Annotated in this window: 41 protein-coding genes and 2 tRNA genes (1 of these 43 running past the window's edge); 16 read left to right on the forward strand and 27 right to left on the reverse strand. The window is 71.5% G+C overall.

Annotated features, from left to right (window positions below):
* The 4 genes from ACGFYN_RS13295 to ACGFYN_RS13310 all read left to right on the forward strand — a co-directional run.
* Positions 1-614, forward strand: the 3' portion of a protein-coding gene (locus ACGFYN_RS13295) for a M50 family metallopeptidase (RefSeq protein WP_393865921.1). 106 nt of this gene lie to the left of the window's left edge; 614 of the gene's 720 nt are visible here — the last part of the coding sequence; its start codon lies beyond the left edge, outside the window; the stop codon is at positions 612-614.
* Between the two features lie 52 nt (positions 615-666).
* Complete coding sequence (gene aroA, locus ACGFYN_RS13300; protein WP_393865922.1) at positions 667-1,983, forward strand: 3-phosphoshikimate 1-carboxyvinyltransferase; 1,317 nt, start codon at positions 667-669, stop codon at positions 1,981-1,983.
* Positions 1,984-1,996: 13 nt separating this feature from the next.
* On the forward strand, positions 1,997-3,007 hold the full coding sequence (rsgA, locus tag ACGFYN_RS13305) for a ribosome small subunit-dependent GTPase A (RefSeq protein WP_393865923.1): 1,011 nt from the start codon (positions 1,997-1,999) through the stop codon (positions 3,005-3,007).
* A gap of 91 nt (positions 3,008-3,098) precedes the next feature.
* Positions 3,099-3,422 (forward strand): DMT family transporter, encoded by a 324-nt coding sequence (locus ACGFYN_RS13310; RefSeq protein ID WP_393865924.1) that lies wholly within the window; start codon positions 3,099-3,101, stop codon positions 3,420-3,422.
* 59 nt (positions 3,423-3,481) lie between these two features.
* Here the strand turns inward: ACGFYN_RS13310 and ACGFYN_RS13315 are convergent, their stop codons facing one another.
* Positions 3,482-4,108 (reverse strand): TetR/AcrR family transcriptional regulator, encoded by a 627-nt coding sequence (locus ACGFYN_RS13315; RefSeq protein ID WP_393865925.1) that lies wholly within the window; start codon positions 4,106-4,108, stop codon positions 3,482-3,484.
* A gap of 190 nt (positions 4,109-4,298) precedes the next feature.
* Between ACGFYN_RS13315 and hisN the strand changes: the two genes are divergently transcribed.
* The 3 genes from hisN to ACGFYN_RS13330 all read left to right on the forward strand — a co-directional run bounded on the left by hisN (position 4,299) and on the right by ACGFYN_RS13330 (position 6,200).
* On the forward strand, positions 4,299-5,099 hold the full coding sequence (hisN, locus tag ACGFYN_RS13320) for a histidinol-phosphatase (RefSeq protein WP_393865926.1): 801 nt from the start codon (positions 4,299-4,301) through the stop codon (positions 5,097-5,099).
* Positions 5,100-5,277: 178 nt separating this feature from the next.
* Positions 5,278-5,670, forward strand: coding sequence for a cyclic nucleotide-binding/CBS domain-containing protein (locus tag ACGFYN_RS13325; protein WP_393865927.1), 393 nt, complete (start codon positions 5,278-5,280; stop codon positions 5,668-5,670).
* 113 nt (positions 5,671-5,783) lie between these two features.
* Positions 5,784-6,200, forward strand: a complete 417-nt coding sequence (locus tag ACGFYN_RS13330; protein WP_393865928.1) for a Fur family transcriptional regulator — start codon at positions 5,784-5,786, stop codon at positions 6,198-6,200.
* 192 nt (positions 6,201-6,392) lie between these two features.
* Here ACGFYN_RS13330 and ACGFYN_RS13335 read toward each other — a convergent pair.
* The 4 genes from ACGFYN_RS13335 to ACGFYN_RS13350 all read right to left on the reverse strand — a co-directional run bounded on the left by ACGFYN_RS13335 (position 6,393) and on the right by ACGFYN_RS13350 (position 11,706).
* Positions 6,393-6,466, reverse strand: a tRNA-Met gene (locus tag ACGFYN_RS13335).
* Between the two features lie 89 nt (positions 6,467-6,555).
* On the reverse strand, positions 6,556-8,376 hold the full coding sequence (locus ACGFYN_RS13340; RefSeq protein ID WP_393865929.1) for a sel1 repeat family protein: 1,821 nt from the start codon (positions 8,374-8,376) through the stop codon (positions 6,556-6,558).
* Between the two features lie 204 nt (positions 8,377-8,580).
* Positions 8,581-8,654: transfer RNA gene (locus ACGFYN_RS13345), tRNA-Met, on the reverse strand.
* Between the two features lie 55 nt (positions 8,655-8,709).
* Entirely contained in the window at positions 8,710-11,706 is a 2,997-nt protein-coding gene (locus ACGFYN_RS13350) for a UPF0182 family protein (RefSeq protein ID WP_393866257.1), read from the reverse strand.
* A 164-nt stretch (positions 11,707-11,870) separates the two neighbouring features.
* On the opposite strand from ACGFYN_RS13350, the gene ACGFYN_RS13355 reads away from it, so the two are divergent.
* A complete protein-coding gene (locus tag ACGFYN_RS13355; protein ID WP_393865930.1) occupies positions 11,871-12,413 on the forward strand; it encodes a PPA1309 family protein in 543 nt (180 codons plus the stop codon).
* A 15-nt stretch (positions 12,414-12,428) separates the two neighbouring features.
* Here ACGFYN_RS13355 and ACGFYN_RS13360 read toward each other — a convergent pair whose 3' ends face one another.
* The 4 genes from ACGFYN_RS13360 to ACGFYN_RS13375 all read right to left on the reverse strand — a co-directional run bounded on the left by ACGFYN_RS13360 (position 12,429) and on the right by ACGFYN_RS13375 (position 15,581).
* Positions 12,429-13,523, reverse strand: a complete 1,095-nt coding sequence (locus ACGFYN_RS13360; protein WP_393865931.1) for a PDZ domain-containing protein — start codon at positions 13,521-13,523, stop codon at positions 12,429-12,431.
* 56 nt (positions 13,524-13,579) lie between these two features.
* Positions 13,580-13,744: a hypothetical protein gene (locus ACGFYN_RS13365; RefSeq protein WP_393865932.1), complete on the reverse strand. Its 165-nt coding sequence runs from the start codon at positions 13,742-13,744 to the stop codon at positions 13,580-13,582.
* 121 nt (positions 13,745-13,865) lie between these two features.
* Positions 13,866-14,327 (reverse strand): molybdenum cofactor biosynthesis protein MoaE, encoded by a 462-nt coding sequence (locus ACGFYN_RS13370; protein ID WP_393865933.1) that lies wholly within the window; start codon positions 14,325-14,327, stop codon positions 13,866-13,868.
* A 141-nt stretch (positions 14,328-14,468) separates the two neighbouring features.
* On the reverse strand, positions 14,469-15,581 hold the full coding sequence (locus ACGFYN_RS13375) for an SDR family oxidoreductase (protein ID WP_393865934.1): 1,113 nt from the start codon (positions 15,579-15,581) through the stop codon (positions 14,469-14,471).
* A 192-nt stretch (positions 15,582-15,773) separates the two neighbouring features.
* On the opposite strand from ACGFYN_RS13375, the gene ACGFYN_RS13380 reads away from it, so the two are divergent.
* Both ACGFYN_RS13380 and ACGFYN_RS13385 read left to right on the forward strand, forming a co-directional pair.
* On the forward strand, positions 15,774-17,249 hold the full coding sequence (locus tag ACGFYN_RS13380) for a zinc-dependent metalloprotease (RefSeq protein ID WP_393865935.1): 1,476 nt from the start codon (positions 15,774-15,776) through the stop codon (positions 17,247-17,249).
* A complete protein-coding gene (locus tag ACGFYN_RS13385; protein WP_393865936.1) occupies positions 17,246-17,767 on the forward strand; it encodes an NUDIX hydrolase in 522 nt (173 codons plus the stop codon). The genes ACGFYN_RS13380 and ACGFYN_RS13385 overlap by 4 nt, the downstream gene beginning before the upstream one ends.
* Positions 17,768-17,831: 64 nt before the next feature.
* Here the strand turns inward: ACGFYN_RS13385 and ACGFYN_RS13390 are convergent, their stop codons facing one another.
* The 4 genes from ACGFYN_RS13390 to ACGFYN_RS13405 form a co-directional block, all read right to left on the reverse strand.
* Entirely contained in the window at positions 17,832-18,587 is a 756-nt protein-coding gene (locus ACGFYN_RS13390) for an AIM24 family protein (RefSeq protein WP_393865937.1), read from the reverse strand.
* Between the two features lie 17 nt (positions 18,588-18,604).
* Positions 18,605-19,285 (reverse strand): AIM24 family protein, encoded by a 681-nt coding sequence (locus ACGFYN_RS13395; RefSeq protein ID WP_393865938.1) that lies wholly within the window; start codon positions 19,283-19,285, stop codon positions 18,605-18,607.
* An 11-nt stretch (positions 19,286-19,296) separates the two neighbouring features.
* Positions 19,297-20,943: a TerD family protein gene (locus tag ACGFYN_RS13400; RefSeq protein WP_393865939.1), complete on the reverse strand. Its 1,647-nt coding sequence runs from the start codon at positions 20,941-20,943 to the stop codon at positions 19,297-19,299.
* A gap of 123 nt (positions 20,944-21,066) precedes the next feature.
* Positions 21,067-21,663 carry a M48 family metallopeptidase gene (locus tag ACGFYN_RS13405; protein ID WP_393865940.1) on the reverse strand — a complete coding sequence of 199 codons (597 nt, stop codon included), beginning with the start codon at positions 21,661-21,663 and terminating at the stop codon, positions 21,067-21,069.
* A 265-nt stretch (positions 21,664-21,928) separates the two neighbouring features.
* Here ACGFYN_RS13405 and ACGFYN_RS13410 point away from each other — a divergent pair, with 265 nt between their 5' ends.
* Entirely contained in the window at positions 21,929-23,131 is a 1,203-nt protein-coding gene (locus ACGFYN_RS13410) for a TOMM precursor leader peptide-binding protein (RefSeq protein WP_393865941.1), read from the forward strand.
* Positions 23,124-24,494, forward strand: a complete 1,371-nt coding sequence (locus ACGFYN_RS13415) for an ABC1 kinase family protein (RefSeq protein ID WP_393865942.1) — start codon at positions 23,124-23,126, stop codon at positions 24,492-24,494. Before ACGFYN_RS13410 ends, ACGFYN_RS13415 begins: the two co-directional genes overlap by 8 nt.
* Before the next feature lie 113 nt (positions 24,495-24,607).
* On the opposite strand, the gene ACGFYN_RS13420 is transcribed toward ACGFYN_RS13415, so the two are convergent.
* From ACGFYN_RS13420 to ACGFYN_RS13435, 4 genes are all read right to left on the reverse strand, one after another.
* Positions 24,608-24,931, reverse strand: coding sequence for a hypothetical protein (locus ACGFYN_RS13420; protein ID WP_393865943.1), 324 nt, complete (start codon positions 24,929-24,931; stop codon positions 24,608-24,610).
* Complete coding sequence (locus tag ACGFYN_RS13425; RefSeq protein WP_016437873.1) at positions 24,928-25,296, reverse strand: WhiB family transcriptional regulator; 369 nt, start codon at positions 25,294-25,296, stop codon at positions 24,928-24,930. Before ACGFYN_RS13425 ends, ACGFYN_RS13420 begins: the two co-directional genes overlap by 4 nt.
* 179 nt (positions 25,297-25,475) lie before the next feature.
* The gene (locus ACGFYN_RS13430) at positions 25,476-25,799 is read right to left on the reverse strand and encodes a hypothetical protein (RefSeq protein ID WP_393865944.1); all 324 of its coding nucleotides are present in this window, start codon (positions 25,797-25,799) and stop codon (positions 25,476-25,478) included.
* 165 nt (positions 25,800-25,964) lie between these two features.
* A complete protein-coding gene (locus ACGFYN_RS13435; RefSeq protein WP_393865945.1) occupies positions 25,965-28,160 on the reverse strand; it encodes an ATP-dependent DNA helicase UvrD2 in 2,196 nt (731 codons plus the stop codon).
* 181 nt (positions 28,161-28,341) lie between these two features.
* Between ACGFYN_RS13435 and ACGFYN_RS13440 the strand changes: the two genes are divergently transcribed.
* Positions 28,342-28,584, forward strand: coding sequence for a mycoredoxin (locus ACGFYN_RS13440; RefSeq protein WP_393865946.1), 243 nt, complete (start codon positions 28,342-28,344; stop codon positions 28,582-28,584).
* A 71-nt stretch (positions 28,585-28,655) separates the two neighbouring features.
* On the opposite strand, the gene nudC is transcribed toward ACGFYN_RS13440, so the two are convergent.
* The 5 genes from nudC to ACGFYN_RS13465 form a co-directional block, all read right to left on the reverse strand.
* Positions 28,656-29,600: an NAD(+) diphosphatase gene (gene nudC, locus ACGFYN_RS13445; protein ID WP_393865947.1), complete on the reverse strand. Its 945-nt coding sequence runs from the start codon at positions 29,598-29,600 to the stop codon at positions 28,656-28,658.
* Positions 29,601-29,772: 172 nt separating this feature from the next.
* Complete coding sequence (locus ACGFYN_RS13450) at positions 29,773-31,185, reverse strand: dipeptidase (protein WP_393865948.1); 1,413 nt, start codon at positions 31,183-31,185, stop codon at positions 29,773-29,775.
* 10 nt (positions 31,186-31,195) lie between these two features.
* Positions 31,196-34,783 carry a UvrD-helicase domain-containing protein gene (locus ACGFYN_RS13455; protein WP_393865949.1) on the reverse strand — a complete coding sequence of 1,196 codons (3,588 nt, stop codon included), beginning with the start codon at positions 34,781-34,783 and terminating at the stop codon, positions 31,196-31,198.
* Between the two features lie 100 nt (positions 34,784-34,883).
* Positions 34,884-38,288 carry an ATP-dependent helicase gene (locus ACGFYN_RS13460; protein ID WP_393865950.1) on the reverse strand — a complete coding sequence of 1,135 codons (3,405 nt, stop codon included), beginning with the start codon at positions 38,286-38,288 and terminating at the stop codon, positions 34,884-34,886.
* Between the two features lie 257 nt (positions 38,289-38,545).
* On the reverse strand, positions 38,546-38,932 hold the full coding sequence (locus ACGFYN_RS13465) for an MGMT family protein (RefSeq protein ID WP_393865951.1): 387 nt from the start codon (positions 38,930-38,932) through the stop codon (positions 38,546-38,548).
* Positions 38,933-39,118: 186 nt separating this feature from the next.
* On the opposite strand from ACGFYN_RS13465, the gene ACGFYN_RS13470 reads away from it, so the two are divergent.
* The 3 genes from ACGFYN_RS13470 to ACGFYN_RS13480 all read left to right on the forward strand — a co-directional run bounded on the left by ACGFYN_RS13470 (position 39,119) and on the right by ACGFYN_RS13480 (position 45,225).
* Complete coding sequence (locus ACGFYN_RS13470; RefSeq protein ID WP_393865952.1) at positions 39,119-41,884, forward strand: lysylphosphatidylglycerol synthase domain-containing protein; 2,766 nt, start codon at positions 39,119-39,121, stop codon at positions 41,882-41,884.
* A gap of 94 nt (positions 41,885-41,978) precedes the next feature.
* Positions 41,979-43,532 (forward strand): alpha/beta hydrolase, encoded by a 1,554-nt coding sequence (locus ACGFYN_RS13475; RefSeq protein WP_393865953.1) that lies wholly within the window; start codon positions 41,979-41,981, stop codon positions 43,530-43,532.
* Between the two features lie 136 nt (positions 43,533-43,668).
* Positions 43,669-45,225 (forward strand): alpha/beta hydrolase, encoded by a 1,557-nt coding sequence (locus ACGFYN_RS13480; protein WP_393865954.1) that lies wholly within the window; start codon positions 43,669-43,671, stop codon positions 45,223-45,225.
* A gap of 80 nt (positions 45,226-45,305) precedes the next feature.
* Here the strand turns inward: ACGFYN_RS13480 and moeZ are convergent, their stop codons facing one another.
* The 5 genes from moeZ to ACGFYN_RS13505 all read right to left on the reverse strand — a co-directional run bounded on the left by moeZ (position 45,306) and on the right by ACGFYN_RS13505 (position 51,391).
* Positions 45,306-46,484 (reverse strand): adenylyltransferase/sulfurtransferase MoeZ, encoded by a 1,179-nt coding sequence (moeZ, locus tag ACGFYN_RS13485; protein ID WP_393865955.1) that lies wholly within the window; start codon positions 46,482-46,484, stop codon positions 45,306-45,308.
* Positions 46,485-46,547: 63 nt separating this feature from the next.
* The gene (locus ACGFYN_RS13490; RefSeq protein WP_393865956.1) at positions 46,548-47,297 is read right to left on the reverse strand and encodes a spherulation-specific family 4 protein; all 750 of its coding nucleotides are present in this window, start codon (positions 47,295-47,297) and stop codon (positions 46,548-46,550) included.
* Positions 47,285-48,244 carry an NAD-dependent epimerase/dehydratase family protein gene (locus tag ACGFYN_RS13495; protein ID WP_393865957.1) on the reverse strand — a complete coding sequence of 320 codons (960 nt, stop codon included), beginning with the start codon at positions 48,242-48,244 and terminating at the stop codon, positions 47,285-47,287. The genes ACGFYN_RS13490 and ACGFYN_RS13495 overlap by 13 nt, the downstream gene beginning before the upstream one ends.
* Positions 48,245-48,419: 175 nt before the next feature.
* Positions 48,420-49,679, reverse strand: a complete 1,260-nt coding sequence (locus tag ACGFYN_RS13500; protein WP_393865958.1) for a hypothetical protein — start codon at positions 49,677-49,679, stop codon at positions 48,420-48,422.
* Positions 49,676-51,391, reverse strand: a complete 1,716-nt coding sequence (locus ACGFYN_RS13505; protein ID WP_393865959.1) for a DUF3492 domain-containing protein — start codon at positions 51,389-51,391, stop codon at positions 49,676-49,678. Before ACGFYN_RS13505 ends, ACGFYN_RS13500 begins: the two co-directional genes overlap by 4 nt.
* Between the last annotated feature and the right edge of the window lie 216 nt (positions 51,392-51,607).

The following is a 51,607-nucleotide window of genomic DNA, read 5'->3' on the forward strand; positions in this document are numbered from 1 at the left end:
CCGTGACCGTCCCGCACAACGTCTGGCGCCTCTCGCGCAACGCCATCACCATCGCGCACGAGGGCGGCCACGGCCTGACGGCGCTGCTCACCGGACGCCAGCTCACGGGCATACGGCTGCACTCCGACACCAGCGGCCTCACCGTCAGCCGCGGCAAGCCGCACGGGCTCGGCATGATCCTCACCGCGGCCGCCGGCTACACCGCTCCCCCGCTCCTCGGCCTCGGCGGCGCCGTCCTGCTCGCCGCCGGCCACATCACGCTGCTCCTGTGGCTGGCGACCGCCCTGCTCGTGGCGATGCTGGTGATGATCCGCAACGCGTACGGCGCCCTGACCGTGATCGTCGCCGGTGGCACCTTCCTCCTGGTGTCGTGGCTGGCGGGCCCCCAGGTACAGGCGGCGTTCGCGTACGCGGTGGTCTGGTTCCTGCTCGTGGGCGGCGTACGTCCGGCCTTCGAGCTCCAGGCGAAGCGCAGCCGCGGGGGCGCGGGCGACTCCGACGCGGACCAGCTCTCGCGCCTGACACACGTACCGGCCGGGTTGTGGCTCTTCTTCTTCCACGCGGTGTCGCTGTGCTCGCTGATAGGCGGGGGACGCTGGCTGCTCGAGGTGTGACCAGCCCCAACGGCGCAGCACCGGACACACCGCCTCCTTATAAAGTGGGCCCATGGCCCCACAAGACGCACGTACCGCCCTCTGGCCCGCCCCCCATGCGAGCGGAGCCGTCGACGCGACGGTCCACGTACCGGGGTCCAAGTCGGTCACCAACCGCGCCCTCGTCCTCGCCGCCCTGGCGAGCGAGCCGGGCTGGCTGCGCCGTCCCCTGCGCTCCCGCGACACCCTGCTGATGGCCGGCGCCCTGCGCACCATGGGCGTCGACATCGTCGAGGGCGTCGGCCCGGACGGCACGGGCGAGACCTGGCGGGTCCTGCCCACCGGCCTGCGCGGTCCGGCCACGGTCGACGTCGGCAACGCCGGCACGGTCATGCGCTTCCTGCCCCCGGTCGCCGCGCTCGCCGACGGCCCGGTCCGCTTCGACGGCGACCCGAGGTCCTACGAGCGCCCCCTGAACGGCGTGATCGACGCCCTGCGCGTGCTCGGCGCCCGCATCGACGACGACGGCCGTGGCGCGCTGCCGCTGACGGTGCACGGCGGCGGGGCGCTGGACGGCGGTCCGGTGGAGATCGACGCGTCCTCCTCGTCCCAGTTCGTGAGCGCCCTCCTGCTGTCCGGCCCGCGCTTCAACCAGGGCGTGGAGGTCCGCCACACCGGCTCCTCCCTGCCCTCGCTCCCCCACATCCGCATGACCGTCGACATGCTGCGCGCGGTCGGCGCCCAGGTGGACACCCCGGAGTCGGGCGGCGAGCCGAACGTGTGGCGGGTGACGCCGGGCGCGCTGCTCGGGAGGGACCTGACCATCGAGCCCGACCTGTCCAACGCCCAGCCCTTCCTGGCCGCGGCCCTGGTGACCGGCGGCAAGGTCGTGATCCCCGACTGGCCGGCCCGCACCACGCAGCCCGGCGACAAGCTGCGGGAGATCTTCACCGAAATGGGCGGTTCCTGCGAACTGACCGAGTACGGACTGGAGTTCACCGGTTCGGGTGCCGTTCACGGTATCGATGTGGACCTGGGCGAGGTGGGTGAGCTGACCCCGGGCGTCGCGGCGGTCGCGGCCCTCGCGGACTCCCCCTCCACCCTGCGGAACGTGGCCCATCTGCGGCTGCACGAGACGGACCGCCTGGCCGCGCTCACCAAGGAGATCAACGAGCTCGGCGGCGACGTCACCGAGACCGCCGACGGCCTGCAGATCCGCCCGCGCCGCCTGCACGGCGGCATCTTCCACACCTACGAGGACCACCGCATGGCGACCGCCGGCGCGATCATCGGCCTCGTGGTCGAGGGCGTGCAGATCGAGAACGTGGCGACGACGGCGAAGACCTTGCCGGAATTCCCCGAAATGTGGACCGGAATGCTCGGGGCCTAGGGGCGTTACGAACATGCGCCGCTACGGCAAGCACACCGACGAGGACGACATCCGCAGCCGCCCCAACCGCAAGGGCAACCGGCCGCGCTCCAACATCCGCCCCAAGCACGAGGACGCGGCCGAGGGCATGGTCCTCACCGTCGACCGCGGGCGGCTGACCTGCCTGGTCGAGGACCGGATCGTGCTGGCGATGAAGGCCCGGGAACTCGGCCGCAAGGCCGCGGTGGTCGGCGACCGGGTCGCCCTCGTGGGCGATCTGTCCGGCAAGAAGGACACCCTCGCGCGCATCGTCCGCATCGAGCCGCGCAGCTCGGTGCTGCGCCGCACGGCGGACGACGACGACCCGTACGAGCGCGTGGTCGTCGCCAACGCCGACCAGCTCGCCATCGTCGTCGCCCTCGCCGACCCCGAGCCCCACCCGCGCCTCATCGACCGCTGCCTGGTCGCGGCGTACGACGGCGGCCTGGACCCCCTGCTGGTCATGACCAAGTCGGACCTCGCCCCGCCGGACAAACTCCTCGAGCTCTACGGCGACCTCGACATCCCCTACGTCGTCACCAGCCGCGAGGACCTGGAGAACGGCGGCGCGGCGGACCGCGCGCGCGAGCAACTCGACGGTCTGGTCACGGCGTTCGTCGGTCACTCCGGCGTCGGCAAGACGACGCTCGTCAACGCCCTGGTCCCTGAGGAGCGGCGCCGGCTGACCGGCCATGTGAACGCGGTGACGGGCCGCGGCCGCCACACCACCACGTCCGCGCTGGCGCTCCCCCTGAGCGGGGACGACGGCTGGGTGGTCGACACCCCGGGCATCCGGTCCTTCGGCCTGGCCCACGTCGACCCGTCCCGGGTCATCCACGCCTTCCCGGACCTCGAAGCAGGCACGGCCGACTGCCCGCGCGCGTGCAGTCACGACGAGCCGGACTGCGCGCTGGACGCCTGGGTGGCCGAGGGCCACGCGGACCCGGCCCGGCTGTACTCGCTGCGCCGGCTGCTGGCGACCCGGGAGCGCCGGGAGGGCGACTGACCCACGGGCGTGTGACCACCGCGTTGTTTGCGTTGACGCGGGTCCGGTAAGTGCATAATCGCACCCAGCCGGACCTACGGGAGGACAGCACATGGCGTGGCTGCTGGTGGTGGTGGCCGGGTTGCTCGAGACCGGTTTCGCCGTGTGCCTCAAGCTCTCGCACGGGTTCACGCGGCTGTGGCCCACGATCGCGTTCTGCATATTCGCGCTCGGCAGCTTCGGCCTGCTGACCCTGTCCCTGAGAAAGCTCGACGTCGGCCCCGCCTACGCCGTGTGGACCGGCATCGGCGCGGCGGGCACCGCGATCTACGGCATGATCTTCCTGGGCGACCTGGTCTCCACCCTCAAGCTCATCTCGATCAGCCTGGTCATCGTGGGCGTGATCGGCCTGCAGCTGTCGGGCTCGGCGCACTGAGGGGTCTCTGACGATTCCCGTCGTCCGCCCGCGGGGCAGGCGGGAATTGCCAGACCCCCCTAGGCACGCCCTGCGTCGGGAACCGCCTGCGGCCGGGGCAGCGCCGTGCGGACCAGGTCCGCGACGCCTCCCTCGCCCGGCGGGGCCGCCACGCAGGACAGGGCGATCCGCACCACCAGCTCGCAGGAGCGGGCCAGTTCCGCGGTGTCCGACTTGAGCGCCCCGGGCCCCGACAGCACGGCCACGGCCCGGTCACGGACCATCGCCACGAAGTCGCCCGGCGACGGCAGCGGGCCGTCCGCCCGCCGCTGCGCCGGCACCGCCGAGGAGGACGGGACCGCGGACAGCGTCGGAGAGGGCAGGCGCTCGCTCCAGCAGCCGGTCAGCATGGCCCGTACCAGTGCGTTGTCGCGGGCGGTGAAGGCGGTCCACTCGGCCGTCGCGGTCAGCCGCTCCCGGGCGTCGCCGTGCGTGGCGAGCGCGCGCTCGACTCCGGCGAGATACGCGTCCGCCTCCCTTCTGACCAGGGCCCGGGCGAGACCTTCCTTGCTGCCGAACTCGTTGTAGAGCGTCTGACGGGACACTCCCGCCACCGCGGCGACGTCGACCATCCGCACGGCGGACCACGCTCGGCGCGCCAGCGCCGTGTACGCGGCGTCCAGTAGGGATTCCCGCGCTGCAGGCATCATCGCCTCCCAGGGGCGAGCGGCTCTGCGCCCAGATTTGACGCGCCCGGGGGCACTGTCAAGGGTTCGCGAGGGCGCGCGGGGGGCGCCCTTCGGCCACCGTGTGCCGTCGAGATGCCGACAATGTGCCGCCAAACCGTAAGCGGGGGCCGCTGGCCCCCTCCCAACCTCGGTGGATAGCGTTCGTTCCATGCCGGACTACCTCGACGACCTCCGCTTCGCCCACGTCCTCGCCGACGCCGCGGACGCGACCACCATGAACCGCTTCAAGGCGCTCGACCTCAAGGTCGAGACGAAGCCGGACATGACCCCGGTGAGCGAGGCGGACAAGGCGGCGGAAGAACTCATCCGCGGCCAGCTCCAGCGCGCCCGCCCACGCGACGCGGTGCTCGGCGAGGAGTACGGCCTGGAGGGCACCGGCCCGCGCCGGTGGGTGGTCGACCCCATCGACGGCACCAAGAACTACGTCCGCGGCGTCCCGGTGTGGGCCACCCTGATCTCCCTGATGGAGGCGGGCGAGACCGGTTTCCAGCCGGTCGTCGGCGTGGTCTCCGCTCCGGCCCTGGGCCGCCGCTGGTGGGCCGCGAAGGGGCACGGCGCGTTCTCCGGCCGCAGCCTCTCCTCGGCCTCCCGCCTGCACGTCTCCCGCGTCTCGAAGCTGACGGACGCCTCCTTCGCGTACTCCTCGCTGACCGGCTGGGAGGACCAGGGCCGGCTCAGCGGCTTCCTGGACCTGTCCCGCGAGGTGTGGCGCACGCGCGCGTACGGCGACTTCTGGCCCTACATGATGGTCGCCGAGGGCTCGATCGACATCTGCGCCGAACCGGAACTCTCCCTCTGGGACATGGCCGCCAACGCTGTCATCGTCACCGAGGCGGGCGGCACCTTCACCGGCCTCGACGGCCACCCGGGCCCGCACAGCGGCAGCGCGGCCGCGTCGAACGGCCTGCTGCACGACGAGTTGCTGGGGTATCTCAATCAGCGCTACTGAGAAGCACGAGGTCACTCCGCACGCCCTGAACTGGACGCACGCGCCCTCTTGTTGACCCGTGCTTTACCTGCGACTCTGAGAGTCCCCCCACTTGTGAACTTGTGAATTCCTGAACTAGCGGCCCGGGAGACCGGGATCCGCCGGTCACCGGGGATTCCCTAGGAGGTGGCTCCAGTCCATGCTCGTCCGCGACGCCATGAGCACGGTGGTCCTCACCATCGGCCCTGCCCACACCCTCCGACAGTCCGCCGCCCTGATGTCCGCCCGTAGGGTCGGCGCGGCCGTGGTCCTCGATCCCGACGCCGGTGGCATCGGGATTCTCACCGAACGAGACATCCTCAACTCCGTCGGCCTCGGCCAGGACCCGGACACCGAACGCGCCCACGCCCACACCACCACCGACGTCGTCTTCGCCGCCCCGTCCTGGACGCTGGAGGAGGCGGCCCACGCCATGGCCCACGGTGGATTCCGCCACCTCATCGTCCTCGACCGCGGCGAGCCCGCCGGAATCGTCTCCGTCCGCGACATCATCCGCTGCTGGGCACCGGTACGGCAGCACGTGCCCGCCTGAGCACGCAGGGGGACCCTGATCAGGCCAGACAAGTTGGACTCTGTCCAAGTCGAGCAGAGATCCAAAATCACACCTGTTCGGAAAATGGTCCCCCTGCTGTTAGGCTGGGCCGCATGAGCGACCTTCTGGAACGGCTGCGCGGACGCGGATGGCGCATGACCGCGCAGCGGCGCGTCGTGGCCGAGGTTCTCGACGGCGACCACGTCCATATGACGGCCGACGAGGTCCACACCCGGGCCGTCGCCAAGCTGCCCGAGATCTCCCGGGCGACCGTCTACAACACGCTGGGCGAGCTGGTCTCCCTCGGCGAGGTCCTCGAGGTCTCCACCGACAAGCGCGCCAAGCGGTACGACCCGAACGCGCACCGGCCGCACCATCACCTGGTCTGCGCCCGTTGCGGCGCGATCCGCGACGTCCGTCCCGGCGGCAACCCGCTCGCCGACCTCCCCGACTCGGAGCGCTTCGGCTTCGCGGTCTCGGACGTCGAGGTGACCTACCGCGGCGTCTGCCCGGACTGCGCGACGGCCTGAAGACCGGCCCGAGAGCTTCACGGAAGCCCCGGCACCCCTTGAGGTGCCGGGGCTTCCTGTTACCCACGGGCCTGACGCTGCGTACGGGCCTCACACTGCCCGCGGGCAGTGTGACCTGCGAACACAGCACCGCGACCTGCGAACACACCGAGGGCCGGAACCCGTTTCTGGGTTCCGGCCCTCGGCCTTCAGTAGCGGGGACAGGATTTGAACCTGCGACCTCTGGGTTATGAGCCCAGCGAGCTACCGAGCTGCTCCACCCCGCGTCGATGAACGCAACGTTACGTCAAGGACGTGACCAGAGGCAAATCCTTAAGAACGCACGTCCAGGAGCCGCCCGCGACACCGGCGACGGCTAGGCCGACAGCTCCTGGCGCAGCGCGTCCCGCAGCCGGGCCGCACGCTGCGACACCTCCGCAGGCCCCAGCGTGACCGCGCGGTCCGCCCAGCGCTGCCCCTCGGCCAGCTCACCCCGACGCGCGTAGACCAGGGCCAGGCGGAGCGCCGCCCGTCCGTGACCGGCGTCGGCGGCCCGGGTCCACCACACGGCGGCCTCGGGCTCGCTGCCCTCGCGGGCCAGCAGCAGTCCCAGGTTGAAGGCGCCGTTGCGGGACCCGGCCTCGGCCGCCTCCCGGTACCAGCGGGCCGCCTCCACCACGTCCCCGCGGGCCGCCGCCAGCATGCCGACCCGCACCTGCGCGCGCCGGTGCCCCTGGGTGGCCGCCCGCTCGTACCACTCCTCGCACTCGGTCCGCTCATGCGCGGGCTCCCCCAGCTCGTGCGCGGGCTCGGGCGGCCGGCGGGCGTCCAGGACGGTCGCCAGCCGGTACGCGGCCTCCGCACTGCCGCCTCCCGCCGCACACCGCAGATGCCGCTCCGCCGCCTGCTCTTCGCCGTCCCGCAGCCGGGCGATGCCGACCTGGAGCGCCGCTTCCGTGTGCCCGGCGGCCGCGGCGCGCTCGTACCACCGGAGCGCGGCCGCGGCGTCCTCGTCGGTGCTGCGTCCGGCGTGCAGGATCCCCAGGTTGAACGCCGCGTCCACGCTCCCGGCCTCGGCCGCCTTGGAGAACCACGGCTCGGCGCCGGTGGTGTCCCCGCCCTGCAGCAACAGGATCGCGAGCGCGTTGGCCGCCTCGCGGTGCCCGGCGTACGCGGCCCTGCGGTACCACTGCTCGGCCTGCGCGGTCCGCCCCTGCTCGGCGCAGAGCAGCCCGAGGTTGTACGCACCGTTGTCGTCCCCGGCATCCATCGCCGCCCGGTACCAGCGCTCGGCGGTCTGCGTCTCGCCGCGCTCGGCGTGCAGCGCACCGAGCGCGTTGGCGGCGTTGCCGTCGCCGTCCTGGGCGGCCCTGAGCCACCACACGGCGGCACTCTCGGTGTCACCGGCGTCCCGCAGCAGGAAGCCGAGCGCGCACGCGGCGCGCGCCTCCCCGTCCTTGGCGGACGTCAGGTACCAGCGGCCGGCCTCCTTGAGCTCGCCGCGCCGCTCCAGGATCGCGCCGAGGTGCAGCGCGGCCCGCCGGTGCCCGCGCGCGGCGGCCTGCCGGTAGAACTGCTCGGCCTCGACCGGGAGTTCGACACCGTTGTCACCCCCGCTCTCGCCCTCGAGCGCCGCACGGCGATCGAGGGCGCGCGCCAGCCGGTACGCCGCCTCACGGTGCCCGTGCTCGGCGGCCGTCCGCATCCACTCCTCGGCCCCGGCGTCCCCGCGGTGTTCCAGCAGATCGGCCAGCGCGTAGGCGCCCAGGGCGTGCCCCTGCTCGGCGGACTGGCGCAGCCAGTACTCGGCGGCCGGCTCGTCCCCGCGCTCGCGGTGATGGCGGCCCAGCGCGTGCGCGGCCGCCGCGGATCCGGCGACGGCGGCGATCCGCCACCAGCCGGCGGCCTCGTCGGCGTACCCGCGCTGATGGAGAAGGACTCCCAGGTTGTTGGCGGCGGCGCGGTCACCGGCCGCCGTGGCGGCACGCAGCTGGGGCTCGGCTCCGTCGAGATCACCGCGGCGCAGCAGCATGGCCCCGAGGACACTCATCGCCTCGACGTCGCCGGCCTCGGCGGCAAGTCGACGGCGAACTTCCTCGACGGCCTCCTCAGCCACCTCCCCGGCTTCGTCCGGTTCGGGAGGCTGCACAAATCGCCCTGTCTCGAACAGAGTTGCCTTGTCCCCCATAACGTCCATCGTCGCACCACCTGCAACCCGGGTACACCTGGTATACCGCAGCCAGTGAGGTCACTTCAGCGTTTTGTCGACATGCCCACAGAGAGACAAGTCAAACACAGATCGCTCAACTCCCCGAGGGGGCACGGCGGTACCTCGCACCGGCACATGCGTTCGCACATCACGAAGGCCCGGATCCTTAAGGATCCGGGCCTTCGACTTCAGTAGCGGGGACAGGATTTGAACCTGCGACCTCTGGGTTATGAGCCCAGCGAGCTACCGAGCTGCTCCACCCCGCGTCGTTGTGTGCCAACCGTACCACGACGCGGGGCGGACTTGATCAGCGGCGGCCGGCTACCCGCCGGCACTGCCGCCGGTACTGGGACTGCCGCTCGGTTTCGGGCTGCCGCTCGGCTTTGCGCTGCTGGTGGGCTTGGCACCGGCGGTCGGCTTGGCACTGCTGCTCCCGCCGCTGCCGCCGCCTGTCTTGTCGGCCTTGGACTGCGCGTCCTCGGCCCTCTGCAGCGCGTCCTCCAGGTCCTTCTGCGCCTTCCCGTACGCCTGCCAGTCGCCCTTCTTCAGGGCCTCCTGGCCGGCGTCGAACGCCTTCTGGGCGTCGTTCAGCGCTTCCTGGACCGTCGGGTTGCTGGACGTCGGCGGTGGGTTGTTCCCCTCGTCCGACGGCGGCGGGGTCGAACTCTCCGCTCCGAAGACCTTGTTGAGGGCCTCGTCGAGGGTGTTCTCGAAGGCGGTCTTGTCGCCGTAGCTGACCAATACCTTGCGCAGCAGCGGGTACTTCAGTCCACCACCGCGTACGTAGACCGGCTCCACGTAGAGCAGTCCTCCGTCGAGCGGCACGGTCAGCAGATTGCCGTACTCGATGTCGGAATCGCCGCCCTTGAGAAGTTTGATGGACTCGGCGATGTCCTGTTCGGAGTTGAACTGGCTCTGGACCTGTTTGGGTCCGTCGACCGTCGTACTCGTCGGCAGTTTCAGGATTCTGATCTTGCCGTAGTCGGTGCTGCCCGCCTCGGCGTCGATCGTCATGAACGCACTGAGGTTGTCCCGGCCGTTGGGTGTGAACGTCGTCGTCAGCGAGAACGCCTGCGACGACTGGTCGGGCATCTTCATGCTCAGGTAGTACGGCGGCACCGCGCTGCCCGACTTGTTGGTCGGGTCCTCCGGCACCTGCCACACCTCGCTGCCGCTGAGGAAGGTCGTCGGGTTGGTGACGTGGTAGCGCGTCAGCAGTTCGCGCTGGACCTTGAACAGGTCCTGCGGATACCGGAGATGGGCCATCAGGTCGGGGGAGATCGAGGACCTGGACTTCACCGTGTTCGGGAACGCCTTCATCCAGGTCTTGAGCACCGGGTCCTTGGTGTCCCACTGGTAGAGCTTGACCTCACCGGTGTACGCGTCGACGGTCGCCTTCACCGAGTTGCGGATGTAGTTGACCTGGTTCTGCTGGGCCACCACCGCGCGCGAGTTGTTGTTCGCGGTCAGCGAGTCGGCCGTCGTGTCACCGAGGGTCGTACGGGACGCGTACGGGTAGCCGTTCGTCGTCGTGTACGCGTCGACGATCCACTGGATGCGGTGGTTGACCACTGCCGGATAGGCGTCGCCGTCGATGGTCAGCCAGGGCGCCACCGCCTCGACGCGCTCCTTCGGCGTGCGGTTGTACAGGATGCGCGAACCCTCGCCGATCGCACCGGAGTAGAGGATCTGCGGCTCGTTGAACGCCACCGCGTACGCCGCCCGGTTGATCGGGTTGGCGAGGTTGACCCCGCTCTTGCCCTTGTAACTGGTGGTCTTCTCACCGCTGTCGTCGGAGTAGTCGATCTCCTTCTGGGGACCGCCGACGATCGAGTACGTGGTGGTCTTCTCACCGTAGTAGACCTGCTGTTCGTAGGTCCCAAGGGTGCCCCTGGACGGCAGGTCGTACTCGGTGAAGACCGGCTGGCCGTTGGCGTCCGCGTCGGTGCCCTTGGCGGCCACCACGCCGTAGCCGTGGGTGTAGCGGAAGTGGTCGTTGATCCAGTTGTTCTTCGGAATGCCGTTGAGGTTCAGCTCGCGCAGACCGATGACCGTGTCTTGATCCCCGGCGTTCTTGCCGTCCTTGCTGTACCGGTCGACGTCCAGGTTGGTCGGGAACGCGTAGTAGTTCCTGATCTGCTGGAGCTGCTGGAACGTGGGCGAGACGATGTTCGGGTCCAGGATGCGGATGCTCGCCGTGGAGTCGACGTCGTCGCGCAGCGTGGCCTTGTCCTTGGTCTTGCTCGTCCCCGAGTAGTCCGTCACCTTGGCGCCGTCGATGCCGTACGCCTCACGCGTCGCCTTGAGGTTCTTCTGGACGTACGGCGCTTCCTTGGCCTGCTCGTTGGGCTGGACCTGGAACTTCTGGACGATCGCCGGGTAGAGCCCGCCGATCAGGATCGCCGAGAGCACCATCAGGCCGAAGCCGATGACGGGCAGCTGCCAGGTGCGCCGCCACAGCGTCGCGAAGAACAGCAGCGCGCAGATGACGGCGATGCAGAACAGGATCGTCTTCGCCGGCAGGTAGGCGTTCGCGTCGACGTACCTCAGGCCCGTCCAGTTGTCCGTCGCCTTGAAGTCGCTGGACTTCACCGCGAGGCCGTACCGGTCGAGCCAGTACGCGACCGCCTTCAGGGCGACGAAGAAGCCGATCAGCACCGACAGATGCCCTGTCGCGGCCGCGGTGGCACGCGCGCCCGGGGAAGTGATCCTGAGCCCGCCATACAGGTAGTGCGTGAGCGCGGCGGCGATCAGCGACAGGATCGCCGCCGCGAAGCCGAAGCCCAGCAGGAAGCGGTACCAGGGCAGGTCGAAGGCGTAGAACGAGACGTCGAGGTGGAACTGCGGGTCCTTCTGGTGGAAGGGCACGCCGTTGACCCACATCAGCCAGGTGCGCCACTGGCTCGATGCCGAGGCACCGGCGATCAGTCCCACCAGGGCGGTGATCCCGAGCAGCAGCCAGGTCTTGTACGGCGCGATGCCCATCCGGTAGCGGTCGAGGCTCTGCTGCTCCATCGACATCGCGCTCAGCGGCGGCCGCATGCGGTGCGCCAGCCAGATGTTGAAGCCGACCGCCAGGGCCATCAGCAGACCGAAGACGAAGAACAGCCCGATCTTCGTCCACAGCGTGGTGGTGAAGACGGACGAGTACTTCACGGAGCGGTACCAGAGCCATTCGGTCCAGAACCCCGCGAACATGGTGAACGCCATGCCGATGACGGCCAGGACGCCCAGTGTCATGAGCAGGGTCCGGACACGCCGGGACGGGCGGCCCACTCTGATCCGCGGCCCCGTCGGGCCTCCGCCGCGGTCCGGCATCTGGAAAGCCAAGGTGCGCACCTCGAAGTTCGCTGTCGATACGTCAGGCCCGCGTCTTCACGGGTCTGCCGTGGCCCCCCGTGATCGTGGGCCCACACCTATGCAACTTACTCACCGTTTACTCGGTTCCCGATTCCGGCCATGAACGAGGCAGGATTGTGACCATGTCCAACACTCCCATGGCAGCGAACCCGCTCACCCGGGCCGTACTCGAGATCGACGAGTACACCTCCGGCCTCGGCTGGGACCAGCCCGCCCGCCTCTTCGCCCTCGTAGACACCGCCCGGCTGCGGTCCCAGGAACCCGCCCTCGCGGCCCAGCTCGGCCTGGAGGACGGCTCCGAGACCAGCGGTCTCACCCCGATCGAGCAGGACGAGATCCCGGCCGGGAAGCCGCTGGACGAGTTCCTCGCCACGATCGCCTGGCCCGACGCGGTGGCCGGCTGCGCGCTCACGGTGGAGCGGCTGATGCTGCCGCCGTCCGCCGAGGCCCAGGTCCCCGAGAACCTGGACGAGGCCGGCCTGGCCAAGTGGGTGGCGGACCACCCGGAACGCCAGGAGGTCCGTATGACGGTCGCGGTGCTGCGCGACGGCTCCCGCGACTCGGCCCTGCGCCTGCGCGAGAAGGACACGCCGACGGAGGTCCTCACGGGCTCCGAACTGGTGCCGGGTCTGGCCCAGGCTCTGGCGGCGACCTTCGAGGAGTAACCGGCTGGCCGCGTCCTACTTGGCCGTGCACTTCGGCAGGTCGGACGTCTTGCCCGCGCGGAGGTCCTTCAGCGCGCCAAGGGCGTCGTCGATGGTGTTCACCTTGATCAGGGTGAGCCCGCCGGGGGTGTCCTTGGCGGCGGCCGAGCAGTTGTCGGCCGGTGTCAGGAAGTACTGCGCGCCCTTGTTGCGCGCGCCGACTGTCTTCATCTGGATGCCGCCGATCGGGCCGACCTTGCCGTCGTCGTCGATCGTCCCGGTGCCGGCCACGAACTTGCCGCCGGTCAGGCTGCCGGGCGTGAGCCTGTCGTAGAGGCCGAGCGAGAACATCAGGCCGGCGCTCGGCCCGCCGACGTCGGCGAGCTTGATGTCGATGCTGAACGGGAAGGTGTGGTCCGTCCCGGCCGAGATCCCGACGATGGCGCGCTTCTCGCCCTTGTCGTCGGAGGTCGTGGTGGTGATCTTGATCTTCTGCGTGCGGGTCGCCGTCTTGTTCTGCTTCTCGGCGGCGGCCTGCTCCTTGGCGGGCACGACCGTGAACACGACATCCTGGCCGGGGGTGTGCTTGGTCACCAGCTTGGCGACGTCCTCCGGCTGCTTCACGACCGTGCCGTCGACGGCCTTGACGACGTCACCGGCGTGCAGCTTGCCCTGCGCCGGGGAGCCCTTGACCACCGTCGAGACGATCACCCAGGTCTTCACCGGGATGTGGAGTTCCTTCAGGGCGGCGACCTTGGCGCTCTCCTGGGACTGACTGAACTCCTCGGCGTTCTCCTGCGTGGACTGCTCCTCGGTCTTGCCGTCCGGGTACAGCGTGTCGTGCGGGACGACCTTGCTGTCGTGGGCGAGCCATCCGTAGACGGCCTCGACGAGGTTCATCCGGTAGTCGGCGCTGGTGACCCGCACGGTGGTCATGTTCAGGTTGCCGCTGGTCGGATAGGTCTTGCGTCCGGAGATCTGCAGCACCGGCTCGCCGTCGTGGTTCCCGAGCGTGTTCACCGTCGGTCCCGGGGACATCTCCGAGTACGGCACGGGGATGAACACTCCCGCGCACAGGAGCGCGATCAGCATCAGGGTGGAGGCGAGCATCGTCGCGGTGCGGCGTGGCATGCCAAGACAGTACGGGACGGCCCTGTCAGCGGACCGTCAGCCCCACCACTGCCGTCTCACGTACCGGAGTCGGACCGCTCCATGGCCTCACGGAAACGGGCGTACCCGGTGAGCTCGGGACCGTCGTTGCGCTGCTTGCGCGTCCGGCCGGCCCAGCTGCCCCACAGCCCGGCCCCGACCGCAGCGAAGAGCGGGATAAGCAACCACAGGAGCGCACCCATGCCGACCTCCCAACCCCGGTGAGCGACCGCGCGAACTGACTGATCAGCAGATTAACCATCCGCACTGACAACGCTCACGGCAGGGGTGGGGTTACGCAACCCGAGGACGGCACAGGGGTGTTCAGCAGGCCCCCACCCACTCCTCCGTGCCGTCGGAGAAGGTCTGGTGCTTCCAGATGGGCACCTCGTGCTTGAGGTCGTCGATCAGCTTCCGGCAGGCCTCGAAGGCCTCGGCCCGGTGCGGGCACGACACGGCGACGACGACGGCGAGATCGCCCACGTCCAGGTCACCGATCCGGTGCACGGCGGCCAGCGCCCGCACCGGGTGGTCGGCGACGACCTTCTCGGCGATCCGCCGCATCTCGGCCTCGGCACTGGGATGGCACGAATAGCCGAGCTGATCGACGTCCGCGCCCCCGTCGTGGTTCCGCACGGTCCCCACGAACAGGGCGATCCCCCCGGCCGCCTCGTCCCCGACGGCCTTGAAGACCTCGTCCAGCGACAGCGCGGTCTCCCGCACGGCGATCAGCTTGATGGGCTCCTGCGCAGCGTGCTCACCGGGATGGTCGTTCGTGGGTGCCATGGCCCCATCGTGCCGCACTCCCGTGACAACACGGAATAGACGTTTCGACCGGCACGCGCGCGTGGGGGCTTGGAGTGTTCTACAGGGGCGGCGCAAAAGGACGCGTGGCAAGGGCGCCCCCGGCCGGGGGCCCGCCCGTCCTCAGATGCGGCGCCGTGCCTTCCGCGCCCTGCGAACCACCGCCGCCGCGCCCAGCAGAGCCACCGTCGCACCCGCCGCGCCGGCCGCCGTCGCGTCCTTGCGGCCCAGGCGGCGTCCGGCGACGGTGTGCCGTCCGGAGACCTCACCGAGGAGTTCCGCGAGCACTTCCTCGTTGGTCCACTGGGGGCGCCAGCCCGCGTCGTGCAGCCGGCTCCCGCTCACCACCCAGGGGTACATCGTGTACGCCAGGTCACCGGCCGGGGACGGCGTCAGCCCGATCCGGTGCAGCCGGGCGGCCGCCCCGAGGGCCACCGCGGACGGCAGCTCCATCCGCCGGATCCCGCTGAGCTCCTCGACCTCCTCCTGCTCCAGCCATCCGTCGCAGCCGACCGCGAGCTCCCCTTCGGCCTTCTCCAGGACGACGTACTCCAGGGCGCTGCACAGATCCTCGACGTGGCAGAACTGCCAGGCGGGCCGCGAATCGGCGACCACCAGCAGCCGGGGCGACTCGAAGTACCTGGTCAGCGCGGTGTCCGTGCCTCCGACCAGCACCGCGGGCCGTACGACGCTGACGTTGAGCCCCGGGTGCGCGCGCGGGGCACGCCGCGCGAGCCGCTCGATCTCCAGCAGGTCGCCGACCCCGGTGGCCTCGGCGGTGGCCCGCAGCTCGGCGTCCTCGGACAGCGGCAGCTCGTTGTCCGGCAGCGCCCCGTAGACCATCGCGGAGGTGCACAGGACGACCCGGTGGATCCCGGCCGCCGCCGCTGCGGTCAGCACGGTCTGCGTCCCGCGCACGTTGTAGGCCGTACGGGCGGCGGGGTCGGTCTCCAGATCCAGATCGAGCGCCAGGTGCACCACCACGTCCGCGCCGCGGAGCTTGTCCGCGATGGCCGGATCCCGCACGTCCAGAATGTGCCACTGCGCCGCCTCGCACTCGCCGCGCCGCTCGTCGATGGCGATGACCTGCTTGATCTGGTCCGAAGCGGCCAGACGTTCGGTGAGCAGGGCGCCGATGCCGGACGCCGCGCCGGTGACCGCCACGACGGGCCCGCGCACCGTCGGCGGGGTTGACTCGTTTCGCGCTGCGCGAACCTGCGGATCTGGGGAACTCACCGGGCGTCTCCAGCGGTTGTCTTCAGTAAGAACGCGAGTGACGCGTCCGTACCAGGTGGCATCCATCCTGCCGCAGGCCAAGAGTCGGCGAAGCACCGAGGCCCGAACCGCCCATGGTGTCTACGCTGGGTGGTGTTATCGGGCAGTCGTGCCGTCGGAGAGAACCGGCGGCCTTACCAGCCGAGGAATCCCGTGAGTGACACCCCATTCGGATTCGGCCTTCCGCCGGAGGAGCCGGAAGACGGCGACGAGGGCAAGAAGAAGGACCAGGAGAGCGGTGGTGGTCAGGGCCCGGCCAACCCGTTCGGTTATGGCGGGCTGCCCGGCGCAGGCGGCTTTGGCGGCCCCGGCGCGGACAATCCGCTCGCTGCCATGTTCGGATCGCTGAACCCCAACGACCTGGGCGCCGCCTTCCAGCAGCTGGGCCAGATGCTCTCTTACGAGGGCGGCCCGGTGAACTGGGACATGGCCAAGCAGATCGCCCGCCAGACGGTCTCCCAGGGCACCCCTGACGGCACCAAGGACTCGAGCATCGGCCCCGCCGAGCGCACCACGGTCCAGGAGGCCGTGCGCCTTGCCGACCTGTGGCTGGACGACGCCACGTCGCTGCCGTCCGGCGCCGGCTCCGCGGTGGCGTGGTCCCGCGCGGAGTGGGTCGAGGCGACCCTGCCCGCGTGGCAGGAGCTCGTCGACCCGGTCGCCGAGCGCGTCGGCGCGGCGATGGGCGACGTCCTGCCGGAGGAGATGCAGGCCATGGCCGGCCCGCTGATCGGCATGATGCGCTCCATGGGCGGCGCCATGTTCGGCACGCAGATCGGGCAGGCCGTCGGCGTGCTCGCGGGCGAGGTCGTCGGCTCCACCGACATCGGCCTGCCGCTCGGCCCGGCGGGCAAGGCCGCGCTGCTGCCGGTGAACATCGAGGCGTTCGGCAAGGACCTGGGCGTGCCGAAGGAGGAGGTACAGCTGTATCTCGCCCTGCGCGAGGCCGCCCACCAGCGCCTCTTCGCGCACGTGCCGTGGCTGCGCTCCCACCTGTTCGGCGCGGTCGACGGGTACGCGCGCGGGATCAAGGTCGACACGGCCAAGCTGGAGGACGTGGTCGGCCAGTTCGACCCGCAGAACCCCGAGCAGCTGCAGGACGCACTTCAGCAGGGCATGTTCCAGCCGGAGGACACCCCGGAGCAGAAGGCCGCCCTGGCCCGCCTGGAGACGGCTCTGGCGCTCGTGGAGGGCTGGGTGGACGCGGTCGTCCACGCGGCCGCGAAGCCGCGCCTGTCGTCCGCCGACGCGCTGCGCGAGACCCTGCGCCGCCGCCGTGCGACGGGCGGTCCGGCGGAGCAGACGTTCGCCACGCTGATCGGCCTGGAGCTGCGCCCGCGCCGCCTGCGCGACGCCTCCCGCCTGTGGGCCTCGCTCACGGACGCGCGCGGTGTCGACGGACGGGACGCCCTGTGGGCCCACCCGGACATGCTGCCCACGGCCTCCGACCTGGACGACCCGGACGGCTTCGTGCACCGCGAGCAGCTGGACTTCTCCGAGCTCGACAAGATGCTCGGCGAGGCTGCCGGCGGCTCCGCGGAGAAGCCGAACCTGAGCAAGGACGGACTCAAGGACGAGCCCAAGGGGCACACCGAGGACGACGACGCCAAGGGCGACGACACCGAGTGAGCCTGTACGACGACGTGGTCCTCGTCCTGAAGGGGTACGAGGGCCAGGAAGAGCTGCGCCAGGAGTACCTGGACCACCTGGCGGCCCATCCGGACGGCCTGTGGAAGGCCTGCCACGCGGGACACATCACGGCGAGCGCCCTGGTCATCGACCCTGAGCGGGGCCGGGTCCTGCTGACCCTCCACAAGAAGCTGCGGATGTGGCTCCAGATGGGCGGCCACTGCGAGCCGGAGGACACCTCCCTCGCGGCGGCGGCGCTGCGCGAGGCGACCGAGGAGTCGGGCATCTCCGGCCTCACGCTGCTGCCGGGCGGCCCGGTCCGCCTCGACCGCCATTCCATCCCGGCGCCCTGCCACTGGCACTTCGACGTGCAGTACGCGGTGGTGGCGCCGACGGACGCGGTCCAGGAGATCAGCGACGAGTCGCTGGACCTGCGCTGGTTCGCCTACGGCGAGGTGGCGGACGTGGCGGACGAGTCGGTCGTACGGCTGCTGGAGGCGACCCGCGCGCGCCTGTGAACAGCCGGCAGACGTAAGGGGCGCCCGCAGATGCGGGCGCCCCTTACGTTTGTTTTCCGGACGCTCAGCTCCAGACGTTCCCCTGGTTCTGCGCCCGCGCTCCGTGCTGCCCCATGCCGTACTGCGCGGAGAGGCCCGAACCGATCTGGGCGTTCTGCGGCGGCAGCAGCTCACTCGGCTGGACGAGCGCGAACCCGCTGCCCATGAAGCTGAGCTCCCAGCCCTCACCGGTGTTGCCGCGGCGCCGCCACACCCCGGAGGAGTGCGTCTGGGCCTGCATCTGGACGCGCAGGCTGGTCGACCAGGCGACGATCGCGTCGGCGTCGCAGTTGACGTACTTGTCGGGCGTCACCTGCATCATCAGCGGCGCACCGGAGGTCATCAGGGCGACCTGGCCGCGGCCGGTGATGTTGAGCTGGTACTTCCCGGAGCCGGAGATGCCGTACTGGCTGTCGACGGCGATGACCTCGTGGTGCAGCGAGGAGTCCATCGCGAGCACGTAGCTGCTGTCGACCGTGAGGCCGTCCTGCTCCACGTCCACCACATGGATGTGCTGGGCGAGGTTGGCGAAGAAGACCGTGCCCTGGCCGTGGCAGCGCATCAGGCTGAGGCCCTCGCCGGTGGCCGCACGCGCGTACGCCTGCTGGGTGCTCTGGTACTCGGCGTCGAACTCGACGAGCCCCTGGTAGGCGACCATGGTGCCCTTGCGGGCCAGGATGTCGTCGTGGCCCTGCAGCGTGACCCGCAGCATCTGCTTGTTCTGCAGGCTGTAGCGCTCCTGGGACTGCGAGTCATTGAAGGCGAAAAGCGGACTCTGCATGGTGTTTCGGCTCCCCCTCAGCCCCGGAACCGCAGGCGGTCGGTGCTGTCCTCGCTGGGCTGGACGACGACGATGCCCTGACCGGAGAAGGCCATCTGGTAGGCCTCGCCGCTGCCGCGGCCGATCAGCGACTGCGCCTTGAAGCTGCGCTTGCCCTTCACCTTGAGGTTCGGGGACCAGGCGACGAGCGCGTCCGGGTCGACGTAGGTCTCGTCATCACCGCCGCCGCAGTCGACGACGATCGGCTTGCCCCGGGAGGTCAGCGCGACCCAGCCCTGCCCTGAGATCTTGGTGTTCCACAGGCCCTGGCCGGCGAACTTGGCGAGCCCCTTGACCCGCTCGACGCCCCAGCTGAGGGACGCGTCGAAAGCGAGCAGGTTGGTGGCGTTGACGGAGATGCCGTCGCCGTTGAGGTTCACGACGACGACGTCGGCGCCGTAGTCGGCGAGGTAGAGCAGTCCGTCCCCGGAGCACTTCATCAGAGGCGCGCCCTCGCCGGTGATCCAGTCGCGGGCGATCTGGCGCACGGCCGGCGGATTGGGCTCGTACTGGATGAAGCCTTCGTAGGCGACCATCGACCCCACGCGCGCGAGGAGGTCGTTCCCGGTCTGCATGGCGACCTTCAGCATGTTGTTGCCGTGGTTCTCCATGCGCGCGGTGACGGGTGCGGGGGCGTAGCCCGCGAGCGGCTGGTTCATGACGGGCTCCCTCAGACCTCGTAGGGCTGGACGACGACGAAGTTGCCGGGGGCGGCCCGGAACTGGAGGTTGACGCTCTCGCCGGTGTCGCCCGGGTAGGCGTTGCGTCGCATGCGGACCTGGCTGGAGACGATCACCTGGGCGGCCGCCGACCAGGCCACGACAGCGTTGCAGTCGGCGAAGGTGGTCGGCGTGACCGGCAGCACCACGGGCGTGCCGTGCGTCTTGACGATGATCGTGCCGGTCCCCTGGAACTGCATCGTGAACAGCGCGCCCCCGGGGATGCCGTGTCCCTCGATCCGGCGGACCTCGTACTGAAGGCTCTCGTCGAAGGCGAGGACGTTCTCCGCGGAGACACAGATCGCGTCGCCCTGGAGCTCGATGGGGTGCAGGTGGGTGGAGCTCTCGGCGAGGAACACCTGGCCCTGGCCGGTGCAGCGCATCAGCTGCATCTCCTGGCCGGTGGCGTTGCCGACGATGCGGCCGGCGAACCCTGCGCCCTTGTAGCCGAAGTCGACCTTGCCCTGGTAGAGCACCATGCTGCCCTGCCGGGCGAGCACGGGCTGGCCGCCGATGCCCAGGTCGACGCGGACGAGCTTCTTGTTCTGCTGCGTCCACCGCTGCCCGGTGGGCGTCTCCTTGAACTTCTGCAGCGCCGCGGTCACTCCGGCGCCACCCTGGGGAGCGCCCTGCGGGACGCCGTAACCCTGCTGCGCCGGGACCTGCCCGAAGGGCGGCTGCTGGCCGTATCCGGGCGGCGGGGTCGGCGCGTGCGGTGCCTGGGGCTGGCCGTAGCCGGGCGGCGGCGGGGCGGCCGGAGCACCGGGCTGACCGTACGGCTGCTGCTGGGGCGGCTGGCCGTACGGGGTGGGCGCCGGGCCGGGGGGCGGCACCGGGGCGCCACCGGGCGGGGTCATCGGCGCGATGATGGTGGGCGCGGCGTGGACGTTCGGAGCCGCGGCGGGCGCCGGTGCCGGAGGCGGGGTCTGTCCCGGGGGCGGCGCGAAGCCCTGGGAAGCCGCGGCGGGCGCGGGGGCCGGAGCCGCCGGGGCGCCGAACGCCGGCGCGGCGAAGCCGGGCGTGGCACCGCTCTGCGCCTGCTGCGGGGCGGGCGCCGCGGGCTGCTCCTCCTCGGCGACCTCGCCGCCGAAATTCTTCAGCAGCGCGTCGAGACCGCCGTCGAAGCCCTGTCCGACGGCGGCGAAGCGCCACACGTCCTTCAGGTAGAAGTCGCCCAGCATCACGGCTCGTTCGGTGGAGAACTCCGAGCCGTTGAAGGAGTACCGGGCCACCTCCTCGCCGCCTGCGACGATGCGGATGTATCCGGGGGCGATCTGCGACATCTGCCCGGCGCCGTCGAGGGTCGCCGTGAACGACAGCTTCTGGATCTGCGCCGGGATCTTGTCGAGCGTGACCCGGAAGGACTCCGTGTCCCCGGCCTGCGTACCCAGGAGCTGAATGGACTCCTCGGGCGACTTCGGCTGGTTGAAGAAGACGAAGTAGCGGTCGTCGGAGAGCCGTTCGTCGGCGTCGAGACCGAAGCAGCTGATGTCGAAGGTCAGTCCGGGACCGCTGATCTGCACGCCTACGTACAGATCAGTGCCCGCGGTGAGGTCACTGATCCTGGCCTTGTGGCCGCGTTGGAATTCCCTGGCCATGCGTAACGACCGTCCCCCATCCCGAATGCGAGTGCGTCGCGCCAGGCTAACGGCAAACTCGGACACCGGAAGAAGTCGGTACAGACCCGGTACACAACGGCCGCCCCCCTGCGGGAGCGGCCCTCACTCCGGGCGCGCGCCCGGCAGATGCGGCAGGCGTTCGGCGGCGACCACGCCTTCGAGGTATCCCCGGGCCCGCTCGGTGCGCGGATAGGCCTCGAGGAGGCGCCAGAAGCGGGGTCCGTGCCCGGGGACCAGCAGATGCGCCAGCTCGTGGACGAGCACGTAGTCGACGACGTACTCGGGCATGCCCTGCAGCCGGTGCGAGAGCCGGATGCTGCCCTCGGATGGAGTGCACGAGCCCCAGCGGGTGTTCTGGTTGGTGACCCAGCGCACCGAGGTGGGCCGGGCGCGTCCGTCGAAGTACTGGGCCGACAGCCGCTCGGCGCGCTCGGCCAGCTCGCCGTCGCCCAGAACCCGTTTGCTCTCCTGGGCGGCCAGCTTGTCGAGCATGACGGTCACCCAGCGCTGCTCCTCCGCCTCGGACATCCGGGCAGGGATGAGTACAACGGTGCGATCGCCCTCGCGGTACGCGGAGACCGTCCTGCGTCGACGGGCGCTCCTGCGGACCTCGATCGCGCTCGTCCCCGAGCCGCTCGGCGGCTGGCTCGTCGTACTGCGCTGTGGCGTTCCGGCGCTGTGCAGTGGGTCGGCGGGCACGCCCCGACGTTACCTGTTGCACATGGGGGAAGTCCCGACTCCGGGACGGTTCCGTGCCGATCGCCCACCAGGCGTTTGATTTGTATGACGAATGCTCGCAGGCTGTGGACAACTTTCGACGGCTGTCGGCCGGTTTGGGCATGCTGGTTCTCACCGGGGACGCCACGACCAGGCTCCACGGCCAGAGATGTTCTACGAAGGCTTACGGGGGCCTGTCATGGCTGTGATGGATGCAGAGGTTGCGGTTGCTCCGGTTGCTCCGGCGATGAAGCCCGCGCTCCGGCGTGGCTGGCGCGACCTCAACACCGTGCAGTTCGGGATGGCACCGGCGCACGCGCTGACGCTCGGCCCGATGGACACGGCGACGGGCAGCTTTCTCGACCTGCTCAACGGCACCCGCGGGCTGCCCCTTCTGCGCGAGGAGGGGCGCCGGATGGATCTGCCCGACGGTCATGTCGACGCACTGGTGCGGCGGCTGGCCCGGGCAGGGCTCCTGGACGACGCCAAGGGCGGCGGGCCGGACGCCGACGAGCTGCGCGGCAAGAAGGAGGCCATGGCCCGGCTGCGTCCGGACCTCGCCTCACTGTCACTGGTCACCACCGGACCCGGCGAGGCGATGCGGCGGCTGGCGGCGCGCCGCTCACTGCGCGTGCAGGTGCGGGGTGCGGGCCGGGTGGGCACCACGCTGGCCTCGCTGCTGGCGGCCGCGGGCATCGGGGAGGTCGACGTGCGGGACGTCGGCCGCGTCGAGGCGGAGGACGTGGCACCGGGGGGACTGCCTGCCGGGTCCGTCGGCGACCGCAGGGACGAGGCCGCCCGGCAGTCCGTGCGCCGGTCCGCTCCGTACCGCCCGCCGCGCCGCCACCGCAAGGCTCCCCTCCCGGACGGCGAGCCCGGCTTCTCCCTGGTGATCCTGGCCCCGCGGGACGACGTCGACGTGCACGCACCCGCACCGTCCACCGCGGAACCGCTCATCGCCTCGGGCACGCCGCACCTGTACGCCGGCGTCGTGGAGGCGACCGGTGTCGTCGGTCCCCTCGTGCTGCCCGGCGAGACGGGCTGCGCGGGCTGTCTGCACGAGGCGCGCAGCGACCGGGATCCGGCCTGGCCCCGTCTGGTGGCACAGTGGCGTTCGGGGCCGCCACGTCCGTCACGAGCCTGTGATGTGACACTGGCCACAACGGTCGCGGGGTTCGCGGCGGCGCACGCCCTCTCCTTCCTGGACGGGCAGGTCCCGACGAGCGCGGGCGCGCGCTGGGAGGTTTCCTTCCCGGGCCTGACCTGGCACGCACGGCCCGTCTGGGCGCATCCGGCATGCCCCTGCGGTGCGGCGGAGAAAGGTAAGGGAGAACACACCTCTAAGGACGAGGAGTCACACGGGACAATGGAGGGGCAACGGTCGCCGAAGACGTTGTGCCGTGAGGCAGATGCGGTGCGGCCGGCAGGGACTTGGAGGGCGCATGTCTGATCTTCCGCGCAAGGCGGTCACCCGGACCGCCAAGCTCGCCGCGCTCCCGCTCGGCTTCGCCGGGCGGGCGACCTGGGGGCTCGGCAAGCGGATCGTCGGCGAGTCCGCGGAGATCGTCGGCCGCGAGCTGCAACAGCGCACGGCGGAGCAGCTGTTCAAGGTGCTCGGCGAGCTCAAGGGCGGGGCCATGAAGTTCGGCCAGGCCCTGTCCGTCTTCGAGTCCGCGCTGCCCGAGGAGGTCGCCGGTCCCTATCGCGCGGCGCTGACGAAGCTGCAGGAGGCGGCGCCGCCGATGCCGACGAGCACCGTGCACCGGGTGCTCGGGGAGCGGCTCGGCGAGGACTGGGCCGACCTCTTCCTCGAGTTCGAGGAGAAGCCCTCCGCGGCGGCGTCGATCGGGCAGGTGCACCGCGGGGTGTGGCACGACGGCCGCGAGGTGGCAGTCAAGGTGCAGTACCCGGGAGCCGGTGAGGCCCTCCTGTCTGACTTGAGTCAATTGGGCCGCTTTGCCAGGCTGTTGGGTCCGCTCATCCCCGGAATGGACATCAAACCCTTGATCGCCGAGCTCAGGGATCGGGTCTCGGAGGAGCTGGACTACGCCCTGGAGGCCCAGGCCCAGCAGACCCACGCCGACGAGTTCGTGGACGATCCGGACGTCGTGGTACCGGGCGTGGTCCACCAGTGCGACCAGGTACTCATCACCGAGTGGATCGACGGCGTGCCGCTGTCGGAGATCATCGCGGACGGCACCCAGGAGCAGCGCGACCGTGCCGGTCAGCTCCTGGCCCGCTTCCTCTTCTCGGGCCCGGCCCGCACCGGACTGCTGCACGCCGACCCGCACCCGGGCAACTTCCGTCTGCTGCCCGGCGGACCGGAGGGCGAGGACGACTGGCGTCTGGGCGTCCTGGACTTCGGCACGGTCGACCGTCTCCCGGGCGGCCTGCCGACGCCCATCGGCGACTCCTTGCGCATGACGATCGACGGCGACGCGGAGGCCGTCTACGAACTCCTCTGCGCGGAGGGCTTCGTCAAGGACTCCATAGAGCTGGACCCGAGCGCCGTCCTCGACTACCTGCTGCCGATCATCGAACCGGCCAGGGCCGACGAGTTCACCTTCACCCGCGGCTGGATGCGCAGCCAGGCGGCCCGTATCGCCGACGTCCGCTCCCCCGCCTACCAGCTGGGCAAGCGGCTGAACCTGCCGCCGGCCTACCTGCTGATCCACCGGGTGACGCTGAGCACGATCGGCGTGCTGTGCCAGCTGGGTGCGACGGTGCGGCTGCGCGAGGAGCTGGAGGAGTGGCTGCCGGGCTTCGTCATGGAGGAGGACGACGAGGGCGAAGGCGAGGTCGTGGAGGCGTGATCCGCGCCGCCGCCTGAACACACCGCGGGGGCCGGTCCGTTCGGACGGACCGGCCCCCGCGAGGAGCTTTCGCCTCCACGTGTGGGGAGGCCACCGCTTCAAGGTGTGGTTGCTTACTGCATGACCGCCACGGCCAGCGCACGGCGAGCACGGCGCGAGGCGCGCTCGGCCCGGCGCTGCATCCGACGGGCGACCAGCAGGCTCACGGCCCGGCGTTCCCGCTCGGCCTCATGCAGCCGGTCGTGCATATGCGCACGAGCCAGGGCTTCTGGGATGAGTTGCATCTCTCGGGTCCTGTTCTGGCGTGAGCCGGTCACGCCGGTGGTGGTGAAATCTTCGATCGCGGAGCCGGTGGACTCGTTGGTGGACGGCTTCATCGGGGCCTGCTTCTTGGGGTCGTTCGTGAGGGGACGGTCGATCGTGCCTGCGGTGTTCATGCCGTGACCGGGTTCTTGCGCGGGCGGCCACGCGGCCGCTTCCGGGCGACGACAACGCCCTGCACGAACAGCTCGCCACCCCAGACGCCCCAGGGCTCACGCCGCTCCTTGGCGCCGGCGAGGCAGGCCTCGATCAGCGGGCAGGTGCGGCAGAGGGACTTGGCGTACTCGACGTCGGCCGGCGACTCGGCGAAGAAGACCTCGGGGTCGTACGAGCGGCACGGGACGGGTACGCCGAGGTTCTCGATGGCGTCGTCGAGCGCGGTGAGCGCGGTGAGCGGGATCAAGGTGGAGTCCTCCGTGGGGCCGGGCTTGGGGATCGTGTCTGAAGGCGGTACGGACGGGGCGTGCGCTTCGAGTTGCACGGTTGTTCTTCCTCGTCTGGTCGTTCCGGCCCTGTTGGGTCGGTGGTCGGCTGGTACCGGGTTCTTTTCTTGTCCCGAGGCCCCTTCGCTCCGTCGTCCCCAGGTGATGGGGACAAACAGAAGGGCCGCGGATCCCGGGTGGGGTTCCGCGGCCCTGAAGGCGCCGGCCTGATCAATGATCAGGCTGGATCACTCCAGGGATCTGGCCCACGGAAGGCCCACATCAGGTGGTGCTGCGTCGTCTGCTTCCGGCTTCCGGCACCGGCCGCCGCAAAGGCATAGGCCTGTGCCTGTGCCTCTACTGCTTCCAGTGCCTTGATCGGTCGCTCATTGCGCTCACGGACGGGAAGGCCCGCGAGAGACACGGGGGCGGACGCCGGACCGGTGGCAGGAATGCCGGACAGGCCGGTGCCCTGGTGGGAAACGCCGAGCATGCACGCGGAGACGACCGAGGGATCGGTCAGTTTGGCGGTGCTGACGGAGCTGTTGCTGATGCTGATCACTTCAATCGCCTCCTCTCGGCGTCTCGGAGGACTGGGATGAACCAGCCCGACGGATATGCAAGTACAACACGGAATCGGGGCCTTCGAGAAGGCCTCCGTCCCCGTGGACAAGAACCTATGGGGATTGCTGGGGCATGCGCAAACTATTTTTTCGACGAGTTTGGATCAGTCGCGTTCGTCGTCTTCCGCGGGCTCGCGGCCTGCGCAGAGGGCCAGGACATCTGCTCCGTAACGGTTGAGCTTGCGCATGCCGACGCCGGGAATCCGTGTCAGTTCGCGCTCGTCGTCGGGGACGGCCTCGGCGATCGCCATCAGCGTCTTGTCGGTGAAGACGCAGAAGGCGGGCTGCCCGCTGCGCTCCGCCTGGCCCGCGCGCCACTCGCGCAATCGCTCGTAGAGCCCCTCGTCCATGTCGGAGGGACAGTCCTCGCAACGCATCAGCTTCATCTCGCCCGCGTCGGTGAGCGTGCGCCCGCATACCCGGCAGCGCGCCGGGGTGCGTTCCTTGCGCCGCGGCACGGCGGCCGGCGCTCTCGTGAAGCCGCGCTCGACCCCCCCGGCGCCACCCGCCGCGGCGCGGCCGGCCGCGCCGGTGGAACCCGGGCGCAGCCCGTCCAGGAACCGGCTGGGGCGGCGGTTGGGGCGGCCGCCGGGCGAGCGGGACAGCGACCAGGAGACGTGGAGGCGCTCCCGGGCCCGGGTGACGCCGACGTAGAGCAGGCGGCGCTCCTCCTCGATCTGCTCGTCGGTCTTTGCGTAGGTGATCGGCATCATGCCCTCGGCGACACCGACCAGGAAGACCACGTCCCACTCGAGGCCCTTGGCCGAGTGCAGGGAGGCGAGGGTGACGCCCTGCACGGTCGGGGCGTGCTGCGCGTTCGCCCGCTCGTCCAGCTCTGCCACGAGGTCGCCGAGGGTGGCGCGCGGGGCGGCGGCGGCGAAGTCGTGCGCAAGGTTCACGAGGGCCGCGAGCGACTCCCAGCGCTCGCGCACCGCCCCGGAACCGGCCGGAGGCTCGGACGTCCAGCCCTCGCCGGACAGCACGGCGCGCACCTGGGAGGGGAGGTCGACGGCGTCGTCGAGGAGGGAGTCGTTGCCTCCGAAGCGGGCCGCGCCGCGCAGCGCTACGCCCGCCTTGCGCACCTCGGGGCGGTCGAAGAACCGCTCGGCGCCGCGCAGCTGGTAGGGGACCCCGGCGTCGGCCAGGGCCTGCTCGTAGGTCTCGGACTGGGAGTTCGTACGGAACAGGATGGCGATCTCGCCGGCCGGGACGCCCGCGTCCATGAGCTCGCGGATGCGGTGGGCGGCGCCCTCGGCCTCCGCGGGCTCGTCCGCGTACTCGGTGTAGGCGGGCTCGGGGCCCGCCTCCCGCTGGGAGATCAGCTCCAGGCGGTGGTCTGCGGCACGGCCGTGGGCCTGGGCCAGAAGGCCGTTGGCGAGGTGGACGACCTGAGGGGTGGAGCGGTAGTCGCGGACCAGCTTGACGACGGTGGCTCCGGGATGGCGGGCGCGGAAGTCGAGCAGGTGGTCCGGGGTTGCTCCGGTGAAGGAGTAGATGGTCTGGCTGGCGTCCCCGACCACGCACAGGTTGTCCCGCTCGCCGAGCCACAGGTCCAGCAGACGCTGCTGGAGCGGGCTGACGTCCTGGTACTCGTCGACCACGAAGTGCTGGTACTGGGCGCGGACCTGGTCGGCGATGTCGTGCCGGTCCTGCAGGACGGCGACGGTCAGCAGCAGGACGTCCTCGAAGTCGATGACGGAGCGGTCCCGCTTGAGGTCCTCGTAGACGGAGTAGAGCTGGGCGATCTCGGCCGGGTCGCGGGGGGACTCACGGCCGGCCTTGGCGGCGGCGGGCGCGTAGTCGGCGGGGACGGTCTGGGTGACCTTGGACCACTCGATCTCGGCGGTGACGTCCCGCAGCTCGCCCCGGTCGAGGCGGATGCGGCAGGCGGCGGCCGCGTCCGCGACGAGCTGGATCTTGCGGTCGACGAGCCGGGGCATGGAGCCGCCCACGGCTTTCGGCCAGAAGTACTGGAGCTGGCGCAGGGCGGCCGAGTGGAACGTACGGGCCTGGACGCCGGAAGCGCCGAGCTGACGCAGCCGGCCGCGCATCTCGCCGGCCGCGCGGTTGGTGAACGTGACGGCCAGCACGCTGGAGGGCTGCAGGATTCCGGCCCGCACCCCGTAGGCGATCCGGTGGGTGATCGCCCGGGTCTTGCCCGTGCCGGCGCCCGCCAGTACGCACACCGGGCCGCGCAGGGCGGTGGCCACCTCGCGCTGCTCGGGGTCGAGCCCTTCGAGCACCGCGTCGGCCGAGTCCGGTACCTGCGGGAAGAGCGTGGAGTGCGTTGCTGCTGTCACACGCCCATGCTGCCAGGTCGCCGGAGACGAGTGCGGCGGTTGTCCACAGGCAGGCACCCGCAGTCGTACTAATGCGGCAGGCGTCTCCTACGGGATACCGCCCGGGGGAATGGTGGCGCTTTCAAGTACGTTCCTCCCACTGCGAGCACCGATCCCCTAGCTGCCGAGGAGCGCGAGAGACATGCCGGGCACTGTGACGATGTACAGCACCACGTGGTGCGGCTACTGCCGCCGGCTGAAGAGCCAGATGGACCGCGAGGGCATCACGTACGACGAGATCAACATCGAGCAGGACCCGGATTCCGCGGCCTTCGTCGAGAAGGCGAATGGCGGAAACCAGACGGTCCCGACGGTGCTGTTCCCGGACGGCTCGACGCTCACCAACCCGTCGCTGGCGCAGGTCAAGCAGAAGATCGGCGCGTAGGCGCTCCGCGGTTTCGCCGCGAAGGCGGCCCCTGAGGCAACTCAGGGGCCGCCTTTTCGCGTTCGACCGGCTCAGACGAAGCTTCGCGTCGGCAGCGGCTTGCCGTACCACATCTCGATCAGCCGGGCCGCGATGGAGATGCCGTACGGGGGCAGCACCTCGCCGGCCTCGAAGGCGGCGCCGAGTTCGTCCCGGGAGAACCAGCGGGCCTCGTGGATCTCGTCGCCGTCGACGGTGATGTCGATCGAGGTGGCGTGGGCCATGAAGCCCAGCATGAGGCTGGACGGGAAGGGCCAGGGCTGGCTGGCGACGTACTCGACGTCGCCCACGATGATGCCCGCTTCCTCGAAGACCTCGCGGCGCACCGACTGCTCGATGGACTCACCGGGCTCGACGAAGCCGGCGAGGGTCGAGAATCGGCCCTCGGGCCAGTGCACCTGGCGGCCGAGCAGGATGCGGTCGTCCTCGTCGGTGACGGCCATGATCACGGCCGGGTCGGTGCGCGGGTAGTGCTCCGCGCCGCAGGCGGGGCAGCGGCGGATGTGGCCGGCCGCGGCGATGACCGTGCGCTCGCCGCAGCGGGAGCAGAAACGGTGGGTGCGCTGCCAGTTCTCCAGGCCGACCGCGTGCACCATCAGGCCCGCGTCGCGCGGAGACAGCAGCAGACCGGCCTCGCGCAGGCCCGCGGGGCGCGCGGACTGGTCGATACGGCCGGGCAGCCCGTCCTTCTGGAGCGCGAAGTAGCTCACGCCGTCCTCGTCGGTGCCCAGGAAGTAGCGGTGCGCCTCGGTCAGGGGGGCCTCGAAGGAGGGCGTCATGACGAGTTCGGTACGGCCGTCGGCCGTCTCGTCGATGAGGACCTGTCCGCCGGAGACCACGAAGCAGCGGGTCGTGGGGTGGCTCCAGGCCGCCGCCAGCCATGCCTCGTCGAGCCGGTGGTGGGCCGCGCGGTCGATGCCGCTGGGGGCGGTGAGCGAGATGGGGCGGTCGGCGATGTGGTCGGTCCTGGTGGTCACGGGTGCTTCCAACTCCCCCGGTGGAACGGATTGTTTCGGCGGGCGGTTCGGCGGGACGTGCGTCACGGGGTGACCTGACCCGGTGGGGCCGGGCGGTGCGGGCGCAGGTGGTGCGGGGGCGGGGTCTTCACTAGGCCCCTCGCGCGATGCCCCTCCCGACGGCTCGGGGCGCTCAGGGCACATGGCGCCAGGTCTCGGCGAGGTCGCCCCACAGGTACGCGCTGGTCTCGACGCCTTTGAGGAGCAGGTCGAGCTCGACCTTCTCGTTCGGGGCGTGCCAGCCGTCGGACGGGACGGAGATGCCCAGGAAGAGCACGGGCGCACCGAGGACTTCCTGGAGGTCGGCGGCGGGCCCGGAGCCGCCCTCGCGCGTGAAGCGGATCTTCCTGTCGAAGGCGCGGCCCATCGCCCGCACCACGGACTGCAGGGCCGGGTGGTCCAGCGGCGTCAGGCACGGACGCGTGGCCGAGCCGAAGGTGATCTCGTGCCGGATCCCGGCGGGCACCTGCTCGGCGGCCCACGCGCGGACGGCCTTCTCGATGTGGTCGGGGTCCTGGCCGGCGACCAGCCGGAAGGAGAGCTTCACCATCGCCGAGGACGGGATGATCGTCTTGCTGCCGGGGCCCTGGTAGCCACCGCCGATGCCGTTCACCTCGGCCGTTGGGCGGGCCCAGATGCGCTCCAGGGTGGTGTGCCCGGCCTCGCCGTGGCCTGCGTACGACTTGGCGGTGTGCAGCCACTGCCGCTCGTCGAAGGGCAATTCGGCGAAGAGCGCGCGCTCGGCGTCGGTGAGTTCGACGATGCCGTCGTAGAAGCCGGGGACCGCCACGCGTGCGTGCTCGTCGTGCAGGGCGGCGACCAGGCGGGCCGCGGCGGTGGCCGGGTTGGGGACGGCGCCGCCGAAGGACCCCGAGTGGATGTCCTGGTCCGGGCCGTGGAAGTGGATCTCGCACTCGGCGAGGCCGCGCATGCCCGTGCACACCGTGGGAGTGTCCTCGGACCACATGCCGGTGTCGGAGACGATCACGGCGTCGGCGGCGAGCCGGTCCGCGTGCCGCTCGACCAGAGCGCGGAAGTGCGGGGAGCCGGACTCCTCCTCGCCTTCGATCAGCAGCTTGAGGTTGACCGCGGGGGTGCCGCGGCCGGTGGCGGCGAGGTGGGCGCGGACACCGAGTGTGTGGAAGAACACCTGCCCCTTGTCGTCGGCGGCCCCACGCGCGTGGAGACGATTCTCACGGACGACAGGCTCGAAGGGGTCGCTGTCCCAGCCGTCCTCGCGGGCTGCGGGCTGAACGTCGTGGTGGCCGTAGACGAGGACGGTGGGCGCCTCGGGGTCGGCGGAGGGCCACTCGGCGAAGACGGCCGGCGCACCGGGGGTGTCCCAGACCTCCGCGGTCGTGAAGCCTGTCTCCTGGAGTTTGGCGGCGAGCCAGTCGGCGCTGCGGCGCACGTCGGGCGCGTGATCGGGCTGGGCCGACACGGACGGAATGCGCAGCCACTCGGCGAGGTCGTCGAGGAAGGCGGCACTGTGCTGCTCGATGTACGTACGGACGGCGCTGACGGCACTGTCAACGGGCTGGCTCATGGTCACGAGCCTATCGGCCCCCACGGACATCCTCGTTGGGCGGTTCCTCACAGTTTGCTTGCGCGGCCGGGTCCTCCAGCAGCAGCCGCTCCAGTGCGGCCCGGTCCGGAAGGTCGTCCGGTCGTACAACCTCACCCGTGCGCACGTAGACGAACGCCGCGTTGACGGACTCTAGGGGGACGCCCCGCTGCTCGGCCCAGGCGAGCCGGTACACGGCGAGCTGGAGGGGGTCGGCGGAGCGGGTCCGGCTGGTCTTCCAGTCGACGATCTCGTACGTCGCCCCTTCGCCGTCGCCCTCCTTGTAGACGGCGTCGATACGGCCCCGGACCACGCGGCCCGCGATGGCGAGCTGGAAGGACGCCTCCATGCGGTGCGGCGTGCGGTGGGCGTACTCGGTGCGTTCGAAGGCGTCCTTGAGCGCCTCCAGGTCGCGTTCGTCGGCGATCTCCGCCTCGGTGCCGGGCAGCTCCTCCGGCTCCAGCACCGGCAGGGTCAGCTCTTCGAAACGTGCCTCGACCCAGGCGTGGAACCGGGTGCCCCGGCGTGCGGCGGGTTGCGGGGGGCGCGGCATGGGGCGCGCGAGGTCCCGCGCGAAACCGTCCGGGTCAGCGGCCAGGCGCAGAACCTGGGACGCGGTGAGCGACGCGGGGAGGGGAACGTCCGTGACCGCGTCACGCGCGCGCAGGAGCTCACCGGTGAGGGCGTCGAGGTCACGGTCCCAGGAGGCGAGGGTGCGGGCCTCCTCCGGGGTGAGGCGAGCGGGTCCCCGAGCCGGGCGGCGGTCCGGGTGCGGGCGTGCGCCCCCGCGGTGTTCGGTGCCCTCCGGGGGTGACGCCTGGTGCGGGACCGTCGGGCGGGCGGCGGCCCAGGCGTCGTCCCAGTCGGACGGGTTCCCGTCCGCGAGGGCGTCCTCGTCCGCGAGGACATCCCCGTGCGCGAAGGCGTCCTCGTCCGTGAAGGGATCCCTGTCCGTGAAAGGGGCCTCGTCCTCCAGCGGTACGTCGTCGTACGGCGGTTCGTCGTCGTCCGGCGGCGGCCAGTCCGGGTCCTGGTGGTTGTCCGGGTCGTGCGTGGCCGCGGGGTGGCCGTCCTCGTGGGAGGCGAGGTCTTCCAGGTGGGCGAGGACCGTCTCGGCGGCAGCCCGGCGCCGGGTGAGCGACGCCTCGTCAAGGGGCAGGGGCCAGGCCTGCTCGGCGCTCGCCGCGTGCAGGGCCGGATTCTCCTCGTCGTCGGCAGGCTCGTCCGCCCATGCCTCGATCTCGCCGTACCCGGCCTCGCAGTGCTCGTACAGGGCCTCGAGGAAATCGGAGGGACCGCGGGGCTTCTTCTGGGTGGGGCCCCACCAGTGGCCCGAGCCGAGGAGCAGGGAGCGGGGTCGGGTGAAGGTGACGTAGCCGAGGCGCAGTTCCTCGGTGTGCTGGTGCTCCTTCATCTCTTCCTGAAAGGCCTTCAGGCCCCGGGAGTCCCAGCTGCCGACGTCGGGGAGGGTGGCGGCGTCGCCGCGCAGTTCGTGCGGCAGCACCTTGCCCTGGGCGGTCCACCGCTCACGGCCCCGGGTGCTGGGGAAGGTGCCGGTGACCAGCCCGGGGGCGGCCACGACGTCCCACTCCAGTCCCTTGGACTTGTGGGCGGTGAGGACCTTCACGGTGTTCTCGCCGCCGGGCAGGGCGTTGTCGAGGCCCTTCTCGTACTGGGCTGCGGTGCGCAGGAAGGCCAGGAAGGCGAGCAGAGTGGCCTCGCCGTCACCGGCGGCGAACGAGGCGGCGATGTCGAGGAAGTTGGAGAGGGTCTCGCGGCGGCGTGCGGCCAGGGCGTGCGGGGACGCCGACAGCTCCACCTCGAGACCGGTGACGGCGAGCACGCGGTGCAGGACGTCCATCAGCGGGTCGGACAACGACCGGCGCAGATCGCGCAGTTCGGCCGCCAGACGCGCGAACCGCACGCGCGCGTCCGGCGAGAAGGGCAGCCCGTCGTCCTCGTGCTCGGTGTCGAAGGGCATCTCCAGGAAGGTGTCGAGGGCGTCCGCGAGCGAGGTCACCTCCGAGGGGTCGATCCCCTCGACGGCCTCGGCGAGCCGGCGGTCCCGGTCGTCGTCCTCCACGCGCGCGTGGGCGACGAGGAGCCGTGCGCGCCGCCCCAGGAGAGCGAGATCGCGCGGGCCGATGCGCCAGCGCGGGCCGGTCAGCAGGCGGACCAGGGAGGCGTTGGCACCCGGGTCCTGGAGAACCTCGCAGACGGCGACCAGGTCGGCGATCTCGGGGAGGTGCAGCAGCCCGGACAGACCGACGACCTCCACGGGGACGTCCCGGGCGACGAGCGCGCCCTGGATCTCCGCGAAGTCGGTGGCCGTGCGGCACAGGACGGCGATCTCACCGGGCGCCTTCCCGGTGTTCACCAGGTGGGCGACGGAGTCGGCGAGCCACTCGATCTCCTCGGCGTGGGTGGTCAGCAGCGCGCAGCGCACCATGCCGTCGCGTTCGGCGCCGGGGGCGGGGCGTAGTGCCTCCACGCCCGCGTGCATCGCACGCAGCGGCTCCGCGAGGCTGTTGGCCAGGTCGAGCAGGCGGCCGCCGCTGCGGCGGTTCTCGCTGAGCGCCTGCCGGGCGGCGGGCCGGCCGTCGGGGTGCGCGAAGTGCTGCGGGAAGTCGTCCAGGTTCGCGACGGAGGCGCCGCGCCAGCCGTAGATGGCCTGGCACGGGTCGCCGACGGCGGTGACCGGGTGGCCGGTGCCGCCCCCGAACAGGCCTGCCAGGAGGATGCGTTGGGCCACCGACGTGTCCTGGTACTCGTCGAGGAGGACCACGCGGAACTCGTCGCGCAGGAGGCGGCCGACCTCGGGAATCCGGGCGAGCTGCGCGGACAGGGCGATCTGGTCGCCGAAGTCGAGCAGGTCCCGTTCGCGTTTCGCGGCGCGGTAGCGGACGACGAGCTCGGCGAGGTCGCGGCGGGCGGCGGCCGCCTTGGGGACCTGTCGCAGAGCGTCGTTGCCGAGCTTGACGTTCTCCAGGGCGCGCAGCAGTTCGCCGTCGTAGGCGCGCAGCTCGCCCGGTCCCACGAGGTGTTCGGCGAGTTCGGCGTCGAGGGTGAGCAGGTCGCTGACCAGGTCCGCGAAGGAGCGGGTGAGCGCCGGATACGGGCCCGGTGCCTCCCGCAGCACGCGCGCGGCGAGCTGGTAGCGGGTGGCGTCGGCGAGCAGGCGGGCGGTCGGCTCGAGGCCGATGCGCAGGCCGTGGTCGGTCAGCAGGCGGCCCGCGAAGGCGTGGTACGTCGAGATCACGGGCTCGCCCGGCGGGTTGTCGGGGTCGATGACATCCGGGTCGGTGACGCCCGCCTTGATGAGCGCCTTGCGTACGCGCTCGGCGAGTTCGCCCGCCGCCTTGTTGGTGAAGGTGAGGCCGAGGACCTGTTCCGGGGCGACCTGGCCGGTTCCGACCAGCCACACCACGCGTGCCGCCATCACCGTCGTCTTGCCCGACCCGGCGCCGGCCACGATCACCTGTGGAGCGGGCGGCGCGATGATGCAGGCCGTCTGCTCGGGGGTGAACGGGATCCCGAGGAGCTCCTTGAGCTGGTCGGGATCGGTGATAGGGGGCGGCACGTCACAGAGGCTAGCGGCGGCCACTGACAGTGATGTGCCAATCGATCCCGGATCGGAGAGAAGCGCAGGTCAGCACACGTGGTGTCATGGATCACCCGCGTCACTCGACCACGTGCCGCCCCTCGGGCCGGGCGCTGCAGGACGCCTGGAACGCGCAGTGTGCGCAGTGCTGTCCGGCGGTCGGCGTGAATTGTTCGTCGAGGACCTTGCCGGCTGCGGTGGCGAGCAGTTCGCCGACCCACTCCCCTTCCAGCGGTTCCTGCGCCTGCACCTTGGGCAGCGTCTCGCCGCCGTCGCGCTGGGCGGCGCCCTGGCGCAGCTGGACCAGTTCGGCGCCCCCGGACTCGGGGCGCGCTCCGTCGAAGGCGTCGTCGACGGCGCCCTCGCGGACGGCGAGCTGGTAGACGGCGAGCTGGGGGTGGCGCTCCATCTCGCGCGCGGTGGGCGCCTGTTTGCCGGTCTTGAAGTCGACGACGTAGGCGCGGCCCTCGCCGTCGGCCTCGACGCGGTCCATGGAGCCTCGGATGCGGACCTCGTAGTCGCCCGCTCCGAGGGTGACGTCGAAGCCGTGCTCGCTGGCCACCGGGGTGCGCCCCGTGCGGTCCATGACGTGCCACTGGAGGAAGCGTTCGAGCGCCACGCGCGCGTTCTCCTTCTCCTGCGCCGACTTCCAGGGCGCGTCGAAGGCGAGCGCGTTCCACACGGAGTCCAGGCGCTCCATGAGGACGGCGAGATCGGCCGGGGTGTGTCCGGAGGCGACCTCGTCGGCGAGGACGTGCACCACGTTGCCGAAGCCCTGCGCGGTCGTCGCGGGCGCGTCGGCCTTCACCTCGCGGCCCAGGAACCACTGCAGGGCACAGGTGTTGGCGAGCTGGTCGAGGGCGCTTCCGGAGAGCACGACGGGCTGGTCGCGGTTGCGCAGCGGCACCTTGCTCTCGGTCGGCTCGAACATGCCCCACCAGCGGTAGGGATGGGCCGACGGCACGAGGGGGCGGCCGTCCTCGTCGGCGAGCGCGGCGAGTCGCGCCAGCCGGTGGGCGGCGGCCTCCCTGAGGGTGTCCGAGACGCGCGGGTCGACCGTCGTGGCGCGCAGTTCGGCGACGAGCGCGGCGACGGACAGGGGACGGCGCGGGCGGCCGGTGACGTCCCTGGGTTCGGCGCCGAGTTCGGTGAGGAAGCGGGAAGGCTGGTCGCCGTCGTCGGCGGGGGCCTTCACTGCGGTGACGACGAGCCGTTCACGCGCGCGCGTGGCGGCCACGTAGAACAGACGACGCTCCTCCGCCAGGAGCGCGCCCGGGGTGAGCGGTTCGGCGAGTCCGTCGCGGCCGATGCGGTCGGCCTCCAGGAGCGAGCCGCGGCGGCGCAGGTCCGGCCACAGGCCCTCCTGGACGCCGGCTACGACGACCAGCCGCCACTCCAGGCCCTTGGAGCGGTGCGCCGTCATCAGCCGTACGGCGTCGGGGCGTACGGCACGCCGCGTGAGGGTGTCGGCGGCGATGTCCTCGGCCTCGATCTCCTCCAGGAAGTTGAGGGCACCCCGGCCGCCGGTGCGCTCCTCCGCGCGCGCGGCGGTCGCGAACAGCGCGCACACGGCGTCCAGATCGCGGTCGGCGTTGCGTCCCGCCGCACCGCCGCGACGCGCGGACCGCTCCAGGCGGACCGGCCACGGAGTGCCATCCCACAGGTCCCACAGCGCCTCTTCGGCCGTGCCTCCGTCGGCGAGGCGCTCCCGGGCCCTGCGCAGCAGCGCACCGAGCCGCTGGGCGCCACGCGCGTACGTGGGGTCGTGGACCGCAAGGCGCTCCGGCTCGGCCAGCGCCCGTGCGAGCAGTTCGTCCGAGGGCGGCGGCAGGGGGTTGCCGGCGGCCCGCTCCTCATCGCGCAGGGCCCGCCCGAGGCGGCGCAGGTCGGCGGCGTCCATGCCGGCGAGGGGTGAGGCGAGCAGGGTGAGGGCGGTTTCGGTGTCGAGCCACGAGACGGTCGGCTCCTCGGGCGGAACTTCTGTCGCGCCCGGTTCCCCCTCAGCGTCGGAGGACGCCCGCTCGGTAGACCACGCCTCGGAAGACGCCCCTTCGGAAGACCACGCCTCGGAGCACGCCCCCTCGGAGGACGCCGCCGCCGCGGCCACCGCCCGCAGCGCCGTCAGCAAAGGCGCCACCGCCGGCTCATGCCGCAGCGGAAGGTCGTCGCCGTCTATGTCGAGGGGAACGCCGGCCGCGGTGAGGGCGCGGCGGACCGTCGGGATGGTGCGGGAGCCGGCGCGCACCAGGACGGCCATCTCGCGCCACGGGACGCCGTCCTCCAGATGCGCCCGGCGCAGGATGTCGGCGATGTTGTCCAGCTCCGTGCCGGGCGTCGGGTACGTGTACACCTCGACGCGGCCGCCGTCCCGCACCGGGGCGAGCTCGCGGTGCGCGCGGACCTTCTCCGCCGGCAGCCGGGTCAGCGGCATGCGCTGGGTGAGCAGCCGGGTCGCGGCGAGCAGCGCGGCGCCGGAGCGGCGCGAGGTGCGCAGGACCTCGACGGGGGCCGTGCGGCCGTCCGCGCGCGGGAAGGCGCCCGGGAACTCCAGGATGCCGCCCACGTCCGCGCCGCGGAACGCGTAGATCGACTGGTCGGGGTCGCCGAAGGCGACGAGGGTGCGGCCGTCGCCGGCGAGCGCGTGCAGCAGCCGTACCTGGGCGGCGTCCGTGTCCTGGTACTCGTCCACGAAGACGGCGTCGTACCGCGCGGCGAGCTGCTCCGCGACCTCGGGGCGGCGGGCGAGGAGGACGGCGCGGTGGACCAGTTCCGCGTAGTCGAGCACTCCCTGGAGGTCGAGCACGTCGAGGTACTCGGCGAGGAAGGCGGCCGCGGCACGCCAGTCGGGGCGGCCGATGCGGCGGGCGAAGGCGTCCAGGGCAGCCGGGTCCAGGCCCAGTTCACGGCTGCGGGCGAGCACCGCGCGGACCTCGTCGGCGAAGCCGCGGGTGGTCAGGCAGGCGCGCAGATCGTCCGGCCAGCGCGCATGTGCGAGGCCGAGCCGCTCCAGGTCGGTCTGGCCGGTGAGCAGTTCGCGCACCGTCACGTCCTGCTCGGGACCGGACAGCAGCCGCAGCGGCTCGACGAACAGGTCGCTGTCCTGGTGGGCGCGGACCAGGGCGTAGCAGTACGAGTGGAAGGTGATCGCCTGGGGCGCGCGTGCCGCCCCTATGCGCAGGGCCATGCGGTCGCGCAGTTCGACGGCCGCCTTGCGGCTGAACGTCAGCACCAGGATGCGCTCGGGGTCCCCACCACGGGCGATACGCGACGCCACGGCCTCGACCAGCGTGGTGGTCTTGCCGGTGCCCGGACCTGCGAGAACGAGCAGCGGGCCGGCCTCGTGGTCAACCACCGAGCGCTGTGACGCGTCAAGACGAGGGGGATCCGGTCTGGTCGGCGGGGTACGCACCAGCCGGTAAGCGCCACTGTTCCCCTGCCGCACCTGTGGGTGCGGCAGGCGCCTGGTGGAGGAAGAGGAGCTCACGTGGTTCGCCGGTCCTGGTGGTTGTGCTGGTTGTCGGACCACCGTGCGTTCAGGACGGTGGTCGGGGGGTGAGGGGGACTGGTGCTGGCGACGCTACGCCGACGGATGGTGCGGAAGCAGGGCTTCCTCTTCTTCCCTGTCGGCACTCGTGCCCCGTGGGCCCCTCGACCCACGAACGTACGGCATGCCACAAACGTGCCTCGGTTCCCCCGTACGGATCACGGGTCACACGCGGGCCCGCCGGATGGCGGAAGCTGTCAGGTGTGAGCCTCCGCACGTCCGCCGCCGTCCCACCGCGCCCGTCTCATGTCGAGGCGCGGCAGGTGGCCCTCGGCGGCCCTGCTCGCCTCCTTGAGGGGTGTGCCCTCGGTGCGGTAGTGGTCCAGGGCCCGCAACTCGTGGCCCGGCAGCAGCATCCCGTCCGCGCGCACGACGCGCCACCACGGCACGGCTCCGCCGTAGAGGGCCATCACACGGCCGACCTGGCGCGGGCCCCCTTCCTCCAGCCACTCGGCGACGTCCCCGTATGTCATGACGCGTCCGGGCGGGATCAGTTCGGCGACCTCGAGGACGCGCTCGGCATACTCCGGGAGCGCGTCCGGGGGCTCCGGGCGGGCGTCGTGCGCAAGGCTCTCCTCACTCATCCGGCTCATCCTGCCCCATGCCACCGACAGTGTGACGTCGTCGCGACCGTGCGTACGTCTCGCCCCAGGGCGGCGCTTCCGGCAGACTGTGCGCCCCCGCATGTGCACCCTGATACCCCCGCGTGTCGGTGGGGCATGCCACCATCGTGCGGGCGGTGACCGGTGATACGAGATCAAGAAGAGACGATGAAGCAGCAGGGTGCGCACCCAGAGGACGCGGAGAGCACCTCTGACGCTTCGTCGCGCCCGGACACCGGCACCAGCTCCGGATCCGAAGGCGGGACGACGGCTCCGGCAGGCAAGGCCGGCACGTCGAAGGACCAGGGCAGGAGCGAGGACGACTTCCTCGACGAGGTGCACATCGACGAGCTCGAGGGCGACGAACCGCTGCTCCCCGCGCGCGTGCACCGCCCGTCGGACCTGATGCGCCTCATGGTGGGCGTGCTGGCAGTCGCCGTCCTGCTCGCGATCGCCGCGTTCGCGCACGGCACCACCTCGGGCCTCGAACAGGACATCAACAAGGGCACCGGACAGGCGCCCGATCTGCTCATCAAGATCGCGGGCCTGGCCTCCAGCATCGCGATCCTGCTCGTACCGGTCGCCTTCGCGATCGAGCGGCTGATCAAGCGCGACGGGCTGCGCATCGCCGACGGCGTGCTCGCGGCGGTCCTCGCCCACGGAGTGACACTCGCCACAGACCTGTGGGTCGCCAAGGCCGCCCCCGGCTCCATCCAGGAGGCGCTCACCCAGCCCTCCCCCGGCGACATCCACGCCCTCACCGACCCGGTGCACGGCTATCTCGCGCCGGTCATCGCGTACATGACGGCGGTCGGCATGTCCCGGCGGCCGCGCTGGCGCGCGGTGCTGTGGATCGTGCTGCTCCTCGACGCCTTCTCGATGCTCGTCACGGGCTACACGACACCCTTCTCGATCATCCTGACGGTGCTGATCGGCTGGACCGTGGCCTACGGGACGCTGTACGCGGTCGGCTCGCCCAACGTCCGCCCCACGGGACGCACGCTGATGGCGGGCCTGCGGCACGTCGGCTTCCGCCCGGTGACCGCCTCGCGCGAGGAAGTGCCGGAGACGCCGGAGACCGGCGACCGCGGCCGGCGCTACTTCGTCACCCTGGAGGACGGCCCGCCGCTGGACGTGACGGTCGTCGACCGCGAGCAGCAGGCGCAGGGCTTCTTCTACCGCGCGTGGCGCAATCTGACGCTGCGCGGCTTCGCCACCCGCAGCAGCCTCCAGTCGCTGCGCCAGGCGCTGGAGCAGGAGGCCCTGCTCGCGTACGCGGCGATCGCGGCCGGCGCCAACGCGCCCAAGCTCATCGCGACCTCGGAACTCGGCCCCGACGCCGTGATGCTCATCTACGAGCACACGGGCGGGCGCACCCTGGACACACTGTCCGACGACGAGATCACCGACGAGCTGCTGCACGACACCTGGCACCAGGTCCGGGCCCTGCAGTCGCGGCGCATCGCGCACCGGCGGCTGGTCGGTGACGCCATTCTGGTGGATCGTTCCGGCACAGTGATCATCACCGATCTGCGCGTCGGCGAGATCGCGGCCGGCGACCTGCTGCTGCGCATGGACATCTCGCAGCTCCTGGTGACGCTGGGGCTGCGGGTGGGCGCCGAGCGCGCGGTGGCGTCGGCGGTGGGCGTGCTCGGCCCGGACACCGTGGCCGACTGTCTGCCGATGCTCCAGCCCATCGCGCTCAGCCGCACCTCGCGTGCGACCCTGCGCAGGCTGGCCCGCGAGCGGGCCCAGCGCGAGCGCGACGCGGTCCTGGAGGCTTCCCGGCAGCTCAAGCAGGCCCGGCTGGAGGAGGCCTCGGAGGACGGCGAGGCCGTGGCCGAGAAGCCGGACAAGAAGGCCGTACGCGCGGAGCAGCGGGCAGAGAAGCGGGCTCTCGACGACGCGTTGGACGAGGCGCGCGAGGAGGATCTGCTCGCCCAGATCCGTCACCAGGTGCTGCTGATCAGGCCGCAGGCACCGGTCGAGCCCGCCCGCCTGGAGCGGGTGCGTCCGCGCACCCTGATCAGTTTCATCGCCGGCGCCATCGGTGCCTACTTCCTGCTGACGCAGCTCACCCACATCGAGTTCGGTCCCCTGGTCGCGAACGCCCAGTGGGGCTGGGTCCTGGCGGCCGTGGCGTTCTCGGCGTGCAGCTACTTCGCGGCGGCGATGGCACTGCTGGGGTTCGTGCCCGAGCGCGTGCCGTTCCCGCGGGCCGTGGCCGCGCAGGTCGCCGGGTCGTTCGTCAAGATCGTCGCCCCCGCCGCGGTGGGCGGTGTCGCCCTCAACACCCGCTTCCTGCAGCGCTCGGGGGTGCGTCCGGGGCTCGCGGTGGCGAGTGTCGGCGGCTCCCAGCTCTTCGGCCTCGGATGCCACATCGTGATGCTGCTGTCGTTCGGCTATCTGACCGGCACCGAGAAGACGCCGTCGCTGTCGCCGTCCCGGACGGTCATCGCGGGCCTGCTGACCGTGGCGGTGCTCGTCCTGGTGGTCACCTCGGTGCCGTTCCTGCGCAAATTCGTCTCCACGCGCGTGCGCTCGCTCTTCGCCGGTGTCGTGCCGCGCATGCTGGACGTGCTGCAGCGGCCGCAGAAGCTCGTCAGCGGCATCGGCGGCACCCTGCTGCTGACCGCCTGCTTCGTGATGTGCCTGGACGCCTCGATCCGCGCCTTCGGCACCCAGGGGACCTCGCTCAGCATCGCCAGCGTCGCCGTCGTCTTCCTCGCCGGCAACGCGCTCGGGTCCGCGGCCCCGACGCCGGGCGGCGTGGGCGCGGTCGAGGCGACCCTGACGGTCGGCCTGATCGCAGTGGGCCTGCCCAAGGAGGTCGCGGCCCCGGCCGTCCTGCTGTTCCGGCTGCTGACCCTGTGGCTGCCGGTGCTGCCGGGCTGGCTGGCCTTCAACCACCTCACCCGCAAGGGCTCGCTCTAGTACGACCGCCGTCTCGTACGACGGCTGTACGCGCGCGTACCTCGTACGGCCCGTGCCCCGAGCGTCCGGCCCCGCGCCGCAGCAGGATGGGAGCATGCCGAAGCCATCCCGCGTGCGTGCCATCGCCGTGACCGCCTCCGCCGTGCTGCTGTGCTCCCTGCTGGCGGCCTGCAGCGACGACGACTCCGGCAGCGGGGGCGGGGATCTGTCGGCACAGCAGCTCGACTGGAAGGACTGTCCGGCGCCCTCCACCGCGGAGGGCGGCGGTGACGCGCCCTCGCCTCTGCCGCACGGCGGCACCTGGCAGTGCGCCACCATGAAGGCGCCCCTGGACTGGAACAAGCCCAAGGGCGACACGATCGGCCTCGCGCTGATCCGGGCGAAGACCAGCGGCCCGCAGAGCAGGCGCATCGGTTCGCTGGTCTTCAACTTCGGCGGGCCGGGCGGCTCGGGCGTCACCACGCTGCCCTCCTTCGGCCAGGACTACGCGACCCTGCGCACCCGCTACGACCTGGTCAGCTTCGACCCGCGCGGCGTCGGCCGCAGCGCTCCCGTGAAGTGCGAGGACGACCAGCAGCTCGACACGTACTTCCAGCAGGATGCGACCCCGGACGACGCGCGTGAGCGCACCGAGTACGTGGACAGCACCAAGGAGTTCAACGCGGCCTGCGAGAAGAACTCCGAGAAGGTGCTGCCGCACGTGCGTACCACCGACGCGGCCCGCGACATGGATCTGATGCGGCAGGTCCTCGGCGACGACAAGCTGTACTACTTCGGCATCTCGTACGGCACCGAACTCGGCGGTGTCTACGCCCACTTGTTCCCGAAGAATGTGGGCCGCGCCGTCTTCGACGCGGTCGTGGACCCGACACAGGACGCCGAGCAGAGCTCGCTCGGGCAGGCCAAGGGCTTCCAGCTCGCGCTCGACAACTTCGCCGAGGACTGCACCTCCAAGACCACGGACTGCCCGGTCGGTGACACCGCGCAGGACGTCAAGGACCGCATCGCCAAGCTGCTGAAGGACCTGGACAGCAAGCCGATCTCCGGCATCTTCCCCCGCCGGCTGACGCAGACCGCCGCGACCAACGGCATCGCGCAGGCGCTGTATTCGAAGGACTTCTGGCAGTACCTCACCGAGGGCCTGGAGCAGGCCTACCAGGGCGACGGCAGGATCCTGCTGGCGCTGTCCGACTCGCTGAACGGCCGCGACGAGAACGGCGAGTACAGCAATATCGCCGCCGCCAACATCGCCATCAACTGCGCCGACGACAAGGCCCGTTACAGCCCGGGCTTCGTGCAGCAGAAACTGCCGGAGTTCCGCTCGGCCTCGCCGCTGTTCGGCGACTTCCTGGCCTGGTCCATGGTCAGCTGCACCGACTGGGCCGTTCCGGGGGCCGCCGACCACCCCGACGTGAGCGCGCCGGGCGCCGCGCCGATCCTCGTCGTGGGCAACACCGGCGACCCGGCCACGCCCTACGAGGGCGCGAAGAAGATGGTGGACTCACTCGGCCCGGGCGTCGGCGTCGAGCTGACGTACAAGGGGCAGGGGCACGGCTCGTACGACAGCAAGAACAAGTGCGTGCAGGCCGCCGTCAACGGCTATCTGCTGGACGGGAGGGCGCCGAAGGCCGGGACCGTCTGCTCCTGAGAACCGGCGAACAACGGGAAGAATTCGCAGGTCAGAACGTTATCCACAGGCTTCGGCAGGTTTCGCGTGATCCGCCTACGATGGCCTGACAGCCGTCCGCTGCACGATGCGGACGGCCCGCGAGGGGGGAAGGCACATGGCACGACTCGTACGGTGGGCGGCTCTGGGCGCCGCCGCGGCGCTCCTGGCGGGCGGCTGCAGCAGCGGCTCGTCGTCCGACGAGGGCAAGGGCGGTGAGAGGTCGAGCCCGCCACCGTCGTCGCCGTCCCGAACCTCCGGGACGACCGCCGCGCTGCCCTCCTCACTGACCGGGCAGAAGCTCGCCTGGGGCCCGTGCAAGGCCACCGCCGACTCCCCCGCGCCGGGCAGCGACTGGCAGTGCGCGACGCTCAAGGCGCCTCTGGACTGGTCGAAGCCCGAGGGCGACACGATCGGCCTCGCGCTCATCCGCGCCAAGGCGAACGGCGGCAACCGCATCGGCTCTCTCCTGTTCAACTTCGGCGGCCCCGGCGGCTCGGGCGTGTCCATGATGCCCACGTACGCCCCCACGGTGTCCACGCTGCGCGAGCACTACGACCTGGTGAGTTGGGACCCGCGCGGGGTCGCCGCCAGCGAGGGCGTGCGCTGCCGCAGCGACAAGGACATCCAGGCCGCGGAGGACGTGGACGCCACCCCGGACACCCCGGCCGAGGAGAAGGCGTACTTCCAGGACTCCGCCACCTTCGGCAAGGGCTGCGAGAAGGCCGCCGGAAAGCTGCTGGCGCACGTGTCGACGACTGACAGCGCCCGCGACATGGACCTGATGCGCCAGGTGCTGGGCGACACGAAGATGCACTACTTCGGCATCTCGTACGGCACCGAACTCGGCGGCGTCTACGCCCACTTGTTCCCCAGAAACGTGGGGCGGCTGACCCTCGACGCGGTCGTCGACCCGAGCGCCGACACCGTGGGCCAGGCGGAGAACCAGACCAGGGGCTTCCAGCGCGCCCTGGACGACTACCTCAAGTCGACCGGCCAGGACCCGAAGCGGGGCACCCAGAAGATCGCGGACCTGGTGAAGGGACTCGACGCGAAGCCGCTGCCGACCTCCTCCGGGCGGAAGCTGACGCAGTCGCTCGCCCTCACCGGCATCGTCCTCCCCCTCTACAGCAAGGAGGGCTGGCCGACCCTGACCAGCGCTCTGAACGCGGCGGAGCAGGGCGACGGTTCCGAGCTGCTGGCGCTCGCCGACGGTTACAACGAACGCGACGCCTCGGGGCACTACGCGACGACGACCCACTCGCAACGGGTCATATCGTGCCTGGACGACAAGGAGCGGCCGACCGCCGAGGAGACGAAGAAGCGGCTGCCGGCGTTCGAGAAGATCTCGCCCGTGTTCGGGGACTTCCTCGGCTGGGACACGGCGGGCTGGTGCCACAACTGGCCGGTGGCCGGGCAGTTCGACACCCCGGAGGTGAGCGCGTCCGGTGCGGCGCCGATCCTGGTGGTCGGCAACACCGGCGACCCGGCGACGCCGTACGAGGGCGCCCGGAAGATGGCCGACGAGCTGGGCAAGGGCGTCGGTGTGGAGCTCACCTGGAAGGGCGAGGGGCACGGTGCGTACGGAAGCGGGAGCGACTGCGTCGACTCGACCGTGGACGCGTATCTGCTGAAGGGGACCGTGCCGAACGACGGCAAGGTCTGCGCCTCCTAGCCGGGACAGCGGAAAGGGGCCCGGCACCAGTGGTGCCGAGCCCCTCCCGGAACGGCATGCGCCTCGTCGACCGATGCGGTCTAGTAGACCGGCTTGTCCGGCTCGATCTGGTTGACCCAGCCGATCACGCCGCCGCCGACGTGCACGGCGTCGGAGAAGCCCGCGGACTTCAGGACCGCGAGGACTTCCGCACTGCGGACACCCGTCTTGCAGTGCAGGACGATCTTCTTGTCCTGCGGGAGGCTCTCCAGGGCGGTGCCCATGAGGAACTCGTTCTTCGGGATCAGCTTGGCGCCCGGGATGCTGACGATCTCGTACTCGTTGATCTCGCGGACGTCGATGATCTCGATGTTCTCGCCGTCGTCGATCCACTCCTTGAGCTGCTTGGGAGTGATCGTCGAGCCGGCCGCCGCCTCCTGGGCCTCCTCGGAGACGACGCCGCAGAAGGCCTCGTAGTCGATGAGCTCGGTGACGGTCGGGTTCTCGCCGCAGACCGCGCAGTCGGGGTCCTTGCGGACCTTGACCTGGCGGTACTGCATCTCCAGGGCGTCGTAGATCATCAGGCGGCCGACCAGCGGCTCACCGATGCCCGCGAGGAGCTTGATGGCCTCGTTGACCTGGATGGAGCCGATGGACGCGCACAGCACGCCCAGGACGCCGCCCTCGGCGCAGGAGGGGACCATGCCCGGCGGCGGGGGCTCGGGGTAGAGGCAGCGGTAGCAGGGACCGTGCTCGGACCAGAACACCGAGGCCTGGCCGTCGAAGCGGTAGATCGAGCCCCACACGTACGGCTTGTTCAGCAGCACGCAGGCGTCGTTGACCAGGTAGCGCGTCGCGAAGTTGTCCGTGCCGTCGACGATCAGGTCGTACTGGCTGAAGATGTCCATCACGTTGTCGGCCTCGAGCCGCTCCTCGTGAAGGATCACGTTCACGTACGGGTTGATGCCCTTGACGGAATCACGGGCGGACTCGGCCTTGGAGCGGCCGATGTCGGACTGGCTGTGGATGATCTGGCGCTGCAGGTTCGACTCGTCGACCTCGTCGAACTCCACGATGCCGAGGGTGCCGACGCCCGCGGCGGCCAGGTACATCAGCGCCGGCGAGCCCAGGCCGCCGGCGCCGACACACAGCACCTTGGCGTTCTTCAGCCGCTTCTGCCCGTCCATCCCCACGTCGGGGATGATCAGGTGGCGGGAGTACCTGCGAACCTCGTCTACGGTGAGCTCAGCAGCCGGCTCGACCAGGGGTGGCAGCGACACGGGGACTCCGTTGGTCGGTCAATCACTACGGGTGTTCTTGCTGCAACACTGCCACGGCCTTTTTCATTCCGAGACACCCGTTCCGATCCGCGAGACGATGTCGTCCCAGTAGCCGGGCATTGCCTCCCACGGGTCGCACCGACCGCCCTGGTCCGTGCGGTCGGTGAAGTAGATCGTCGCGGCGCCCTGCCAGCGGGCGATGCGCAGTGCCTCCTCCAGATGCGGCAGGGGCACTCCGTGGACGAAGTGGCAGAAGCGCTCGGGCGGATGCTCCGCCGTCCACTCCGCCACCTGCGACCAGCGGTAGTCGCTCCAGGAGCCGCAGAAGGTGACCAACTGGTCTCCGCACTCGAGGTAGCCGGGGTGCGGGTGCGTGCCGTGGCCGAGGACGATGTGAGCGTCTTCACAGAGCGTGCGGAGCGTGGTGACGGTGCGGCGGACCTCGGGGAGCGAGACGCCGTCGGTCGGACAGCGGTCCAGGAGGAAGCCGTCGACCTGGTACCAGTCGATGTGGCGGTGCGCGTCGGAGATCACCTCGCCGAAGGTCCGGGCACCGGACGCGCACTCGAGGTGGCCGAGGACCCGCACGCCCATGTTCCGCAGGCGTCCGGCCGCCTCCAGGCAGTGCGGATCGGGGCGGGCGCCGGGACCGTCGGCCACGTTGAGCACGACCCAGTGCAAGGGCGTCCCCGGGCGCGTGAGTTCGCCCCACTCGGTGGGAGCGACGAGGGGGTGGGCGTAGCCGGGGATGCCGAACCCGGTGCGGACGTCGGTGCTCGCGCTGCCCGCTCTGGTGCTGGTCACATACGGCATGCCGCCTCCATCCAGATGTCGGCGAGGGACTCCTCGAGGTTGATCCTCGGCCGCCAGCCGAGCCGGTCGCGTGCGGTGCGCACGTCGGCCTGCTGCCAGCTGCCGCAGCCGTCCGGGTACGGGTATGCCATCGGGGCCGCGTGGTCCGGGTCGGAGCGCTGGTGGCCGACGGTCGGCCGCAACGGGCCGGGTGGGCCGTCGAGTTCATGGAGGGCGCCGCCGTATCCGGCGACGCGGGCGAGCACGGCCGCGGCGTCGCGCAGCCGGACGGCGCGGCCCGAGCCGATGTTGATGACGCCCTGCGCGGCGGAGAGCGACGCGGCGTGCACGGCGCGGGCCACGTCGCGTACGTCGACGAAGTCGCGCTGGACGCCGAGACCGCCGAGCTTGAGCTCACCGTCGCCGGACTGCATGGCGCGGCGCATGGCCTCGGCGAGCCGGCCGAGCGGCGAGCCCGCGGGGGTGCCCGGACCGGCAGGCGAGAAGACCCGCAGGACGACCGCGTCCAGGCCGGAGCCGAGGACGAGTTCGGTGGCGGCGAGCTTGCTCACGCCGTACGGGCCGCCCGGGCGGGGGACGGCGTCCTCGGCCGTGGAAGAGCCGGGCTGGCTGGGTCCGTACTCCGCGCTGCAGCCGATCTGCACCAGCCGGGCGTCGCAGCCGCTGCGGCGCAGGGCCTCGCAGACGGTGGCGACGGCGACGGTGTTGTGGCGGGTCAGGTCCCGGGCGCCGCCCCGGGTGGCGCCGGCGCAGTTGATGACGACACCGGGGTGGACCGCGTCGAGGAAGCGGGTGAGGGCGCCGGGGCTGCCGGACGCGAGGTCGAAACGGACGTCGGCGTCGTCGCCGCGACCGAGCGCGGTGAGCTGGACGGCCGGATCGGCGAGCAGGCGGTCGGCGACGAAGCGGCCCAGGTAGCCGTTGGCTCCGATCAGCAGGACTCTCATCGGGCGGCTCCCGGGGCCGAGGCGTCGGATCGGGAGGTGATCATCTCGGGTTCTCCTTCGGAGGGAATGGAGCGGTTGCCTCGGGCGGCGGGTCCTGGCGCCTGCGGCAGGTTCAGGGCCCACGTGTGCGGGCGTGCGGGCGACGCGCCCGGGCGCACCGGGGACGGCCGCGGCGTCAGCACGGCCGGTCCGCGGGTGCGTGGGCGGAGGCCCGGGTGAGGGTGCGGGCCGCGTGGATCAGCAGGGCCACGGCGGCCGCCGTGCAGGCGAGGGCCGGGACGCTGCCGGCGCCCCAGGTGTCGGCGGCGGTCTCCACGGGGGTGGCGAGGAAGCCGCACCCGGGCAGACGGGCCGCGAAGACCGACGCCAGGGCGGTCGCCTCTGCGGCCGCGGCGGCCGTGAGGACGAACGCGGGAGCGTGGAGGAATCCGCGCGCGATGAGAAGGCGGGCGAGGAACAGCAGGGCGCCCAGGGTGACGGTCTGGGCGTAGGCCGCGCTCGCGCCCAGGACCGCGCCGCACAGGGCGGACAGAGCCGTCAGGGAGGACAGGAACAGGGCGAAGGTGCCGAGCAGCAGCGGGCGGGCGGAAGCGGTGAACTGCTCCAGACCGCGGCTGGCGCTCAGTCTGCGGCGGGTGCACACGGCGAAGAGGTGCGCGCACCAGGCGGCGGGGGCGCAGGCCAGGGCGAGCGCCAGGACGGGGGCGGTGGCCAGGGGCCAGGGGCCGTCGGCGGCGCCGGTGGGCAGACCGTCGGGGCCTCCGGCGATCGCCACGCGCAGGAGGCCGTCGCCGAGGACGGCGTAGGCGACGAGCCAGCACGTCCACGGCCGGCTGCCGGAGGCGCGCTGCTTGGATCCCGGGGCTGTGCGGTCTGTGGCGCCGAGGGGGCCTTGCGCCAGCGCCGCGCGCAGGGCGAGGGCCACGGCGAGGACACCTGCGGCGGCCGCGATCGTGCGGGCCTGTCCGTGGGTGAGGTGGAGGGCGGCCACGGTCGCGGCGCACAGGGCTCCGGGCAGCAGGGTGAGCACGATCCAGGCGGGGCGAGCCGGTTGGGCCGTGAGGGCCGTGGAGGGCGGGGCCGTCTCCTCGTCGTGGGCGGCGCGCGCGTACATCTCCTCCGCGAGGGAGAACACGTCCCGGTGGCGGAAGCGGGCCGCGGTCCGGTCGGTGACGCCGTGGGCCTCCAGGCCCGCGGCGATCTCCAGAGGGTCCACGGCCCGTTCGCACAACTCGCGGTGACGGTGCATCAGCGTCTTCACCGGGTCGGCGGCGGTACGCCGGAGCTTCGGCAGGCGGCCAGAGGCCTTCGGGTGGGGGCCGGCGCTGCCGTCCGGTGTCTCCGTCTCCTGCGTGGCCCACTCCTGCGAGCGCTCGTCCCACGACTCCGCACCGCCCGGTGCGCCGGGCCTGTCGAGTTCACCCAGACCGCTCATAGCGCCCCCTCCGTGGCCGGTGCCGCGGACCTGGCGCGCACGGGGACGTCCGTCGCCCAGCCGGGGCCGCCACGGGCCACCACGCGGGCGGCCGGGTCGGTCCAGCGACCGGGGACATGGGCCTCGGCGGGGGCGGCGAAGGGCAGGGGCTCCCCGGTCTCGCCGAGGACGACCCGGCGCACCGGGGTGTGCGAGACGATCTCCAGGTAAATGCCGTGAAATGCCGTGGTGTTCTGCTCGACGGTGAACAGTTCGAGCGCACGCGCGCGTGCGGCGGCACCCAGGCGCTCCCGGCGCTCGGGATCGCGCAGCAGCGCCAGACATGCCTCGGCGAGCGCCCGCGGGTTGCGCGGGGGCACGACGAGCCCCGTGCCTCCGATGACCTCCACCACCGCTCCGACGTCCGTGGACACCGTGGCGCGGCCGCAGAACATCGCCTCGACCAGGCTGATCGGGAAACCCTCGACGACGCTGGAGAGCACGGTCACGCCGCCGGCGGCGTACGCCTCGGCGAGGGTCGGCAGCTCCGGGCCGCCGATCTCCTCGAAGGAGACGGGGTTGTCGCCGACGGAGTGCAGCCCCTCGGCCTCGTCGGGGAAGAGCTGTGCGGCCAACGCCCGGCAGTGCCCGAGATAGGCCTCGCCCTCGGGGCCGGCCGGTGCGCCGACGATCCGCAGCCGCGCCTTCGGCTCCTCCTTGCGGACCTCCGCGAAGGCGTGCAGCAGCGAGATCAGGTCCTTGGCGGGCTCGACCCGGCCCACCCAGACCAGCGCGTCGGGGTCGGCGCTCTCGGTGGACTCGCCCACCTCGGCGAAGCGGGCGGCGTCCATGCCCGGGTAGACCGTGCGGACCTTGGCGCGGTCGGCGCCGCAGCGCTCCTGCCATCGGCGGGCGTGCGCGTTGCCGGGCGTGATGACCGTGGCCCGGTCGTAGATCTCGGTGGCGAGCCTGCCGTGGAAGGCGGCGAGCAGGGAGCGCACGGCGGGCGGCGCGTCGGTGGCGGCGAGGTAGTGGGTGCGCAGCCGGACGCCGTACTCGGTCACCAGCAGGGGTACGCCGTGGAAGTGGCGGGCGAGCAGCCCGGGGAGGGCGGCGGGACCGCCGGACGTCGCGTGGCACAGGTCGACCGAGCCGAGACCGTCGTCCTCGTACCAGTCCAACGACAGGGGGCGCAGGGCGCGTTCGAGGTGTGCGGCGACGGCGAGCAGATCCGGTACGCGCGCCTCACGCGCCGCCCGCAGGGCGCCGGGTGCGCGGCAGGCGCGCTCCAGGGCGCGTACGGCGGTCTCGGAGCGGAGCGCTCCCACCAGCCCGCCGTCCTCACGGGCGAGTTCGGCCAGCCCGTACAGCGCGCTGCCGAAACGGTCCGCCTCCACCGCCGGGGTCTGCTCCGCCAAAGCCCCGGCAGGGTCCACGGCGTTTCCCGCGCACAGCGCGGCGGCCAACTCGCCGTAGCACTCCGCGAACCGCCGGCGCGTCCGTCGCCCGAGCCCGGCTCCGCCGTCCTCTGCCGTCCACATCGGCGCCGTACGCACCAGTGCGACCTGCGGCGGCAGCGGGACCCAGCCCTCGCTCTCCTGCCGCTCGGTGCGGCTGAGCGCGTAGATGTCGAACTCGTGCTGCCCGAGCCCGCGCACGAGCCGGTCGCACCAGAGCCTGGCGTCACCGCTCACATACGGATAGCCACCCTCCGTAAGCAGTCCGATGCGCACGAGCGCACCCCCGATCTCCCGTATGGCGAGCCACCGTTGACCCGGCGGCTCGCAGCGGGACGAAGGTATGCGGACAAGGCGGTGGGGGGGGGGGGGGGGGGGGGGGGGGGGGCCCCCCCCGGGGGGGGGGGGGGGGGGTTGTGGGGGGGGTGGGGGGGGGGGGGGGGGGACAGGATGATTAGAGCAAGAGCGAGGAGGCGGGGGCGCACGCCCGCC

The organism is Streptomyces sp. NPDC048419, from assembly GCF_043200415.1.
GTDB lineage: Bacteria > Actinomycetota > Actinomycetes > Streptomycetales > Streptomycetaceae > Streptomyces.

Bases quoted from the DNA above. Each gene is read 5' to 3' on its own strand.
- ACGFYN_RS13495 (WP_393865957.1), bottom strand. From the start codon at position 48,244: ATGAGAGTCCTGCTGATCGGAGCCAACGGCTACCTGGGCCGCTTCGTC.
- ACGFYN_RS13475 (WP_393865953.1), top strand. From the start codon at position 41,979: ATGCCGAAGCCATCCCGCGTGCGTGCCATCGCCGTGACCGCCTCCGCC.
- ACGFYN_RS13490 (WP_393865956.1), bottom strand. From the start codon at position 47,297: ATGCCGTATGTGACCAGCACCAGAGCGGGCAGCGCGAGCACCGACGTC.
- hisN (WP_393865926.1), top strand. From the start codon at position 4,299: ATGCCGGACTACCTCGACGACCTCCGCTTCGCCCACGTCCTCGCCGAC.
- ACGFYN_RS13310 (WP_393865924.1), top strand. From the start codon at position 3,099: ATGGCGTGGCTGCTGGTGGTGGTGGCCGGGTTGCTCGAGACCGGTTTC.
- ACGFYN_RS13355 (WP_393865930.1), top strand. From the start codon at position 11,871: ATGTCCAACACTCCCATGGCAGCGAACCCGCTCACCCGGGCCGTACTC.
- ACGFYN_RS13395 (WP_393865938.1), bottom strand. From the start codon at position 19,285: ATGAACCAGCCGCTCGCGGGCTACGCCCCCGCACCCGTCACCGCGCGC.
- ACGFYN_RS13450 (WP_393865948.1), bottom strand. From the start codon at position 31,185: ATGAGCCAGCCCGTTGACAGTGCCGTCAGCGCCGTCCGTACGTACATC.
- aroA (WP_393865922.1), top strand. From the start codon at position 667: ATGGCCCCACAAGACGCACGTACCGCCCTCTGGCCCGCCCCCCATGCG.
- ACGFYN_RS13410 (WP_393865941.1), top strand. From the start codon at position 21,929: ATGAAGCCCGCGCTCCGGCGTGGCTGGCGCGACCTCAACACCGTGCAG.
- ACGFYN_RS13420 (WP_393865943.1), bottom strand. From the start codon at position 24,931: ATGAACACCGCAGGCACGATCGACCGTCCCCTCACGAACGACCCCAAG.
- ACGFYN_RS13390 (WP_393865937.1), bottom strand. From the start codon at position 18,587: ATGCAGAGTCCGCTTTTCGCCTTCAATGACTCGCAGTCCCAGGAGCGC.
- ACGFYN_RS13365 (WP_393865932.1), bottom strand. From the start codon at position 13,744: ATGGGTGCGCTCCTGTGGTTGCTTATCCCGCTCTTCGCTGCGGTCGGG.
- ACGFYN_RS13500 (WP_393865958.1), bottom strand. From the start codon at position 49,679: ATGAGCGGTCTGGGTGAACTCGACAGGCCCGGCGCACCGGGCGGTGCG.
- ACGFYN_RS13360 (WP_393865931.1), bottom strand. From the start codon at position 13,523: ATGCCACGCCGCACCGCGACGATGCTCGCCTCCACCCTGATGCTGATC.
- ACGFYN_RS13370 (WP_393865933.1), bottom strand. From the start codon at position 14,327: ATGGCACCCACGAACGACCATCCCGGTGAGCACGCTGCGCAGGAGCCC.
- ACGFYN_RS13350 (WP_393866257.1), bottom strand. From the start codon at position 11,706: ATGCCGGACCGCGGCGGAGGCCCGACGGGGCCGCGGATCAGAGTGGGC.
- ACGFYN_RS13470 (WP_393865952.1), top strand. From the start codon at position 39,119: ATGAAGCAGCAGGGTGCGCACCCAGAGGACGCGGAGAGCACCTCTGAC.
- ACGFYN_RS13465 (WP_393865951.1), bottom strand. From the start codon at position 38,932: ATGAGTGAGGAGAGCCTTGCGCACGACGCCCGCCCGGAGCCCCCGGAC.
- ACGFYN_RS13340 (WP_393865929.1), bottom strand. From the start codon at position 8,376: ATGGACGTTATGGGGGACAAGGCAACTCTGTTCGAGACAGGGCGATTT.
- rsgA (WP_393865923.1), top strand. From the start codon at position 1,997: ATGCGCCGCTACGGCAAGCACACCGACGAGGACGACATCCGCAGCCGC.
- ACGFYN_RS13315 (WP_393865925.1), bottom strand. From the start codon at position 4,108: ATGCCTGCAGCGCGGGAATCCCTACTGGACGCCGCGTACACGGCGCTG.
- ACGFYN_RS13330 (WP_393865928.1), top strand. From the start codon at position 5,784: ATGAGCGACCTTCTGGAACGGCTGCGCGGACGCGGATGGCGCATGACC.
- ACGFYN_RS13400 (WP_393865939.1), bottom strand. From the start codon at position 20,943: ATGGCCAGGGAATTCCAACGCGGCCACAAGGCCAGGATCAGTGACCTC.
- ACGFYN_RS13415 (WP_393865942.1), top strand. From the start codon at position 23,124: ATGTCTGATCTTCCGCGCAAGGCGGTCACCCGGACCGCCAAGCTCGCC.
- ACGFYN_RS13440 (WP_393865946.1), top strand. From the start codon at position 28,342: ATGCCGGGCACTGTGACGATGTACAGCACCACGTGGTGCGGCTACTGC.
- ACGFYN_RS13325 (WP_393865927.1), top strand. From the start codon at position 5,278: ATGCTCGTCCGCGACGCCATGAGCACGGTGGTCCTCACCATCGGCCCT.
- ACGFYN_RS13480 (WP_393865954.1), top strand. From the start codon at position 43,669: ATGGCACGACTCGTACGGTGGGCGGCTCTGGGCGCCGCCGCGGCGCTC.